This window comes from Pedobacter segetis (assembly GCF_016623585.1).
Lineage (GTDB): Bacteria > Bacteroidota > Bacteroidia > Sphingobacteriales > Sphingobacteriaceae > Pseudopedobacter > Pseudopedobacter segetis.
In genome coordinates, this window is the sequence record NZ_JAEHFY010000009.1 from 1 (window position 1) to 57,671 (window position 57,671).

Below are 57,671 nucleotides of genomic sequence, written 5' to 3' on the forward strand. Positions count from 1 at the left end.
TTAGTTGTAGTAAACCAAATTTCTCATTTTTGATGCTTACTTTTTTATTCTTTAACTAGCAACTTGAATTAATTATTGATTTTGTAAAACATCAGATCTGCGATACTCACTGCCCTTTGCTTTGCATCATTGGCCGTTTTACCAACAAAATTTTCTTCAATGGTTTCAATAAATAAGGTTTTCCATTTATTAAACATCTCTTGGGTTAGCTTAATTTTTTGGTTTAACTTAAAATGTGTATCCATAGGGTTGCCCTTATAAACTGCTTTACTTAAAAGAGTAGCTTCCCAAAATGAGTACATAATGGGCAGGTGATGATCCCAATCTACTTTCGCAATATCGTTAAAAACGGGACCCAATAATTTATCGGCCGTGGCCTTATCATAAAAAGAATCTACCATTAACTTAATATCGAGATGCGTTTCAATATCTTTTTTCATCAGATCAACTTTATGATAAATTTACATTTTTAATGTAAGCGTTAACTTATTGTAATCAATCAAGGCTTTATAATCCATCAAAATATCGCCGCCTAAAACTCCTAGAACAGGTGGAAGGTTCAACTTTTCATAAGCAAATTTAATGGCAGATAAATCAAACACAGGTGCTTCATAATCACTAATTAATAAATCTCCCAAAGTCATCTGCTTACAAATAACATAATATCTTTCCATTGTTGTTGTACCCAAACCTATGGCATGGTGATCTGGGACATGGATAATTTGATCTTCTGGCGCAAAACCAGAAACTATCTCCATATCAAATGCAGATTTTGATGCACCTGTATCCAAAACGGCCTTAAAAATTTGCCCAAAAACAACAACTTCCACCAAAAGGTGGAAGCCATCTCCTTGAAGATCAACAACTTCTAAGGGTAATATATATTTTGGCATTAGATCAAATTAGAATCTGCCAAAACTTGGTTCATTGCCCTCACGGCATCTGCGCTTTTGTTAAACTGCGCCTGCTCATCTGCAGATAATTTAAAGTCGATTATTTTTTCCCAACCTTTTTTACCCAAAACAACAGGTACAACCAAAGAAATATCCTTTTGTCCGTACTCGCCATCCAAAGCAACGCCACAAGAGATCAATTTTTTCTCGTCACGTACAATAGATTCTACCATTGCAGCGGTTCCCGCACCTGGCGCATACCAAGCAGATGTTCCTATTAATTTGGTTAAGGTTGCCCCACCAACCATAGTTGCGGCAACAATTTTTTCTTGCTGTTCTTTGCTTAATAAAGAGGTTACCGGCTTACTGTTCCAAGTTGCATGGTGGATCAAAGGAATCATGGTGGTATCCCCATGGCCGCCAATTACAACAGCATTAAGATCTAAAGGGGAGCAACCCAATTCTTGACTTAAATAATATTTAAACCGGGCAGAATCTAAAGCCCCGCCCATTCCTAAAATTCTTTCTTTTGGTAATCCTGATGTTTTAAGCGTCAAATAATTCATGGTATCCATTGGGTTAGAAACCACAATGATGATGGTATTTGGAGAATGCTTAAGGATGCTTTCTGTTACAGATTTAACAATACCAGCATTGGTTCCTATTAATTCTTCACGCGTCATCCCCGGTTTACGTGGCAAGCCAGAAGTGATCACAACAACCTCAGAATCTGCTGTTGCGGCATAATCGTTTGTTACGCCTTTTATTTTGGTATCAAAACCACAATAAGAAGCGGTTTGCATCATGTCAATAGCTTTACCTTCGGCAAAACCATCTTTAATATCTAATAAAATTAACTCTTCGGCTAATTCTCTTCTGGCAATGTTATCAGCACAAGTTGCACCAACGGCACCCGCCCCAACTACTGTAATTTTCATGATCTATCTTGATTTTATATGATAATTAATAAACTTCCCGAAGTTAAGTAAAGCAATTTTTAAATAAAATTTTAAAATGGATTGATTGTCAATTTTTATTACATCTTGTATTTACAATAACAGGTAATAAAAAATTGTCATTAAAAGGCAATACAAATCTTTTTGATACTATTTTTTATAAAATCTATTAATTTTGCCTCGATAGAAATACGCAAAACCATAAACAATAGCGTATAAAAAGACCTATCCAGCCATTATGGGTTTCATTTTAAACAAAGTTGATACGGTTGATACCATTTCTCCAGAAGATTTTAAAAAGAATTACTTAGATAAACGCAGGCCGTTGGTTATTAAAAATCTAACCAAAAACTGGCCAGCCAATGAAAAATGGACTACAGAATACTTGAAATCCGTTGCAGGTGATGTTGAGGTTCCTCTTTACGACAATTCTAAAGCAGATCCATCCAAACCCATTAACGCCACAGCCGCAAAAATGAAGTTTGGCGATTACCTTGATCTGATAAAGAGAGAGCCTACCGAGCTGCGTATTTTTCTTTTTAACCTTATGAAACATGTACCATCTATGAAGGATGATATCGAGATACCTAAAGATTTAATGGGAGGCTTTATAGAAAGTATGCCGGCCATGTTTTTTGGCGGCTCTAATTCGGTTACTTTTTTACATTACGATATAGATTTGCCCCATATTTTCCATACCCATTTTGGCGGGAGAAAACAGGTAATTTTATTCGAGAACAAATGGAAAAGACGTTTGTATTGTCTTCCAAATGCAACTTATGCCCTAGAAGATTATGATGTTTTAAACCCCGATTTCGAAAAGTTCCCGGCCCTAAAAGGTGTAGAAGGCGAAGAGGTTTTTTTAGAACATGGAGATACCCTGTTTATGCCAACCGGTTATTGGCATTGGATGAAATACCTAGACGGATCATTTTCTTTAAGCCTTAGAGCTTGGGATAAATCAATTGTGAGAAAAGCACATAGCGTTTATAATTTGGCAACAAAAGGCGGTATAGATAGCTTGATCAAAATGGTTTTTAAAGAAAAATACGCTAACTATCGCGAAAAATTGGCTATTAAAAGAGCAGAAAAAGCTTATAAAGAAAATAGACTATAAAATAATTAGAAAAGCAAAGCTGGTGCTATTAATTTACGGTAGCCCGGTGCTCTGCTATATTTTTTGCCCCAATCCACAAGCCTCATGCTGCAAAAAGATGCCGCTGCCGCCCCGGTTTATTTACCTAGGTTCTCTTAAATAAAAAAACAAGAAATCATTTTTTTTTTATCATATTAGTAAAAACTAAATCTTAAAAAATATGAAATCAAAACTACTAATCATTTTTTTCTTAACGGTAAGCGTTCTTTCTATACAAAGTTGTAAGAAAGATAACAGCAATGCACAAATTTCTTTAACTGGCCGTTGGGATGCAACCAATGCTACAATAGAGGTGTTTGAGAACAATGTCTCTAAACAAAAATTAAATCAGACTGCCTCAATCGGAGATTTTTACCTAATTTTTGAAGGCAATAATGTACAGCTTTACACCAATAGCCAACTAGAAGAAGAAGGATCTTACACTTATGATCAAACATCAAAAGTATTAACCATAAAATACGGCGTTAATGATTCTGAAACATTGCAATTATCAAAAGTTACAACAACCTCTTTTTCATTGATACAAGAAGATTCAGTAACTAACGGTACAGTAACTACCAAAACAGTAAGCGAAGTTGCTTTCAAAAAACAATAGCAAAGCAATAAAAAATTCAAAAATCTGCTTTAGGGCAGATTTTTTTTTGCCGCTTTTCCCTAAAACATTTACAAGCCACAAACATGATATTTAATTAGCATTATGTATTTTTGCTTTTATGATAGAACTCCCCGTTATCCCAGCAAACCAAATGCAGCGCAAGCCAGATTGGTTAAGGGTTAAGTTGCCCGTTGGTAAAGAGTATGCCCATGTGCGTGGCTTGGTTGATGAACATAAGCTACATACTATTTGTGAGAGCGGAAACTGCCCTAATATGGGCGAATGTTGGGGCGCAGGAACAGCAACATTCATGATCTTGGGAAATATCTGCACCCGCTCTTGTTCATTTTGTGCGGTTGCAACGGGTAGGCCTTTGGCGGTAGATTTAGATGAACCCAACCGTGTGGCAAACTCTATCAAATTGATGAATGTTAAACACGCCGTAATTACATCTGTAGATAGAGACGATATCAAAGACGGTGGATCTATTATATGGGCAGAAACCATCAGAGCAATAAGAAGGGAAAGCCCACAAACCACTATGGAAACATTGATCCCGGATTTTAGAGGGGTTTGGGACAATCTTTATCGTGTTTGCGAAGAAAAACCAGAAGTGGTATCCCACAACATAGAAACCGTGAGAAGGCTCACAAAAGAAGTAAGGATACAAGCCAAGTACGATAGAAGTATGGAATGTTTAAAACGTATTTCAGAATTTGGGCTAAGAACAAAATCGGGCATTATGTTAGGTTTGGGAGAAACAGAAGCCGATGTTTTAGAGACCATGGCAGATTTAAAAGAAGCGGGCGTTCATGTACTAACCATAGGGCAATACTTGCAGCCCACCAAAAACCACCATCCCGTGGTAGATTGGATCCATCCAGATCAATTTGCATTTTATAAAGAAAAAGGCAGAAATATGGGTTTTAAATATGTAGAAAGCGGGCCCTTGGTAAGATCTTCGTATCATGCTGAAAAACACCTATTTGATTTTTAAAAATTCTGATTACCTTAGACCAATTGTGATAAATACAAAACGAAAATTTTTAGAAGAACCCGATTTGATCCTTGCCTTGCAGCAACGCAAAAAATTGGGTGCAGATGCCCTATATGAAATGTACTCTGGTTCATTATTGGGAATTGTACAAAGGGTAATTGCAGATAAAGAAATTGCAGAAGACGTTTTACAAGAAGGATTGGTAAAAATCTGGAATTCTATCCAACAATACGATCCCACAAAAGGCCGATTGTTTACTTGGATGGTAAACGTAATGCGCAACCTTGCAATAGATAAGGTAAGATCCAAAGATTATCGTAATCATTCTAAAAACCAAGACTTAGAAAATCACGTTAATTCAATCGACGAGCGTAGAAACTCCGAGTACAAACCTGAGCATCTTGGTGTGAAAGATCTTCTCCAAAAGTTAAGACCTGAGCAAAAAGTGATTGTAGATATGATCTATTTTCAAGGTTTTACGCATGTAGAAGTTTCTGATGAATTAGCCATTCCCTTAGGTACGGTAAAAACTCGTTTAAGGATGGGGATTATTGAGTTACGTAAATATTTTAAATAAATTGGAAAACATTAAATCATACATCGAATCGGGCATTTTAGAACTTTACGTTCTCGGAGACCTCGCCGCTGATGAAAGATCAGAGGTAGAGGCGATGTCTAAGCTGCACCCTGAGGTAAAAGCCGAATTGGGGCAGATCGAAAGTGTTATGCAGAGTTTAGCTGATAGCTTGCAGGTATTACCATCTGAAAAAGTTAGAACCGGGTTCTTAAATTCGATTTCATTTTCTGATGAAGAAGAAATAATTGCCCCTGTTGCAAAACAACAAGAAGCTAAGGTTGTAGCTTTAACTAAAAATTATACCAACTTTTATAAATATGCTTTTGCGGCAAGTGTAGCTTTACTTTTAGTAAGTTTGGTAGCGATCATCAGTCTTAACAATAGCTTAAAAAACTCTAAACAACAAATTGCGGCTTTGCAATCTAGTAACCAAAGTTTTGCCAATAAGGTTAATTATTTAGACCAACAAGTAACCAAAACCACTAGTGCATTGGATATTTACAGTAACCCCGATGTAAAAATGGTGAAATTAGAAGGTACGGCAAATGCAAAAGGCGCTAAAATAATGGTTGCTTTTAACCCTAAAACAAATAAGGTTGGTTTAGATATGAAATCTATGGATATGCCCAAAAACGATGCTGATCACCAGTATCAATTATGGGCCTTGGTAGATGGTAAACCAGTTGATTTAGGTGTTTTTGATATAGAAGGCAACCAGATTGGTTTCAAGAACATGAAAGAAATTAGTAAAGCACAAACTTTTGCGGTAACATTAGAGCCGAGGGGTGGGAGCATAAACCCTACAATGGATAAACTGATGGTTATGGGTAATATTTAAGGAATTAACCATTCACTCTTAAAGCCAGATTCTTTTCTCCAGAATCTGGCTCTTTTGTTAATATCCTTTTCTAAAACTAGCCAATCAATCTCCATAATTTTATTGATTATTACTGCAAAGTTTTGATAAAAATCTTCAGTATGTTGGCCCCAATTTTTTTCTAAATAATTACTGGGTTCTAAGCTTAAAGAAGATGGTGCTTTTTTAGAGGCGTAATCTTTTCTGTTCTGTACTCTAATTTTATCCCAATAATTTTTTGATAGATCGGTTTGATGATGAATAACGGCTTTGGCTTTAATTCTGATCTGCTCTGCCTTCTCTGCATCGTAAAACAAAAAAGAAACTTGATCATTGTTTTGGATTTGCTCTATTTTTGGGGAACGATAATCGGTATAAAAAACCAGTGAATTGTTTTTTTGATCAAAATCCCTAAGCACAATGGTCCTCAACTCTACCTCGTTGATGTTAACGGTTCCTAAAACCGGGAAATGAAACTGACTTTTAGAACTTGTGCCTTCTTTTAAATATCGTAAGCAGTTATTCAAAATATCATCCAAATTTAGTTCCATAGTAGTTTAATAGATTTTAAGATTTACTTTACCAATAATTCCCTCAAAATGTAAGGCATATTCTTTATCAAACTAGTTGCGGGCACTACGTACATTTTTTGTGCTAACTGCTCTCCTGCAAAACCATGGCTAAAAACGGCCAATTGTACCGCTTTCTCTATAGAATAGCCTTGAGAGATCATCCCAGTGATTATCCCTGTTAAGGCATCCCCCATTCCACCACTCGCCATTGCCGGCGAACCTGATGAATTGAAATAACAAATACCTTGCGGGGTAAATATCATGGTATATCTGTTTTTTAAAACGATATAAATCTGATGATCAACAGATTTTTTAAGGGCGGTCTCAATCCTTTTCCACCAACTATCATGTGTGCCAAATAACCTATCAAACTCTTTCATGTGAGGCGTAAAAACAGAGTTTTTTGGAACAGATTTTAATAAATCTTGATTTTCGCCAATCATATTTATCGCATCCGCATCAATAACCATGGGGTTTTTAAAATTCTTTAAAACAGTTTTTAAAAGGCTCAAACTATCATCATTGCTACCCAAGCCAGGGCCAATCCCTATCACTTTAAATTTATCCCAATCTAAATTGCCCAACTTTTCTTTATTGGTAAACATCGCCTCGGGCACTCTTGCATTTAAGGCTCTTAACCCCGTTTTGGGAATCATTGCAGAGGTTAAGCCTGCCCCACACTTTACGCAAGCTTCACTAGAAATTAGGGCCGCCCCCATTGTTTCGTCGTTACCTGCAATGATAAGGGCATGGCCCAACATTCCCTTATGCTCAAAAGGTTGCCTTGCTTTGATATAATTTTGAACATCGCCTTTCCAAAACCAATAGTATGGCGATGAGGTGCTTTGGATATAATTTTCGTCTAAACCGATGTTAACCACCTTCCATTCTTTTATGTAAGGACTAGAAATAGGCAATAAAAAATTGAGCTTAGGCCTTTGGAAAGTGATTGTTAAATCAGATTTTATGATTATATCATTAAATAATTCTCCCTCACAGGGCATCCCGGTTGGCACATCTACCGCAATCTTATAACCCGAAAACTTGTTGATTTTCTTGACCAGCTTTTCCCATTCTTTTTCTAACGGTTTGTTTAGGCCAGAACCCAATAAAGCGTCTATCAGAATATCACACTCTTGATATTCTATATCTTCTGCGGTTTTGAAATAAAATATTGAAGTATCCTTTAATTGCAAACGTTCTAGGTTAAGCTCAAAATCTTCTGTAGATTTTTCAGAAATTTCTGCTATAAAGATCTTAACGAACGTATAACCTTCATCAATCAACAACCTTGCAATTGCTAAACCATCTCCCCCGTTATTCCCTTTCCCACAAAAAATCAAGATCTTTTTTTTACGATCACTTAATTTTTCTATAAATAGCTTTACAAATGCTTTTGAAGCTCGTTCCATCAATTCTGAAGAGCGGATTGGCTCATTGATAACGGTGTAATGATCGGCCTCTTTTGTTTGTGCCGCAGTGAGTAGCTTGAGCATATAAAAACGTTAGTTATCTGTAAAACAACAAATTCTGTGCTAATGTTTTTAATACCTAAGCGTTTTAGGTATATTTGATTTAAAATGCGATCGAACTCATTATTTAAAGGAAGTTTAACCACTATCATTTTAACCTTGTTAGAACAAAATGAGATGATGTATGGATATGAAATTACCCAAAAAGTAAAGGAAATAGCTAACGATTTAAAAATCACGGAAGGTGCGTTATATCCTGCACTTCATAAATTAGAGGGCGATAGCCTATTAACTGCCAGTTTTAAGAAAGTTGGTAACAGAACAAGAAAATATTATAAACTTACAGAAAATGGCAAAACAGAATCTGTAAATAGATTAAATGATCTTAAAGATTTTGTGGAACAAATGCAATTGATTTTGAACACTAAATTAACTACTCAATGAAAAAAGATTTAACAGAAAAACAAGTTGCCCAACTTTTTGAATTTACCCGCAAGCATTATGTAGAATATTATGATGTTCAGGTAGAACTGGTAGATCATTTAGCAAGTTCAGTAGAATACCAATGGGAGCAAAACCCAGAATTAAGTTTTGATGCTGCTTTGCATAATGTTTTTAGCGGTTTCGGTATTTTTGGGTTTGGAGATATTGTTGAAGAGAAAGGCAAAACTGTTTGGAAAAATCAATGGAAATTATGGTACATAGAATTTAAAAGTCAGTTTAAATTACCAGCATTGCTAAAATCTATTTGTATTTGGCTAGTTTTATTCATGTTGTTAACTTTTTTTGATGCGTTTGCCAGTTGTGTTACTATTTCAGTTTTCTTGTTAATATTGAGTTTGTATTTTTTGATTTCTGAAAATAGAACCATCAAAAAAAGCATGGATAAAAAATTGATATTGATTACCCATAGACATACCTATATTTCATTCAGTTATATTCCTTTATATCTGATGCAGTTTTTTGGAGATTGGATTACTTCACAAAATCATTTTTTAATTACCACCTTGTTTACGATTTTGACCTTACTCATCTTATCCTATAAAAGCACTTCTGAAAAAATATTCTTAAAAGCAAAACAAGAATATCCGGAAGCATTTAAAAAATTGGCGTTAAATTAATTTTTAAAAGAACTTTACATTGCAAAGCATTAAAACAAAAAATAATCCCCGAGAAATGAAAAAGATAATCCCTCTCCTAATAATTAGCTTATTAATTTTAAACGGCTGTAAAGTACATAATGAAAGTAATAATTGGTTAAAGAAACAAGCTATTTCCACAGGTTTAAAACCTCAAGTTTCTCACCTTACAGATCAAGAAGAATTTGCTAAACAATACAGGGCAAATAAAATGGTTTGGGATAAAGCCTTTGAATGGATGAAATCTCAGGATTTAGAAAATTTGGCTGTTGGGAAATATCCCATTGACGGAGAAAACGCATTTGCTAGCATCACAGAAATGGTTGATAAACCCTTTGAAAAAACAGGATGGGAATCGCATAAAAAATATATTGATCTACAATATATTATTTCTGGCAAAGAAAAGATTGGTGTGGCACCTGCTGCAACTGCTGAAATTATCCATCCGTACAATGCCGAAAAAGATGCTGCAAACTATAAGATCGATGATGCCATTTATGATATTGCTACCCCGAAAGAATTTTATTTGTTTTTCCCAGAAAATGCGCATCGCCCTAGTATTAAGGTAAACGATGAAAAGGTTAAAAAATTAGTGATAAAAATAAGGGTCGCAGAATAATCTGCGCCATTATTTAATATCCAAATAGTTTTAAAATCATTTTGGCCTTTTGTAGGTTATTTTAACATTTCCTACCCCTTCCTTATCTATACCAATTTTACGGGCCGCCTTTTTAGAAAGGTCTATAATTCTACCGGCAACAAAAGGCCCTCTATCATTAATTTTTACCTTTACAGATCTGTGGTTTCTTAAGTTAGTTACCTTAACCTTAGTGCCAAAAGGTAAAGTTTTATGAGCAGCAGTTAGTTTAGAACTTCTAAATTTCTCTCCAGAGGCTGTTCTCCTGCCATTAAATTTATCGGCATAATAAGAAGCTTTACCTGTCTGCGAAATTTTTGGGGCGCATGAAATTAAAGCGAGAGATAAAAAGAGTATCAGGTATTTGATCATAACCGAATTTTTTAAGAAGGATTTTTATTAAAATAAATTTTAAAATCAAAAACTGGTTAAATTTTGTAAAGCTTCTTCTTTAAGATTAAAAGCTTCGGCCAGTAGTTTGTAAGAATTAAAGCGGTCTGATTTATTTTCAGTAAACGTAGAAATAATCACTTCATCCGTATCAAAATCTTCACAAATTTTAGAGATTTTTACTTTCATTTCTTGCGGAGAACCCACCGCCATTCTTTTTCTATTATGCAAAACCCTTTGCCATTCTTGTGCGTCATATTCTTCATCTTCAATATCATCGTAAGAGTATATGGTATTGAATTGGCCTCTCTCAAAGCTCAACAAGCGGTAATCCATTAAAGCTTGTGTCCTTTTTACCTTTTCTTCATCATCAGAACAGAAAGCAAAAATACCTACGCTTGTTTGTGGTTGTTTTAATTCTGCCGATGGAATAAATTTCTCTTTATAATTTTTAATGGCTTCTGCTGCACCAACAGGATTAATGAATTGTGCAAAAGAAAGTGCCATACCAAAATGTGCGGCTAATAATGCGCTTTCTCCGCTAGAAGTTAAAATCCACAGATTTGGGGCGGTGTTAATTATCGGAATTGCTTTCACACTATTTTGGCTGATGCCTTCCAATGGCTCATCATTCAATAGATTTTTTAAATCCTTAAGCTGTTGAATATAATTTTGGGGATTAAAATCATTTGACGGATTAAGCAAATGAGCGGTTAATCTATCTCCGCCTGGTGCCCTTCCCATTCCCAGATCAATTCTCCCCGGATAAAGAGCTTCTAAAACCCTAAAGTTTTCTGCGACCCTCAAAGTACTATGGTTTGGCATCATCATCCCACCCGAGCCTAATTTTATATTTTTTGTTTCTGCACCTAAACGGGCAATCATAATTTCTGGCGAACCTGTTGCCAAAGTTTTTGAGTTATGATGTTCGCTCAGCCAATATCTGGTGTAACCTAGATCATCTGCAAGTTTTGCAAGTTCAATGCTTTCTTGTAAAGATTCTTGCGCATTGCTGTCTTTACGGATCGGCGTTTGATCAAGAACACTAAGCTTTATATTTTTCATGGTAAAACAAAGATAGCGAACATATAACGAGCCTAAAATTTAAAATGGGCTTTGTGGCTTTTTTTTGACTGATGAATATGTGTTACCGATTATGGATTTTCCCAAGATAACGGAAGAAAGGTTTTAACTAGGATAACCTGAGTTTCTTATGCCGGATTGCAGCGGCATCCCCGATTGAAATGAGGGATATAGCGGAAAGGTACTGTCTTAAAAAGCAAATCATTTTTTTATATATTTTCTTTAATTTTGCAACAATGGAAAGAGGACTTTAAGCGATTCGTTGTACTGAAGTTCATCTTGTGTAGTGCTGCTTAATTGCGGCACTATTTTTTTACTTTCTCTTTCAGAGAAAAACGGAAAGAGGTCCTTTTGCTCATCATTACCCGAAATCATCTTTTCCTCATGTTCTCCGCTATAAGGTAAATCATTCTTCCATAGAGTATACATCACTATCAAAAGCTTTTTCTGAACCGCCACATATCCCTTCATCTTTATTTTACTCCTATCATAAACTCTTTGGTATAGTCTCTTAAAAGGGGTTTCATCAAATCTTACAACGTTTAAAGCCGGCATGTGCAGTATTCTTCGAATTCGTCCATTCCCCTTCTTTGAAATCTTCGTTCTGCCCACTCTTTTCCCTGATTGGTTCTCTACCACATCATAGCCAGCATAACTCACCAGTTGCGACTGATTGGTGAACAACTCAAAACCGTTCGTCTCTGCTATGATGGTGGCTACACTCAATACATCAACTCCTTTGATCAAACAGATATGCTCTACCTTTCGCTTAACCTCTTTATTGCTATCTATATGCCTAACAACCTCTTTCTTTAGACTCTTTACTTGTTTATCAAACAGGTCAATACTTTTCTTCAGTTGTTTACCCACTTCTTTAGAGGTATAGCCGCTGTGGCTCAATGCGTGTAACTGGTTCTGAAATACCGTCTTGATTTCCTGGGTACTTTGGTAATGCCTGGTCAATAACCTCAGCTCATAGTTATACCTACCGATAGGTTTCCATTGTTCAAAACGATGTCCGATACACATCATCGCCAGTCCCCTGGCATCTACACCATCATTCTTTGTCTTTAACCCCAGGGCCTGCATGTACTTGCTGGACTTATTGGGCAGTACCACAAATACCTGCTGTCCTTGTTCCGTTAGCCATATGGCCAATCTTTCGTGGTAAACGCCCGTGGCTTCCATCAGTATCTCTACTGCCGTGTCTGTTTTGCTGTGCTTTGTTAACCACAGTAAAAACTCTTTGAAGCCGGACAGCGTGTTGCCAAACTTTCTTGTTCCCTTGATCTTTGATCGTAGCTTCACATCTATGCTCAGCATACATACATCAAACTTGTCCTTGGAAATGTCTACACCGATGGTGTATTTGATTAAATGGTCCATAGTCTTTATCGATTAAAATCAAAAAAACCAAGCTTCTCTTCTACAGTCTTTGCTCATCTTCATTCAAGATAGTTTTTATGAAAACCTCTTTGGGTACTGTTCAGACTCTCAAAGAAAAAACCGTAAGGGGCGTGCCTTTCACGTCAACATCGATAATAAAATCGTGTCTTGCCGGACTAATGAATTCCCTATCGGTTTTTAGTCTCTTTTATTCAAATGTAAAGATATGAGCAGGACTAACGATATAAATCGCGAATATGGGAGTTCATCCAAAAAATTGAGGCAAACTTGATCGCTCGTTACCATAAATCAAAAAAACCGCTCTCCAAATAAGGAAAGCGGTTTTGTCTTATGTCTTGATTCTAAAATCTTGAATCTAAGAAAACTATTTTCTGTTCTTAAAGTACTTAAAGTCTTTACCAATAAATTTTGCTTGCTTGCCCAATTCTTCTTCTATACGCAATAATTGGTTGTATTTAGCGATCCTATCAGAACGTGAGGCAGACCCTGTTTTTATCTGTCCGCAATTTAAAGCAACCGCCAGATCTGCAATGGTTACATCTTCGGTCTCGCCAGAACGATGTGACATTACCGTGGTATAATTAGCTTGTTGTGCCATAGAAACCGCATTTATGGTCTCTGTTAAAGAACCGATTTGGTTTACTTTTACCAAGATAGAATTTGCGGTGTCGTTATCTATCCCTTGTTTCAATTTCTTTACATTGGTTACAAAAAGATCATCACCAACCAACTGAACTTTATCGCCCAATCTTTCTGTCAATAATTTCCAACCGTCCCAATCGTTTTCATCCATGCCATCCTCGATAGAGATGATCGGATATTTCTCTGTTAAAGAAGCTAAATAATCTACCTGTTCTGCGCTAGTGCGTTTTGCCCCATTTGGGCCTTCAAATTTAGAATAATCATAAATTCCATCTTTGTAGAACTCAGAAGAAGCACAATCAAAAGCCAAGCAAATATCAACCCCTGGCTTGTAGCCCGCTTTTTCTATCGCTTTCATAATGGTTTCTACCCCATCTTCCGTTCCTTCAAAAGTTGGTGCAAAACCTCCTTCATCACCTACGGCAGTAGAAAGACCCCTGTCATGCAATATTGCTTTTAGGTTATGGAAAACCTCTGTTCCCCAGCGCAAAGCCTCAGAAAAAGAAGAAGCACCAACCGGCATGATCATAAATTCTTGAAAAGCGATAGGCGCATCAGAATGCGAACCACCGTTTACGATATTCATCATGGGGATGGGTAGAGTATTTGCGTTTACACCACCAACATAACGGTACAAAGGTTGATGACTTTCTTGTGCCGCAGCCTTTGCAACCGCCAAAGAAACGCCTAAAATAGCGTTAGCCCCCAAGTTTCCTTTGTTTTCTGTTCCATCAAGATCAATCATTAACTGATCTATGGCATTTTGTTCAAAAACATCAACACCTCTTAAAGCCTCGGCAATTTTTTCGTTTACATTGGCAACAGCTTTTAAAACGCCCTTGCCCATGTAAACAGATTTATCCTTATCGCGAAGTTCTACCGCTTCCCACTGCCCCGTAGAGGCACCAGAAGGCACAGCCGCTCTTCCTAAAATTCCGTTTTCGGTTATCACATCTACCTCAATGGTAGGGTTTCCTCTGCTATCGAGGATCTGTCTTGCATGCACATCAAGAATTAAACTCATTGTATTTGATTGTTATCTGGTTTACACTTAGTGTTAAAATTACACTAAATTACAAAATTTTGTTTGTTGCGCAAATATAATATATTAAGGTGGAAGGTTTGGGGGTAAAAGGTTTGGGGTGGAGGGTTTGGGGTGGAAGGTCTGGGGTGGAAGGTCTGGGGTGGAAGGTTTGGGGTAAAAGGTTTGGGGTGGAAGGTGGACGGGAACTAAAAGCCGGATTTAATGATTTGAAAAGGTGCTGTTTTCGCATTTAACAAACGGTAGTCCCGCTATCCGTTCATACTGCACAAGGCATTAGCCACAAGGCCGGTATCCACTGCTATCGGGTTTAGAAATTTTGGTATGTCGATATTAAAAAAGGTAACGCTTTTTTTGGTGCTATTTTTGATTTCCATCTATCCAAGAACTCAGAATTTTTTATGTAAACCAATCAACTAAAAAAATAATAATGAAAAGAAAAAGAATATCAGATAAAATGGAGAAAGCCTTAAATGATCAAATGACAAGAGAGGCTTATCAAGCGCAAATATATCTTTCTTACGCATCTTGGGCAGAGGTTAACAGTTTTACAGGTATCGCAACATTCTTATATAAACATGCCCACGAAGAACGCGAGCACATGTTCAAATTCTTAAAATACATTAACGATCGTGGCGGAGAAACAAAAATCGAGGCTATAAAAGCCCCACCGGCAAACCCCGCAAATATCGGCGATTGCTTAAATAAAGTTTTAGATCATGAAATCGGTAATTCTACACATATTGATAATATCGTAAACCTAGCTCACCAAGAAAAAGATTGGGCATCATTTAATTTTGGGCAGTATTTTGTAAAAGAACAAATTGAAGAGGAAGCATTGATCAACGGTTTGTTAGACAAATATGATCTGGCATCTTCAGATAAATCCAAGAACGTTAATTTTTACCAACTGGATAAAGATTTAAGCGCAGCCTCGCAAGAAGGGACCTTGCCGAGGGAAGAAAACTTCTAAGGTTTTAATGATCTTAGATTTAATCTTGGTACTCTATTTGGTGTTAAGATAAGTATGGAAAAATTATATACAGCGGTTGTTACCGCAAAAGGCGGCAGAGATGGCCATATAAAATCTGATGATGGGATTATTGATATGGACCTGAAAGCCCCAAAAGCAATGGGTGGGGAAGATGGATTTCCGAACCCAGAGTTGTTATTTGCTGGTGCTTGGGGAAGTTGCTATTTAGGCGCTTTAGGTTCTATCGGCAAGCGTGATTCTGTTGATGTTAGCAAAGCAACGGCAGAAGTTCATGTAAGCTTTAACCAAGAAGGAGAAACTTCTTACCAGCTATCGGCACAATTAAATGTTCACATTCCCGGAGTTGATTTAGATAAAGCCCAAAAAATGGCAGATGCGGCACACAGGGGTTGTCCGTATTCTAAAGCAACCAAAGGAAATATAGATGTTGTTGTAAAAGCCGTTTAAAAGCTTAAAGTGAAGGGCAGAAAGCCGCTTACAATTATCATAATTTTGCGATAAATAAAATCCCAACTTAAAAAAGAGATGGGATTTTTTTATTTACAATTTATGGGTTCAAAAACAAATCCATTCTCGAAATTAATGGGCGCTCCCTTCTTAAAATAAGTTCTTCCTAAATACATTTCCAATTCTCCAGAACCTTGAACTAACTCATCGCCTCTTTTCAAAAAAACCTGAGGGTTTTTATAATCCGCTCCCTTTAACTTAAAGGTATAATCAACAAATAAAGTATCGCCCTTAAATTCTCCGCTGATGGTGCCTTTAGAATCGTCTTTATCTTTAAAATTGAAAGCTAGTTCACCTACAACTTTAGCATCCTTTTGATCAAAACTTAAAGTAGCGGTATCTGTGTTGCTTATTGCTCTATAACAAGAGGCCGTTTGCTTGTTAAAGGTGGCCAAAGAATCTTTTGCCCCAGATCTTTTATTGTTAGAATTGCAGCTCGCCAAAATAAGCAAACTTAGGGGAATGGCTAAAATTGGAGTTTTTTTAATGATCATATACTTTGGTTTTTAATGATGCCCTAAATAACTTAACTTATTACGTTGAAATATATTTTATCAAAATATATTTTAAGCCCTGATTTTTAGGGGCAAACTTTCAATATTGGCTTTTTTACTAGCATTGATGTTTTTTAATTTTCTAAAACTACTTTTTAAAATTATGTTTGTTTAAGAATTATGTCTTCTATAATTTAAACCAATTTATTAATCCCAATAAAATAAGATATGAAAATTATTAAGCATTTAGTCTTGAGCGGCATCTTAATATCGTCAATTTTTTACACCGCTTGTAACCAAACTTCAAAGAAAAAAGAAAATGATGGCGGTTTAGCTAGCATGAAATTAGATAGTGCAAATTTTGATACTACCATAAACAACAAAAAAGTTAAACTTTATTATTTAAAAAACAATAATGGGATGCAGGCGGCAATAACCAACTTAGGTGGGCGCATAGTTAGCCTCTTGGTACCAGATAGCAGCGGCAAATTAATAGATGTTGTTGATGGTTTTGCGAGTGCAGCAAATTATCAATCATCTACAGAGCCTTATTTTGGTGCAACAATAGGGAGATATGGAAACAGGATTGCAAAAGGCAAATTTACCATAGATGGCAAAAATTATCAATCATCTTTAAACAATGGCGTAAATATGCTTCACGGGGGTAAAAATGGTTTTCAGTACCAAGTTTGGGATGCACAGCAACCAAATGATCAAACCATTGTTCTAAAGTATCTTTCTAAAGATATGGAAGAAGGGTTTCCGGGCAACTTAAATGTTAAAGTTACCTACCAACTAACTGATAATAATGAGGTTAAAATGGATTATGAGGCCACAACAGATAAAAACACCATCGTAAATCTTACCAATCATGCTTTTTTTAATTTAAACGGAGAAGGCAGTGGTACCATCTTAAACCATCAGTTGCAAATTTTCGCAAATGAATATACCCCGGTTGATTCTACATTGATACCCACTGGTATAGCACCTGTTAAAGGAACTCCTTTTGATTTTACCACCCTTACCAAAATTGGGGACAGGATCAACACAGATAATCAACAATTAAAAAACGGACATGGTTACGATCATAACTATATCTTAAACGGGACTAAAGGTTTAGGGATGACACATGCCGCCACCGTAATTGGAGATAAAACAGGCATAGTGATGGATGTTTTTACGCAAGAACCAGGTATGCAATTTTATAGCGGCAATTTTATGCAAAGTAAAAACAAGCTTAAAGGAGGTGCAACAGATGATTTTAGAACTGCTTTTGCACTAGAAACACAACATTACCCAGACTCGCCAAATCATCCCGATTTTCCATCGACCCAGCTTAATGTTGGCGATGTTTATAAAACAGAATCTATCTACAAATTTTCTACAAAGTAGCAATTCTAGCTATTTCAAATCTTAATACACTTGCCAAATTGATTTGGCAAGTGTTATTAAAACATTGTTTACAACCCTCCATAAAAATGTTTCAAACCGTTATTATCCGATAGTTATATCAATAAAAAACTGGTTAAATTACCCTCAAAATCCCAAAAACGGCTTTAATAAAATCTGAAGGATTGATAAATAATGATGATCGTAACCATTTCGATAGAAAATGAATAACCCTGCTAACCTAAAAAGAAAGTATCGATGGGAATAATCCTAAAACTATAATCACAAAAGAAATTAACCCTACAAAAACAACTAATAAATTTGAAGTTTTATTTGACTGCGTTTCATTTTCTGCCTTCTTCATGAATAAATTAAGCGGGATCTTCAAATAAAAGAAAAGAGAAATAACAGTTGTTAAAGCAGCTGTTGCCAACAAAGAAGCAACCCAAACATCGGCGTAAGCCAAATTGATCAATGAAGAAAAAACAATAAATTTTGCGATAAAACCAGCCGTTGGGGGCAAACCTGTTAAAGAGACCATCAAAACAACGATCATTATAGCCAGAATTGGCACCAACTTCCCCAAACCTTTATAACCTGAAATAAGCGTGGCCCCAAATTTATTTTCTAGATGGGCAAAAGACATTAAAGTACCAACGTTCATCAACATATAAATACTCAGATAAAACAACAAAGCTTTTAAGATGGTTGCTTGCGGCAATAGAAATAGCATCAGAATAAAACCGGTATGCCCAATGGAAGAATAGGCCATCATCCTTTTAGGGTTATCTTGAAATATCGCAACGGTGTTTCCCAATATCATAGAAGCCGCAGCGACTATCAAGATGATTTGAGGAAAAACAGAGTTTTGAACTCCTTGCAAAACAGGTATCATCAAATATAAAAGACCAAAAACGGCAATTTTTGGGGCTGTTGTCAAAAACGAGGTAACGGAAGTTGGTGCTTCTTGGTAGGCATCTGGTGTCCAAAAATGGAATGGCACAAAAGATAGTTTAAAACCAATGCCAACCATAAATAACACAATTGCCAGGGTTGTGCCACCTGTTCCAATTTGGTTTAATCCGTTAACCAAATCGTTTCCGTAAAGATCCATTGTGCCGGTAAAACCATAGATCAAGCTAATACCGTAAAGCATAATTGCCGATGCAACCGCACCAAACAGAACGTATTTTATCCCAGCTTCTGCCTGTTTATTTTGATAAGCATTATAGCCCACCATTAAGTAAGAGGCCAAAGAAATCATCTCGATAGAAAGATAGAACATCAATAAATTAGCCGAGGAAATCAAAAAAAACATTCCTAAAACGCTACCCATAAAAATGGTAATGAAATCGTTAATGCCTTTTGGGTTGTTTTTTAAACGCTCATCTTGGTAAAAGAAGATCAGGCTTAAAGCCGATGCAAAAAGCACAACAAACTTAAATAGGATACCTGCCTTTGTTAAGCTAAACATGCCATTAAACAATAGCTTACTCCCATCAAAATGGGTAATTTGAATAATAAGGAAAGCAGCACTGATCAACAATGTCAGCATCGCAGTTATAAAAACAATCACTTTTGATTTTTTGACAAACAAATCCAAAAGTATCACCATCAAAAATCCAATGATAATCGTCCATTCTGATTTTAACTGCGGGATGGAGTTTAAAATATCATTGGTAGATTGGGTAATGTTTTGCATTTATGATTTTAAAGATTTACAATGGGCAAAGATAATATTTACTTTAAGCCAAACTATTTGCATATCTTTTTTTTCTTATCTTTAAACAACATAATAATTAAAATGAACACAACCTATCATTTAACATCTGCTCAAGAATTGAATTCAGATATTTTAGAAGCCATAAAACTGACTTATAAATCTAAAGCAATAACTATTACTGTTGAAGAAGAAGAAGATTTTAAATTAACTTCAGAGATGAAAGAAGTTTTGGATAATAGATTATTGGAGCCCGATGAAGAATATTTAAGTTCAGAAAATTCTATTAAAAAATTGAATTTAAAATATGGATTATAAGGTCTCTATTTCTCCAAGAACTCAAATGGAGATTGAAGACGCAATCGATTTTTATTCTATCAATAGCGATTTAACACCAAAACAATTCATAAAATCATTAAATGATGCTTACAATGCTTTATCTATAAACCCATTTTATAGAATTTGTTATAAAAATATAAGAAGTTTAAAATTAAAGAGGTTTCCTTATTCGTTATTTTTCATCTTATCTGAGGAAAAACATTCAGTTAAAATTATAGCTTGTTTTCACAACAAATTAAACCCTAATAAAAGACCAAAATGATTTTTTATTAAAACATCATTTAAACAACATTAAAAACTGATTTACAGAACTGCTCATCACATTAAAGGCTAATGATGGCATAACCCCTAGAATTAAAGCCAATGCCGCAAGCGGTGTAAGTGTGATGATTTCTCTCCAATTCAAATCTTTCAATTGTGCTTTCCATTCTTCCTTTTTTAATCGCAATGTTCCAAAGAACATTCTTTGCAATGTCCATAATAAGTAAGCTGAACCTAATAAAATCCCAAAAGCGGCTACCATGGCCATCCATCTTGGTAATAAACCATTTATTGCTTGCGAACTAAATGCACCTATTAAAGTAAAAGCTTCGGCAATGAAGGCAGAGAACCCTGGCAAACCTAAGGAAGCAAAAAAAGCAATCATCACAAAACCTGTGAATTTGGGCATTTGATTTGCCAATCCTCTAAAATTATAAATATCTCTATCATGCACTCGGTTATAAATCACACCGACAATAAAGAATAGCATTACTGATAAAAATCCGTGGGAAATCATTTGCATCATGGCTCCGTTTAACCCTTCGGCAGTTAAAGAAGCAATTCCTAAAAGCACAAAACCCATGTGAGAAACGGAAGAATAAGCTATCAATCTTTTTAAATCTCTTTGTGCTAAAGCATTCATTGCACCATAAATTATAGAAATAACGCCCAATAATCCAACCCACCATGATAATGAAGCTGCAACATCGGGGAAAATCCCAAAAGCGATTCTAATTATCCCATAACCACCAACTTTTAACAATATCCCCGCAAGGATTATAGAAATTGGAGTTGGGGCTTCTACGTGTGCATCGGGCAGCCAAGTATGAAAAGGAAAAACCGGAACTTTTATCGCAAAAGCAATAAAAACGATGATAAAGCCGACATACCTTGCAGAAAAACCCAATATCTGTGCATTTGCTAATCGAGAAAAAATTGAACCTGCAGAATAATTTGCTGGATCCATGGCATAAACCATATTGAAAGTATGGTTTCCTGTTGTTGGATCGGTAACCGAAAGGTATAAACCCGCGATTACCAATAACATAAATATAGACCCAAATAATGTGTAGAGAAAGAATTTTATGGCTGCATATTCTCTACGAACGCCACCCCACATCCCAATCAAGAAATATAAAGGCAACAGCATCAACTCGTAAAAAATGTAGAAAAGAAATAGATCTAAAGAACAGAAAACACCAATTATTGCAGTATCTAACAATAGAAAAAGGGCAAAATATCCTTTGAGATTTGTTTTTATTTCCCATGATGATAATACGGCAATGAGCATCACTAAAGCCGAGAGCCAAATTAACCCGATAGAAAAACCATCCACACCTAGTAAATAATCGATCTGCAAAACACCAAAAGAACCTACATCTAAACGGATCCAATCTAGTTTTTCTACCCATTGGTATTGTGCCAAGTTATTTACCCCGGCAAAAGAAACGCCTGTTTTAAATTGATAATAAAGCCAAGAAGCAATGATCAATTGCGCTAAAGAAACCACCACCGCCAAATATTTAAAATAGGCGGAAGTAGATTTTGGCATCAGTAAAATGATAATACCAAAAACCAAAGGAAGAAATATGAGTATGGATAATACGCCCATTAAATCACTATTTTAAAAATCATGAAAGTTAAAAACAAGAGCAACATCCAAATAAAATAATGTTGCAATTTACCGCTTTGCATTCCTCGCAACCAAATCCCTAATCTGCCCACTAAAAAAGCCACGCCATTTACCAGCCCATCAATGATATTTCTGTCCAGCCAATTGGCAATTTTAGAGAATTTAAGGATGATATCGCTTGATAAATGTACCGTTCCATCAATAATTTTTCTATCAAACCAATAGAAATATTTTGCTTTCCATAATACAATTCTCATCAAAAAAACATCGTAAAAAGAATTAAAATACCATTGATTATAAGATAGTTTATAAAACCAAGTAGCTTGAAAATTGATAGCGATTTTTTGTTTTGCATAGATCAAATGTGCCAAAAAAATCAGGGCCAAACTCATCACATTAATATAAAGTGGCACCATTAAATGGAACAAACCTTCATTATGTTGCTGCAAATTAAAACCATGATATACCCAAGAACTATCTAAATTTAACGGATTGTAAGCAAAAAATACCCCGAAACAGAAAACAGCTAAAACAATCACCGGAATCGTCATCCATAGATTTGGATCGTGGATATGCAATTCTTCCTTGGCTTTATTAAAAATTTTAGGCAACCTAAAATCCCCAAAAAACACCTTGTAAACCACTCTAAAAATATAGAAAGTGGTTAGCCAAGAAGTGATGGAAATCATCAATGGAAATAACCAATAAATGCCGCCCCGCAAATCTGCCCACTCAAACACGCTCACTAAAATTGCATCTTTAGATAAGTAGCCAGAAGTAAAAGGCAAACCAGAAAGTGCCATGGCCGCGATAAAAAATACCATTCCTGTAACAGGCATCAACTTTCTTAAACCGCCCATATTATCCATATTCTGTTCATCAAAATCAAGCGAATGTTTTTCTTTAATGTGATGTAATTGATGGATAACGATCCCGGCCCCCAAAAACAACAAACACTTAAAAAAAGCATGGGTAATGAGATGAAAAATTGCCGCCGCATTATCTTGCACACCAACCGCTAAAACCATAAACCCCAATTGGGAAATGGTAGAAAAAGCCAATACCTTTTTAATATCGTTTTGTGTGAGCGCAATAGTTGCGGCCATAAATGCGGTAAACAAACCTATTGTTGCTATGCTTACTAATACCACATCGTTAAACAAAGGAGAAATCCTTAATAAAAGAAAAACCCCTGCAGCTACCATTGTTGCAGCATGGATCAATGAAGAAACAGCGGTTGGGCCTTCCATGGCATCGGGCAACCAAGTATGTAATGGAAATTGTGCCGATTTTGCGATTGCACCCGAAAAGAAACAGAACCCTGCAATACTTAACCAATATTCTGGCATGGTAGCGAAAGGCGAAACCCACAACCCATTTTTCACAAAAGAAGAATCTATTAAACTGCCCGAACCAAAAAGCGTATCAATATCTAAAGTGTGGAATTGTGAAACCATGATCATAATCCCGATAAGGAAACCTATATCTCCTATCCTGTTCATGATCATGGCTTTTTTATTGGCCTGCACAGCTTTTTCTTTAGTAAACCAAAAACCGATCAGCAAATAAGAAGAGAAACCAACCAGCTCCCAAAAAGCATATAAAATAAAAAGATTATCAGCCATTACCACACACACCATGGCAAAGCAGAATAAACTTAGATAAGCAAAATAGCGATACTTGAGCTTGTCGTTTCTGATATATTCTACAGAATAAATATGGACCAAAAGTGCGATTAGCGTAATTAGTAAAAGCATGATCACGCTTAAATCGTTCAATAAAATACCGACATCAATTTTTACGTTTCCGATGTTTATCCATTGAAATGAATAGTGTAAAGTATGCTTTTTCCAAAGATGGAGGAACAGGATAATGGATGAGATAAGGGAAATGCCAATAGAGATGATCCCAAATGCAGCCGCCAGTTTTTTAAATATCAATGAAAAAATAAATGCCAAAAATGGGGCTGTGATTGCCAAAATTGCAATATTAAAAAGCTGGTTTGAGGTAAATATTTGTTCCATTTAGCCTCTTAAAGTGTTTGCTTTATCAGGGTTTATGGTTTTTACCCTTTTATATAAATTCATGATGATGACCAAAGCAACCGCAACCGCAGCGGCGGCCAAAACAATAATGAACAAGCCAAAAACCTGGCCTGTGTTATCAATTTTATCATACTTGCCAAAAGCCACCATATTCAAAATTGAAGCATTGATCATCAATTCTATACCCATTAAAATTTGGATTGCATTTTTACGGGTAATCACCGCAAATAATCCCAAAGAAAATAAGGCTGCACTTATGAAAAGGAAATGTTGGAGTGGAATCATGGTTGATAGTTATCCCAATATTGCTTAGGTGTAACAATCAAGGTTTTTTTGTAATGAGAAAAGGTAAAATCGTTACTATTCCCCGTGATAATATAATCTGCCTCGCAAGCATCTGCTAGTTCTAAAATCATATTGTCTTTTTCATCTTTAATCAAATTCAATTTTATATTAGGAGTGTAGAATTTAGCTTGTGATAGAATTTCTGTAAGAATAATGTCTGCTCTATTATAGAATTCAATAAACTTAGAGAATTTTGGTCTGGCTAATACTTCATAATATTCTTCTACCAATTCATCTGAAACACAAAGATTAAACTTGTTCTCAATGAATAAATTATTCATAATTAAATTAGGATAACTTTTTTGAATCAAAGCAGAAACTAACACATTAGTATCAATTATTACTTTTTGCATTATATCTTACTGCTCTAACTTCACTACTAATTTCTTCCATACTCATATTTGACAAACCGTACTTTTCAGCTAATTCAACACTTTTGCTTAAATTTTGCTTATTAAGTTCCCTACTTATTATTTCTAATAAATCAGAAAAAGATATTTTTTCGTCTTTTAATCCAAATTTATTGTACTCAATATCTGAAATGGCTATGTTTAACGTTTTCATAATTATCTTTTCTTAATCAAATTTACTAAAAATGTTTAACGTATAATCTATCACACCTTTGGCTGCCTCCTTGCAATGTTTGCCGCCCCAACCAAAACCATCATTAATAAAATAGAAATCATTTCTAAAGGCAACAAATATTTGCTCATTAAATTGATACCTATATTTCTTATCGTATTGTCCGAAACTAAAATCATGTTTCCATTTGCTTTCGCCGATGTTATCCAATCTAAATTTTCAAAATCGATTTGAAATAAAACATATCCCAACAAAAACATAAAAGCTATAGCAATTAAAGCTGCGGGTAATCTATTTGCAGATAATAAACCAGATGGTATTTTTTCCATTCCTTCTAAAGATTCTTTAGATGAAAGTAAAAATGCAAATAGTAACAACACCAAAACGCCACCAACGTAAATTACCACTTGTGTTAAAGCTACAAAATCTGCCAAGGCAAAAACATACAATCCTGCAACAGAAAATAAGGTCACAAAAAACATAAAAACAGAGCGCACCAAATGCCTGCTCAATACCACATAAGCACCGCTTGCCAATGCAATAAAAGCTAAAACATAAAATATGACTTGCTCAATTCCCATTATTTATCCTCTTCCATTTTCTTTAAGGCAGCTGCCTTAGCGGCTTGTCTCTCTGCCAATTGTTGCTCTAGTTCCAAACGTTTTTGGGCAGCTTCGGCATCCGTCATGCTGGCAAATTTATAGTTCAGATCAGAGATGTGAGTAACGCTTTTATCGTATTCTGCCGTCATGATGATACATTCTGTTGGGCAAACCGTGGTGCATAAACCGCAATACATACATTTCGCCATATCAATATCAAACTTTGGTGCATACAAACGTTTTACCGATCCATCTGAAGTTTTCCCGATCACATCAGTAGCCTTAATACTCTCAATATCAATACAATCAACCGGGCAAATCTTCGCACAAAGATCACAAACAATACAATCATCGATCACCACATCTAATTGGTAACGCCCAACCTCTGGTACCGGTAATTTCTGATGCGGATATTGGACCGTGGCAATTCCTGCTTGTTGCCCAAAATAATTAGCCTCGTTTATTCCCTTCACTTTTTTAGATTCTGAGGCAGCACCAAAATGTTTCAGCGTAAGCGCCAAACCCTTCCATGCAGTACGTAATCCGTTAAAAGCTTCTTTGATCATGTATTTTGTTTAATTATTTGGGGTTTTAACACTCCGCCAACTGGCGCATATATCTTTTTGCCCTATTCTTCGACTCCCTCTTCGACTCCGCTCAGAGTGACAATACTCTGAGTGACAATGCTCAGAATGACGAAAAAAAGTAGCCACTTCAATCGTTAACCCACCTTTCAAACGTTTTAAAAATTTAGTCATTAACCAACTTGCCTTCCAACTCTGTGAGCTCTGCGTCCTCAGCGGATAGCCTTCGACTCCGCTCAGGCTGACAATAAAATCAATCTCCACAAACCAGAAACAACCAAGCAGGCAAAAGCCAATGGTGTTAAAACCTTCCAGCAAAGCGTCATCAATTGATCTACACGTAAACGTGGCAAAGTCCACCTGATCCACATTTGTGCCGCAACCACCAATAAACATTTTGCCATTACCCAAAAAATACCCCAAAAAGTTCCTGTGGTATAATCGGCCAAATGCAAACTCCCAATATTTGGTAAAGGTGTGTTCCATCCTCCCAAAAATAAAGTAACGCCCAACATGGCCACTAAAAACATCATCGCATATTCTGCCAAAAATATAAATGCGAAACGTAAACCTGTATATTCTGTGTGGAAACCACCGATCAACTCACTTTCTGCTTCTGGTAAATCAAAAGGTGCTCGGTTACATTCTGCCAAGGAAGCTATAAAATAAATAACATAGGCCACCAATAAATGCGGGGCTTTAAAAACATTCCAAGCCAAAACACCACCAATATGGTTAACGTTTAAAAAGCCTAAAAATTTAATCTCTTGAGTTGCTAAAATACCTTGGTTATAATTGATGACTTGTAAATCTAACGATTGGGAAATCATCACTGCAGAAATAATGACAAAACCAATCGGGATTTCATAAGAAACCATTTGCGCCACCGATCTTACCGCACCCAACAAACTATACTTGTTATTAGAACCCCAACCTGCCATTAAAATTCCCACTGCTTCTACAGAAATAATGGCAAAAACATAGAAAACCCCAATATTCATACTGGCAGGCACCAAACTTGGCGCCCAAGGCAAGGCTACAAAACCCAAATAAACAGCCACAAAAATAATGACAGGCGCAATGGTAAACAGCACTTTATCCGCCAAAGCCGGAACAATGTATTCTTTTTGGATAAGTTTCAAAATATCAGCAGCGGTTTGTAGCCAACCGTATTTTCCAACTTCCATTGGCCCTAAACGATCTTGGATAAATGCAGAAATCTTCCGCTCGGCATAAACGCTCACCAAAGAAAAGGTGGCAATAAAGCCAAAAATAGCAATAGCAACCAGAAAATAGATGAGGTAAAAATTCAATCCTTAAACCGTTTTTTTTTGAATAGCAAATCTAAGGAATTTGAATGGGGTTTTGAGAATGTATAGTAAATTAGTAGAGATTCTTTAGCGCAGAGCCCCTAAAGTCATAGCGAGGTCTCTCGAAGAGAACCTTGCGTTGCCCAAACGCAGAGTCCCTAAAAAGGAGACTTAAAGTCATAGCTGGGTCTTGCCCAAGCAGAGTCCCTAAAAAGGAGACTCTGCTTGGGCGAAACGCAGCAAGTCCCTAAAAAGGAGACTCTGCTCGGACGCATTTTAAAAAAACCGACGATTATTCATCGCCGGCCTTTCTTGATTTAGGTTGGTTGGTATTAGTTTCTTAAATATTCTTGGCCAACCAATCGCCAACTGCGTTGGTTCCGTAAGCTTTGTTTTTTCCTGATAAATCTTCAGTTACAATTCCATCAGCCAAAGATTTGTTGACCACTTCGCGAATTGCATCCGCTTCTGCTTGTAGGCCAAAAGCATCTTCTAACATCATTGCCGCTGATAAAACTGTTGCCAATGGATTCGCAATATCTTTTCCTGCTGCTTGCGGGTAAGAACCATGGATTGGTTCATATAAAGAGGTATGTAAACCTTTAGAAGCAGAGGGCATCAAGCCCATAGAACCTGAAATTACGGAAGCCTCATCAGTTAAAATATCTCCAAATAGGTTTTCGGTAATCAATACATCATAAGAATTTGGCCATTGCACCAAACGCATGGCTACGGCATCAACAAATTCATAAGCAACGGTTACTTCTGGATAATCCTTTTCCATATCTTGTACGGTTTCACGCCATAAACGGGAACTTTCCAACACATTGGCTTTATCCACACAGCATAATCTCTTGCTACGTGTCATGGCCAATTCAAAACCTAATTTAGCCAAACGCTGAATTTCTGCCCGGGTATAAGTACAGGTATCAAAAGCGGTATTTCCATCGTCTTTTCTACCTCTTTCACCAAAATAGATGCCTCCTGTTAATTCACGTAAAATGATTAAATCTGTACCTTCTATCCTTTCTCTTTTTAATGGAGAGTTATCGATTAAAGAGGGGAAAGTAAAAGTAGGCCGAACGTTGGCAAATAAGCCCAGCTTCTGGCGCATCTTCAATAATCCTTGTTCAGGTCTTACTTTTGCCTTTGGGTCGTTATCATATTTTGGGTGACCGATGGCTCCAAAAAGTACCGCATCTGCAGCTAAGCAAACTTCATGGGTACTATCCGGATAAGGTTCGCCGCAATCATCAATGGCGCAAGCACCAGTTAATGCCGAAGTCCAGTTGATTTCATGTTTATATTTTACCGCAATGGCATCACAAACTTTAACCGCTTGTGCAATTACTTCTGGTCCAATTCCGTCTCCTGCAAGCAGGGCAATGTTTAGTTTCATTCTTTTTAGTATTGAGTATCGAGTATAAAGAACTTTGCAGGTTTGTTACTTTTTCTCTTAAATTTTTATTTTATCGTTATATAATTGTCTTACTTCTTGATTCTGCGAGGCATCTTGCTTCTCTACTCTTAATTCTTGGCTCTTACTCTCCATAATATTCAGCATCTTCTCAGTAGCTTTAATGGCGCAAACGGTTTGGTCAGAATCTAAACCACGGGTGGTAAAAGTTTTTTCCTCTGTTTTCCATGTAATTATTGTTTCGCACAAAGCATCAGAACTACTTCCTGGCGCAATGTGAACCACATAATCAATTAAAGCGGGAAGTGTTTTACCTTGCGATTTGTATAAGGAGCTTAATGCCAGCATAAAAGCATCAAACTGTCCATCGCCTTGGGCGTGTTCCTCAAATATTTCTCCATTGATTTTGATGGCGATGGTGGCAGAAGGGCGTAAACCTTTTGAATGGGACAGCACATAAGATTCTACCTTTATTTTGTCTTGATAGGCATGGCTGGCCAAAACATCAGAAATGATATACGGTAAATCGTCCTGCGTTACCGTTTCTTTCAAATCGCCCAATTCGATCACCCGTTGGGTAACTTTCTTGAGGTCTGCATCATTCAGCTTTAAGCCCAATTCCTGTAAATTCTTTTCGATGTTAGCTTTGCCAGATGTTTTCCCCAAGGCATAAGTACGCTTTCTTCCGAAACGCTCGGGCAATAAATCGTTAAAATAAAGATTCTTCTTATTGTCGCCATCTGCATGTATGCCGGCAGTTTGCGTAAACACGTTTTCTCCAACAATAGGTTTATTTGCAGGGATGCGAACGCCAGAAAAAGTCTCTACCAATTTGCTCACCTTATAAATAGAAGATTCTTTTAATCCAATTTCTACATCAGGCAAAAAATCATTGATAACGGCAATTACGCTAGCCATCGGGGCATTTCCCGCTCTTTCTCCCATGCCGTTCACGGTTAAATGCAGGCCATCAACGCCTGCTTTTACGGCCTCTAAAGCATTTGCGGTTCCTAAATCATAATCGTTATGGGCATGAAAATCGAAATGCGTATTTGGATATTTAGCCTTGATGTCTTTTAAGAAAATGTATGTTTCATCAGGGGTTAAAACACCCAAGGTATCTGGCAACAAAATCCTTTCTATGGGCTGGGTAACTAAAAAATCGAGGTATTGAAAAACATAGGATGGCGAGTTGCGCATCCCGTTGCTCCAATCTTCTAAATAAACATTGGTTTTGATACCCTTTTTAACCGCCAATTCAATAACATTACTGATTTCATCAAAATGCTGCTCTGGGGATTTCTTTAATTGATGTTTTAAATGATTGAGCGAGCCTTTTGTCAGTAAATTTTGAACCTTCACGCCAGCCCGTAGCATCCAATCAATAGAAACTCCATGGTCCACAAAAGTCAAAACTTCAACTTTTTCTAGATAGCCGCTTTTTGCTGCCCATTTACTTACGGCCTTCACGGCTTCTAGCTCGCCTTCAGATACTCTTGCCGAAGCAATCTCTATCCGATCAACTTTTAACTCTTCAAGCAACAACTGAGAAATGGTTTTTTTCTCAGAAACAGAAAATGAAACACCCGAGGTTTGTTCGCCATCCCTTAGCGTTGTATCCATAATTTCTATTTTCCTTTTCATCCAATGAGCGCTTTAAATGAATATTAAATCGGAAGTTGCGCCGCAAATTCCTGTATTTCTGATTTCATGTTCTGCAGATAATCAATATCGTCAAAACCGTTCATCATATTGTCTTTTTTATACGAGCTAATGTCAAAACTTTCTTTTTCACCAGTGGCCAAAAGGGTAATGGTTTGTGCCTTTAAATCTATTTCAATTTCCGTTTCAGGGTTTTTATGAACCTCGGTAAAGATATTCTCTAAAAAAGCAGGACTGATCTGTACCGGCAAAACCCCGATATTTAAGCAATTCCCTCTAAATATATCAGCAAAGAAACTAGAAACCACGGCTCTAAAACCGTAATCATAAATTGCCCAGGCAGCATGTTCCCTTGATGAACCTGAACCAAAGTTTTTACCTCCCAAAAGGATTTTACCTTTATAGGTTGGGTTGTTCAATACAAAATCGGTTTTAGGAGTACCGTCCGTATTGTATCTCCAATCTCTAAATAAATTATCTCCAAAACCTACACGTTCCGTTGCTTTTAAGAAACGGGCTGGGATGATCTGGTCGGTATCCACATTCTCGATAGGAAGTGGAACCGCTGTACTTTTTAATATTGTAAATTTATCGTATGCCATTATTATCTTGTTAAATGTGTTAATCGCTAAAAGCCTAAAGCTAAAGGCTAAAAGCTTTGCAAGGTGCTTTAAGCTTTTTGCTTTCCGCCTTCGGCTTAAAGTAATTCCCTCGGATCGGTTACTTTTCCGGTAACTGCTGCAGCTGCTGCCACAAGCGGGCTTGCCAATAAAGTTCTTGAACCTGGACCTTGTCTTCCTTCAAAGTTTCTGTTAGAGGTGCTCACCGCATATTTACCAGCAGGGATTTTATCATCATTCATGGCCAAACAAGCAGAACAGCCCGGCTGGCGCAACACAAAACCTGCCTCCGTAAAAATATCCAATAAACCTTCTTCCTTAATTTTTGCTTCAACAATGTGTGAACCCGGTACCAACCATGCAGTTACATTATCCGCTTTTTTACGACCTTTTACAATAGATGCAAAAGCCCTAAAATCTTCAATCCTTCCGTTGGTACAACTGCCTATGAACACATAGTCAATCGGTTTGCCAATCATATGGTCACCCTCATGGAAACCCATGTAGTTTAAGGATTTTTCATAAGTGCTTACGCCACCCTCTACAGAACCTGCATCAGGGATATCTTTAGAAATTCCTATTCCCATTCCCGGGTTGGTACCATAGGTAATCATTGGCTCAATCAGCGAACCATCAAAAGTATATTCCTTATCAAAAACTGCATCATCATCGGTTTTTAAAGTTTTATAATAAGCTAAAGCTTTATCCCAAGCCTCCCCGTCAGCTGACGGGGAAAATTCCCTTCCTTTTACATAATTGATGGTGGTCTCATCCGGGGCAATCATCCCGCCACGGGCACCCATCTCGATAGACAAATTACAAACCGTCATACGGCCTTCCATCGTCATCTCTTCAAAAACTTTTCCTGCATATTCAACAAAATAACCCGTGGCACCAGAAGTTGTCAGTTGGGAAATAATGAACAAAGCCACATCTTTCGGCGTAACACCATAACCCAAAGAACCAGTAATATTGATCCTCATTTTTTGTGGTTTAGGTTGCATGATACATTGGGTAGCCAAAACCATCTCCACTTCAGATGTCCCTATACCAAAAGCAATTGCCCCGAAAGCTCCGTGGGTAGAAGTGTGCGAATCGCCACAAACAATGGTTGCGCCCGGTTGTGTAATTCCGTACTCTGGCCCTACTACATGCACAATTCCGTTTTTTTGATGCCCCAATCCCCAGTGCGAAATGCCGTATTCGTTACTGTTGCTCTCCAAAGCTTTCAACTGGTTTGCAGAAAGCGGGTCTTCAACCGGTAAGTGCTGGTTGATTGTTGGGGTATTATGATCTGCCGTTGCGAAGGTACGCTCTGGATATAAAACCTTGATTCCACGACTTTTCAATCCCAAAAATGCCACCGGACTGGTTACTTCGTGTATCAAATGACGATCGATAAAAAGCACATCTGGCCCTCCTTCAATCTTGCGGACTACATGGCCGTCCCACACCTTGTCAAATAATGTTTTGCTCATCTTATTTTGTTTTTATTCTTTTCTGTCATTAACGGATAATCCGAGGATTATCCCTACATGATAACATAATTGTTTAATTTTTTTTGGCGTTTTAACACTCCGCCAGCTAGCGGGGAACGCCCTAATCATTATATTTCTTTCAATCCTTTCGGTCATGCCGAACTCGTTTTGGCATCTTATTATATTATTAAGCTTTATTTATGAGATGCTGAAATAAATTCAGCATGACAAAACCTTATATAAACTTGTTCTCCTTACCCACATCCTTTCAATCATGCCGAACTCGTTTCGGCATCTTATTATATTATTGAGCCTTATTTATGAGATGCTGAAATAAATTCAGCATGACAAAACCTTATATAAACTTGTTCTCCTTAACCACATCCTTTCGGTCATTTCGAACTCGTTTCAGCATCTTATTATATTATTGAGCCTTATTTATGAGGTGCTGAAATAAATTCATCATGACAAAAACTTATATAAACTTGTTTACCGCATCCAGATAAGCATTGGCCGATGCCTGCACAATATCCGTACTGAAACCGTACCCGTTATAATTCTTATCTAGATATTTGATCCTCATGTTCACTTTGCTCACATCGTCGCTTCCGCCTTCAATGGCATCAATATGGAATGCTTTGATACAAATTTCTTTTTCTAAAATAGAGTTGATGGCTTTAATGGTGGCATCAACCGGGCCATTACCTGATGATGTTGCCTCGAACATTTTGCCGTTAATATCCAATTTGATAATTGATGTTGGGATCAATGGATCGCCGCACATTACCTGCAATAACTTAACGGTTACGCCTGCTTTGTAATTGCGCTCTGTGCCATCGCTCATCAAAGATAATAAGTCATCGTCTTTTATTTCTTTTTTAGAATCGGCAATAGCTAAAAAGCGTTCGTAAACATCGTCTAAATTGATTTTTTCTGACACGTAACCCAATCTTTCTAAATGGTGTTTTAAGGCATGCCGCCCGCTTCTGGCCGTTAAAATAATCTCAGATTGGTCTATTCCTACATCTTCTGGATTGATGATTTCATAGTTTTCACGATGCTTTAAAACCCCATCTTGGTGGATGCCCGAACTGTGCGCAAATGCGTTTTTACCCACAATGGCTTTGTTTGGCTGCACTGGCATACGCATCATGCGGCTTACCATTCCGCTCAATTCATAAAAATGTTTGGAGTTGATCTGGGTGTGCTTATTTAAGGCTTGATGGGTTTTTAAGATCATTGCCACTTCCTCCAAAGATGTATTTCCTGCTCTTTCCCCAATTCCGTTAATGGTACATTCTGCCTGCCTTGCACCGTTTTGGATACCTGCTATGGTATTTGCTGTTGCCAAACCTAAATCGTTATGGCAATGAACAGAGATAATGGCTTTATCGATATTGGGAACGTGATCCATTAAATATTTGATTTTTGCCCCATATTGATCTGGCAAGCAGTAACCGTTTGTATCTGGGATATTTACCACGGTTGCACCCGCAGCGATAACGGCCTCAACCATTTGCGCTAAAAAAGCATTATCTGCCCGTCCGGCATCTTCTGCGTAAAACTCTATATCCTCAACAAATTTCTTCGCATATTTTACGGCATCAACGCCACGTTGTAAAATATCCTCACGGGTACTGTTAAATTTGTATTTGATGTGCATATCTGATGAGCCGATACCAGTATGGATACGCGGTCTTTTGGCGTATTTTAAAGAATCAACAGCAACATCGATATCCTTTTTATTGGCCCTGGTTAAAGCGCAAATGATAGGTTGTTTTATTGCTTTTGAAAGTTCTACCACGCTGTTAAAATCTCCGGGGCTTGATACCGGAAAACCCGCCTCAAGGACATCAACACCCAAAGTTTCCAGTCGCAAAGCGATTTCTATCTTTTCAGAAGTGGTCAATTGGCAACCTGGCACTTGTTCGCCATCACGTAAGGTAGTGTCGAAAATGTAAATTCTATTTGGGTCGTGTAACATATCAGCCTTACCCCACAGCCCCCTCTCCTTTTGGTAAGGGAGAGACTGGGAGGATTTTGTTTGTTTTTATAATACCAATTCAAAGTGCTCTTGCACTTTTTCTTTTTTAATCTCTTCTATCAATTTAACTTTGCCTTCTTCCAAAAAGATCCTTTTTTCTAAGCAAGAAGGAAGCTGCGATTCATAATGGCCAACATAAATCACTGTTATTCCGTTGGTGCACAGCTCATCAATTAATTGATTAAAATATTGTGTTTGTTGATGATCTAAACCTTGGCAAGGTTCGTCTAAAATCAATAATTCTGGATTTTTGATGATAGTCCTGGCCAATAAAACCAAGCGCTGTTTCCCCAAAGGCAGCGTGTTAAATAGATCGTTCTTGTTTTCGGTTAAGCCAAAAAATTTGATCAATTCATCAACTTCAATGGTTTTAGAATAGGGTAAGGTTTTAAATAAACCCAAAGAATCATATAAGCCCGAAGCGATACTTCCCCAAACGGTAGAGTTATTATCAAAATACCAATGAAATTCTGGCGATATCAAACCTATATGCTGTTTAATGTCCCAAATGCTTTCGCCGCTTCCCCGTCTGTTGCCAAATAGATAGATTTTATTGGCATAAGATTGTGGATGATCGCCGTTAATCAAACTCAATAATGTTGATTTACCAGAACCGTTTGGGCCTTGCAATAACCATTTTTCGCCTGCTTTTACTTCCCAATCGATATTCTTCAATACTTGCTTTTCGCCATAGCTGATATTTACATCAACCATTTTGGCGATCAACTCTGACGAATATTTTGGTGCTTCTCTTAAAAACCTTGGAATTTCGCCCAAGCTTCCATTTGGCAAAGCCGATATTTTAAAAGCTTCATTTGCGATAGCCAATCTCCCATCTTTTATTTCTGCAAAGCGGTTGATGCAAGAAGGCAATGCTTGGTCATTTGATATTAAAACCAACTGAACGCCACCAGTTGCTGCATCATCCAATAGAATGTTTAGGTTTTCACGAGAGGCCGAATCCAAACCTGTATAGGGCTGGTCGATGATCAAGAATTGAGGTTTTAGCCATAAAGCCTTTACCAATTGCAATTTCTTGTGTTCCCCGCTTGATAATTGGATCAACTGTGAATTTTTTAACCGCTCAAAACCTAAAGCGATCAAAATGGGTTCAGCATCGGCGAAAGCCAAATGATTTTCTTTGCCAAAATACATTAATTCAGCATTTACGGTTAAAGTCTCCTTAGCCTGCTGACTGGTGTATCTTTGTTGGTAATAGAAGTTGGCAACACCTTCCAGATTTTTGAATTGATACCAACTATCCACTAATAATACCTTTGCGGGTAGTTTACTTTTATCATCAAAATTGATTAAAATTTCTCCCGAATATTCTAACAAACCAGCAATTGCTTTGGCTAAAGAAGTTTTTCCGCTTCCGCTTGCACCATATAAAACCCATTGCTCTCCGTTTTGGATAGCCCAGCTCAAATCATCAAACACCAAATTGCTTTGGTATTTGAGATTTAAATTTTGGATATGAACAATAGATTTTTTCATTTTATTATTTATTTGTCAGGCTGAGCGGAGTCGAAGCCTACATTTCGACTCCGCTCAATGTGACAATCTCCTAAGCCGTTTTAATCGCTTTCATGGCCGTCATCGCCCTACGCAAAACTGCCCCTACTTTTTCTACCTGGTGCGTACGGATTGTCTCGTTCACTTCAATCAGTTTTTTATTGTCCACGCCGCCATCTTTGCCTTCATTAAAGTTTTTGCCTACTAAATCGGTGCCTACTTTCTTCATGAAATCTTTTAACAGAGGTTTACAAGCCTGGTCAAATAAATAGCAACCATATTCTGCCGTATCAGAAATCACACGGTTCATTTCGAATAATTTTTTACGGGCAATGGTGTTGGCAATCAATGGGGTTTCATGTAAAGACTCATAATAAGCAGATTCTGGTTTGATGCCTGCCTGTACCATAGTTTCAAAAGCCAGCTCCACACCTGCTCTTACAAAAGCTACCATCAAAGTATAATTGTCGAAATACTCCTGCTCGTTGATTTTTACATCGCCGGCCGGGGTTTTTTCAAAAGCGGTTTCTCCGGTTTCCGCTCTCCATTTTAATAGGTTTTTATCTCCGTTTGCCCAGTCTTCCATCATGGTCTTGCTAAATTCTCCGCTCATGATATCATCTTGATGCTTTTGGAAAAGCGGACGCATGATGTTTTTTAATTCTTCTGAAATTTCAAAAGCTTTGATCTTTGCAGGATTGCTCAATCTATCCATCATGGCAGTAATACCACCTTGTTTTAAGGCTTCGGTAATTACTTCCACACCATATTGAACCAGTTTTGAAGCATAACCGGCATCAATCCCTTTCTCCATCATTTTATCGAAAGATAGGATAGAGCCCGTTTGCAATAAACCGCAAAGAATGGTTTGCTCGCCCATTAAGTCTGATTTTACTTCTGCTACAAAAGAAGACAATAAAACACCCGCTTTATGCCCACCTGTACCCACGGCATAAGCTTTTGCTTGCGCTAATCCTTTTCCTTGTGGGTCGTTCTCTGGGTGAACGGCAATTAATGTTGGTACTCCAAAACCTCTTACATATTCTGCCCTTACTTCACTTCCCGGGCATTTTGGGGCTACCATAATCACGGTAATATCCTTACGGATTTGCATCCCTTCTTCTACGATATTGAAACCATGAGAGTAAGAAAGTGTAGCTCCTTGTTTCATCAAAGGCATTACCGCTTTTACAACAGCGGTATGTTGTTTATCTGGGGTTAAGTTGATCAAAATATCTGCAGAAGGGATCAATTCTTCATAGGTACCTACCTTAAAATTGTTTTCTGTGGCGTTTTTCCAAGAATCTCTTTTCCCATCGATTGCCTCTTTACGTAAAGTGTAGCTCACGTCCAATCCGCTATCACGTAAGTTTAAACCTTGGTTTAAGCCTTGCGCACCGCAACCTATAATGACCAATTTTTTGCCTTTTAAAGCATCTACGCCATCGGCAAATTCGCTGCTATCCATAAATTCGCAAACACCCAATTGGTTTAATTTTTCTCTTAATGGTAATGTGTTGAAATAATTTGACATTTTCTTTTTGTTAAATAGTTTATTGTCCTTGGTGTATGGACTAAAATTACATGGTAAAAACTTTTTGCCCTTTGTTCAAATACTCGTTCTCCACTACATCTTCTCCTGGTTCCAATCTTTCAAATTCACGAAGCTTTGCGTGGAAACCATCGCTATCTTTAATAATGGCTACTCTGGCACTCCTTACAAATTCAATAAGGCCGTATTGCTGCAATACATTTACCAAGGCATCTGTTTCTTCACGGTGGCCAGTTGTTTCAAAAACAGTATAATCTTTACGGATCACAACCGCTCTTGCGCCATATTCGCGAAGCAAACGTTCTACGCTCACATGTTCTGCAATCACATCTGTTGGTACTTTATAAAGTGCCAATTCTTGCCAAATCACATCATCATTGGTATTAAAATAAACTTTTAAAACCTCCACTTGCTTCTCTAGCTGGCGGGCAACTTTTTTTACTACCTCCTCGGTTTCTGTTATCACGATATTGAAGCGGTGGATACTTTCTACCTCAGAAGGGGAAGTATTTAAACTCTCCACATTCAGCTTTCTCCTGCTAAAGATAATGGCGATTCTATTTAATAAACCAATCTGGTTTTCGGTATAAACCGTGATGTTAAATTCCTTCTTTTCTATTGTTGATTCCATTTTTATGTGATTTGAAGGTTTATTTTAATCTGATTTCACTTACGCTACAACCTTGCGGCACCATCGGGAAAACATTATTTTCTTTGGTTACCATCACTTCTAAAAGATAGGATCCTTTATGGTTGAGCATTGTTTTTAATGCTTCTACCAAGTTTTCCCTTTCAGAAACTTTTTGCCCTTCAATGTAATATCCCTTGGCAACGGCAACAAAATCTGGGCTGGTAATGTCCACAAAAGAATACCTTCTTTCGTTAAATAATTCTTGCCACTGGCGCACCATGCCCAAAAACTGGTTGTTCAAGATCATGATTTTCACATCGATACCGCTTTGCATAATGGTGCCCAATTCTTGGATGGTCATTTGGAAACCACCATCGCCAATTACAGCAACAACGGTTTTATTTGGCGCACCAAATTTGGCACCAATTGCTGCCGGAAGGGCAAAGCCCATGGTACCTAAACCGCCACTGGTAATGTTACTTCTGGTATGGTTAAATTTCGCATATCGGCAAGCCACCATCTGGTGCTGCCCAACATCTGTAACGATAATCGCATCGCCATTGGTTAGGGTGTTTAATTGGTTGATGACCTCGCCCATGGTTAATTCTCCACTTGTTGGGTTACATTCTGCATTAATTACTTGGTCAATTTCTTTTTGGGTGTATTCTCTAAATCTCGCCAACCATTCGTTATGTGATTTTTCATCTATCAATGCCGTCAAAAGTGGTAAGGTCTCCTTGCAATCTCCCCAAACAGGAACGGTAGCTTTTACGTTTTTATCAATTTCGGCAGGATCGATATCCAAATGGATCACCTTTGCCTGTTTAGCATATTTGTCTAATCTGCCGGTTACGCGGTCGTCAAAACGCATTCCAATGGCAATCAGCACATCACAATCGTTGGTTAAAACATTTGGGCCATAATTGCCATGCATACCCAACATCCCAACATTTAGAGGATGATCGGTTGGGATTGCGCCAACCCCTAAAATAGTCCATGCAGCTGGGATACCCGATTTTTCTACAAATGCCTTAAACTCTTGCTCTGCATTTCCCAAAAGCACCCCTTGCCCAAAAAGTATAAAAGGTTTTTTGGCACTGTTGATCAAGGCTGCAGCTTGCTCCACATAAGATTGGCGAACAATTGGGTAAGGGCGGTAGCTTCTAATGTGTCCACATTTCTGATAAGCTTCCGTCTCTATTTTTTGTATCTGCGCATTTTTGGTAATATCAATCAAAACAGGGCCCGGCCTGCCAGATTTAGCGATATAGAATGCCTTTGCCAAAACTTCTGGTATTTCAGAAGCATCCGTTACCTGGTAATTCCATTTGGTTACAGGCGTAGTGATATTGATCACATCTGTTTCTTGGAAAGCATCGGTGCCTAAAAGTGAGGCGAAAACTTGCCCAGTAATGCACACCAATGGTGTACTATCAATCTGTGCATCGGCAATTCCGGTAATTAAATTGGTTGCCCCTGGGCCACTGGTTGCAAAAACAACCCCAACTTTACCTGATGTACGGGCATAACCTTGGGCAGCATGGGTTGCACCTTGCTCATGGCGTACCAAAATATGGTTCAGCTCTTTTTTGAAATCATAAAGCGCATCATAAATTGGCATAATGGCACCTCCGGGATAACCGAAAATGGTGTCCACACCTTCTTCAATCAGTCCTTTTAATAAGATTTGAGAACCTGATAGTTCCTCGGTTTTAACTGATCCTTGTGCTTGTTTATCTTTTAATTCAAGTGTATCCATCACTTTTTTGTTTGTTTCTTTTTATTTTGGCGTTTAACACTCCGCCAACTGGCGGATATACCTTTTTTGTCTTATCCCTCAACTCCCTTTTCGACTCCCTCTTCGACTCCGCTCAGAGTGACAAGGCTCAGAGTGACAAGGCTCAGAGCGACAATTATTAGGATGACAAAAAAGCCTGCCCGAATTACGGGCGGGGATGCCGCTGCTATCGTTAACGCTGCCTATCGCAATTATATTGATAGCCCAAGTGGCTCTCCCTACATATTTGCGAAATGTCTATGGTTAAACAATTTAATCTTCATCCGTAACACAACCCTCAGTTGCGTTTTTAACCAATTTATAATATTTATAAAGCACCCCATTTTTTACCGGTGGTTCTGGTTTTACCCAAGCTGCTCTCCTTTTTGCTATCTCATCATCGCTTACCATTAAGTTAATGGTATTGGTTATTGCGCTAATCTCAATCAAATCATTGTCTTGGATAATACCGATGTTTCCACCTTCTACGGCTTCTGGTGTAATATGCCCTACTACAAACCCATGCGTTCCGCCAGAAAAGCGTCCATCTGTGATTAATGCTACCGAAGCACCTAAACCTGCACCATAAATAGCGGAAGTTGGTTTAAGCATTTCTGGCATTCCCGGTGCGCCCTTGGGGCCTGCATTTTTAATTACCACCACATCTCCAGCTTTAACTTTCCCTGATGATATGCCCGCGATCAGTTCAAATTCGCCATCAAAAACACGGGCCGGCCCTTTGAATGATTCTCCTTCTTTACCGCTTATTTTAGCTACCGCACCTAAGGTGGCAATATTGCCATACAACATTTGTAAATGCCCGGTTGCTTTGATCGGTTTTTCTAATGGGCGAATAATATCTTGAGCTTCAAAATCCAAGTCTTTTGCATCAGCAACGTTTTCTGCCATTGTTTTCCCGGTAACGGTGATACAATCGCCATGTAACAAACCTTTTTTCAATAAATATTTCATGATGGCAGGCATGCCCCCCATGTTGTGCACATCTTCCATCAAATATTTGCCGCTCGGTTTTAGATCTGCAATTACTGGTGTTTTATCGCTGATGTCTTGAAAATCTTTTAAAGTTAATTTCAATCCAACAGATTTTGCCATGGCAATTAAATGCAGAACAGCATTGGTAGAACCTCCCAAAACCATCACTATGATCAAAGCATTATGAAATGCTTTTTTGGTCATGATGTCTTTGGGCTTGATGTCTTTTTCCAGTAATATCTTGATGTATTTACCTGCTTCCAAGCACTCGTTTTTCTTTTCCTCGCTCAAGGCGGGATATGAAGAACTATAAGGCAAACTCATTCCCATAGCCTCGATGGCTGATGCCATCGTGTTTGCAGTGTACATCCCTCCGCATGCACCTGCACCCGGGCAAGCGTTTTCTATCACACCTTGGTAGTCTTCATCAGAAATATTGCCTGCCAGTTTTTTTCCTAAAGCTTCAAAAGCAGAAACGATATTCAGTTCTTCCCCTTTGTAATGACCGGGATGGATACTTCCGCCGTAGATCATGATGCTTGGGCGATTTAAACGACCCATTGCCATGATAGCACCCGGCATATTTTTATCGCAACCCGGCAAAGCGATAACGCCATCATAAAAATGGGCTGCACAAACCGATTCTATGGAATCTGCGATTATATCTCGAGAGACCAGAGAGTAACGCATCCCCGTGGTACCGTTGGTAAGCCCATCACTAATCCCGATGGTATTAAATGTTAAACCGACTAAATTTTGGCCCCAAACACCTTTTTTGGCGATTGCCGCCAAATCATTAAGGTGCATATTGCAGGTATTGCCATCGTAACCCATGCTTGCAATGCCAATTTGTGCCTTTGATAGATCTTCTGTGGTTAAACCCAAGCCATACAACATGGCCTGTGTTGCCGGTTGGGTTTTATCTTGTGTAAATGTTTTACTGTATTTATTTAATTCCATTTATATAATGACTTCAAAACTTAATTTATCTAACACTAAACTTTTATATACCCTTTGTATGCTAGAGCCAATACTATCGGCGAAAGCCAAAGGGTATCCATGATCATCAATTGATTTTAAACCTATAATTTCTACCGCTGTTCCACAAAGAAAGGCCGCATCTGCATTTTTAAATTCATCCGTAGTAATATTTTTTTCTATCACTTCAATATCTAATTGTTCTGCAATTTGAATTACCGTTTTACGGGTAATACCAGCCATTATATTTCCTTTTTGTGGTGTATAAAGCACTCCATCTTTCTCTATAAAAACATTTGCAGAGGTTGATTCTGCGATAAAACCGTTCATATCCAACAAGATTGCTTCATCAAAACCTCTACTTTTTGCTTCTGTGATCGCTAAAACAGAATTCAGATAGTTCCCAGTTATCTTAACATCAACCGGTGCGGCTTTTGGGTTTGTTTTTTCATAAGTAGAGATACAGGTTTTTAAAAGATCGCCACCGTAAAAACTATCCCATTCCCATGCCATCATCAAAATATGAGATTTGGTATCGCTTACCATATCCATGCCCTCATCTGTAAATACAAAAGGCCTGATGTAGGCGTTTTGTAAATTATTTTCCTCTAATAATTTATAGGCATCTTTAATTAAGCTTTGAGTATCCCAATTAAAAGAGATGCTGATTTTTTCACAAGATTTTTTTAGCCTTTCAAAATGCTCTTTTGCCTTAAATATCTTTGTTCCGTTACCGGTGGTGTAAGATCTTAATCCTTCAAAAGCACCATAACCATACTGCGTAGTTTGGCTTTTATAGTCCATACTGTTTTCAGCGTCGTTTTTAAACGAACCGTCAATATAAATTATGTTACTTTTTGATAATTTCATCTAAAACGAATACCTTTTATATAAAAAACGCCTTCTTGTTGGGAAGGCGTTTAGAAATTTCTTTTTATTTTAATTTACACACGCCACTTTCTTATTGCCAATCAGCAGTAAGCTATTAATTATGATAATTATGACGTTTTGCATTTTTGATTTAATCTTAATTTTTGATATTCTCAAGATAGGGTATCGATTTGACGCATACAATACTTTCTAAAATAAATCTCAAAAAAAATATAATTTCATTTTTTTGTTAACCGCAAAATATAATTCTAAGTAATTTTCTTTGTTTAAGCTTATATTTCCAATTATTTAGACTAAACAACGATTTGGTTTTCGGTATATTCTGTTATGCTTACATAATAAACCTCGAAATTCTTCTTAAAATTCTTTGCGCAGCGAAAAAACTAAAAAAACGGTTCATAAAAAAACCAGCTTTTTGGGCTGGTTTAAAATATTTTAAAAGGATAAGGTTATTTTTCTTTTACACCCTCTGCTAAAACAATAACTTTATTATCGATCACTTCTACAACCCCACCTTTTGTATAGAATTTTTGTTCTTTACCGGCACTTCTAACGATAACCTTACCGTTATCTAAGATAGATATAATGGGAGCGTGATTATTTAAAATCTCAAAAGATCCTTGCGTACCCGGGACGGTAACAGAGGTTACCTCTCCTTCAAAAACTTTCTTATCTGGTGTTAAAATTTCTAAATTCATGTTCGAGTTATAAGTTATAATTGATAAGTAATAGGTTTAAAGTTCTGTCTTATCACTTTAAACCTATAACTTTCAACTTTTTAAGCGTTTGCTTCGGCTAATAGTTTTTTACCTTTTTCTATGGCTTCTTCAATATTACCTACTAAGTTGAAAGCACCTTCTGGATATTCGTCAACTTCGCCGGCCATGATCATGTTAAAACCTTTGATGGTGTCTTTAATATCAACCAATACACCTTTTAAGCCCGTAAACTGTTCTGCAACGTGGAATGGTTGTGATAAGAAACGTTGAACCCTTCTTGCTCTTGATACGGTCAATTTATCTTCTTCGGATAACTCATCCATACCTAAAATAGCGATGATGTCTTGCAATTCTTTGTAACGCTGTAAAATTTCTTTCACGTTTTGTGCGCAAGTATAATGTTCATCGCCAACTACAACCGGAGTTAAGATCCTTGAAGTAGAATCTAAGGGATCTACTGCCGGATATATGCCCAATTCGGCAATTTTACGAGAAAGCACCGTAGTTGCATCTAAGTGGGCAAAAGTTGTTGCAGGAGCCGGATCGGTTAAATCATCTGCTGGCACATATACTGCTTGTACAGATGTAATAGAGCCTCTTTTTGTAGAAGTAATACGCTCTTGCATGGTTCCCATCTCGGTAGCCAAAGTTGGTTGGTAACCTACTGCTGAGGGCATACGGCCTAATAATGCCGAAACCTCTGAACCTGCTTGAGTAAAACGGAAAATGTTATCTATAAAGAAAAGGATATCCTTTCCCTGACCATCGGCTTCGCCGTCTCTATAATATTCAGCAATTGTTAATCCTGATAAAGCTACACGAGCCCTTGCACCGGGAGGCTCATTCATTTGCCCGAAAACGAATGTCGCTTTTGAATCTTTTAATTCTTCCTTATCTATCGAGGTTAAGTCCCATCCACCTTCTTCCATAGAATGCTTAAATTTCTCGCCATATTTGATAATTCCCGCTTCTATCATCTCCCTTAAAAGGTCGTTGCCTTCACGGGTACGTTCACCTACGCCAGCAAATACAGAAAGGCCATCATAAGCTTTTGCGATATTATTGATCAGCTCTTGGATTAGTACGGTTTTGCCAACACCGGCACCACCAAATAACCCAATTTTACCCCCTTTTGCATAAGGTTCTAATAAATCGATAACTTTAATACCAGTAAATAGGATCTCGTTTTCTGTAGAAAGATCTTCAAATTTGGGAGGTAAATTATGGATAGATTTTCCTTTAGAATTATCTACATTTTCTAAACCATCAATAGCGTCTCCAACTACATTGAAAACACGTCCTTTGATAGCATCTCCAACGGGCATTTTGATTGGCGTACCGCTATCAATCACATCCATGCCCCTTACTAATCCATCGGTAGAATCCATGGCGACAGCTCTTACCCTATCTTCACCCAGGTGTTGTTGTACCTCTACGATAATTTTTTGTCCATTTTCTTTAGTAATTTCTAAAGCGTCAAAAATTTTTGGGAGTTTTGCACCTTCTGCTGCAAAGCTTACGTCGATAACCGGACCAATGATCTGGGCTATTTTTCCAATATTTGGCATATATTAATGGTATTTTATTTAAAATCTCTTGTTTATTAGGCTTTTAAGACCTTTCAAATGAGTGTGCAAAATTACGTTTTATTCGCTAAAAACAAACATAATTTTTAAAATGTTTTGATGTTTTTTGAAGCACCTTGTTTCAAAAGGCTTTAGAACACAATCACACAAAAAAATGATGCGTTTTATAGAGTGTTCTTTTAAAAGTATCGTTAAGCTTTTTCATCAAAAGAATATTGATCAAAATTTTTCGCTAATAATAAAATAGAATTATTATGTTAGCGGCAGATTTATTATGTTTGCATAGCAAATCCCAATTAACCAATTATTTTTAAATAAATAACAGATTTATGATAAAGAAACTACTGCTTGCAGCTTGCATTGCGATGCCGGCTACCATTTTTGCACAAGGTTTTCAAGTTAACCTACAAGGGCAAAAACAAATAGGAATGGCTGGCGCAGGGGCCGGAACAGCCATGGATGGCGCTACCCTATTTTTTAATCCTGGCGCAATGGTTATGCTTAAAGAAAATCAGATCAATTTAGGAGTTAGCCCTTTATTGTTTAAATCTGCTTTTTTGAAAGCTGGATCTAACCAGGTAGAGCATAACAAAAACGAGGTTGCACCTCCCTTTGAGGCTTATGCGGTTTTTGGTCCAAAATCTGGAAAAATTAAATTTGGGATTGGTGCTTACACGCCATTTGGCGGCCTGGTTAATTGGGGAAACCAATGGTCTGGAAAATATTCTTTGATTTCTTTAAACCTAAAGGCAATTTATATACAGCCAACCATAAGCGTTAAGCTTACAGACAATATTGGATTGGGCGCAGGCTTTGTTTACAACCATGGTAGCGTAAATTTACAAAGAGCGATCCCAATTACCAAACCAGATGGAAGCGACAGTAAAGCCACTTTAGATGGTTCTGGCGAGGGTTACGGCTGGAATGCAGGTATTTATTTTAAAACTTTATCTGGCGTAACCATAGGTATTGTTCACCGATCTAAAGTTGATACTAAATTAAATAATGGAGATGCTACGTTTGACGTACCAACGGCTTTGCAAGCCGGTTTCCCAACTAAGTTTAATTCTTCGCTGCCATTACCAGCAACTACATCCTTAGGTTTTGGATTTTATCCATCACAAAAAACCACCATCGCTTTTGATGCAAATTGGGTACATTGGAGTGTTTACAAAAACCTAGAGTTTGATTATGATAATAATGCGAGGGTGGCTGATACAAAATCACCAAGAAATTATAGTGATGGAGCATCATTGAAACTAGGTATCAACCAACAACAAACAGATAAATTGGCGTTGAGAGCTGGGGTTGGTTATGCTTTTACCCCCGTGAAAGACGGTTATGTAACTCCCGAGGCTCCTGATGCAAATAGACTTATTTTATCTGCCGGTTTGGGATATAATTTTACTTCAAAATTCAATTTAGATCTATCTTTTTTATACGAAGGGATTGAAAGCAGAAAGCAAACCAATTTAGAGTCTAACCTTTCGGGTACTTTTAAAACCAATGTTTACATTCCTGGGATTGGATTATCTTATAAGTTTTAATTACTATTTAGCTAAAAAAAATGAAAAAATATAACTCTTTAAAATTGTTGCTTGCTGGGCTAATACTGATTACAGCTGCATGCGATACAAAAATAGATGCCCCAACCCTTTCTAAGGGCAGCGCAGACTTCACTAAATATATTGCCGTTGGAAACTCTTTAACTTCTGGTTATGCAGATGGTGGTCTTTATTTAGATGGTCAATTAAACTCATTCCCTAGTATTATTGCCAAGCAAATGAAACTTGTTGGTGGCGGTGCGTTTAATCAGTCACTTTTTGATGATGCCCATTCTAACGGCTCGGGTTATTTAAGTTTGGGAGGTTTTAACCCAAACGGCACACCTATATTAAATCAAGTTACTGATAAGTTAGCTTACAGAGATGCCATGGGTCATTTTATAAAATTTACTGGGGACATAGAAAATTTAGGAATCCCGGGTATGCGTTTAGACCTTGGGGCCGCAGCACCTACATTTAGTGCCCTAAACCCCTATTTTGAAAGATTATTACCAGATGCACAAGTAGGAAACACAACTTATTTGAATTTTATAGCAGGAAGAAGCCATACTTTCTTCTCTTTTTGGTTAGGGAATAACGATGTTTTGGGTTGGGCAACCAATGGAGGGGTAGTAAATAACGACCCAACAAAAGCTTTAACGTCTAAAGCAAACTTCACAAATTTATATTCGGCGTTTATAGGCACTTTAACAGCCCAAGGGCAAAAAGGTGTGGTAGCAACCATTCCGGATGTAACGGCTATTCCTTATTTTAATACGGTAACTGTTTCTGCTATAAATGCTGGTTTAAAAGCAAATCCACAAACAGCAAATTACAGTTTGGTAATCAATGCCTTAAACCCGGCAACAGGCTTACACTCGCCAAGATTGGCAACCTCTGCTGATCTGATAATTTTGACTTTTAACACCGCCTCAATTGGCGTAAATGGTTACGGGTTAAGCCCGCTAAACCCGATAAAGGATGAACAAGTATTGGATAAAGACGAGGTTGCCATTGCTAAAGATTATGTAAATAGTTACAATACCTCTATTAAAACCATTGCAGCTGCCAAAGGCTTGGCGGTTTTTGATGCTTATGCTTTCTTAAATCAGTTTAAAGGGGCAGGTATTTCGGTTGATGGGGTAGCAGCAAGTTCATCTTATATTTCTGGTAATGTATTTTCTTTAGACGGTGTTCATTTAACGCCATTTGGATATGCAATTGCCGCTAATGGTTTTATCAATAGCATTAACAGCACTTATGGGTCAACGATCCCAACCGTAAATACCGCAGATTATAGGTTTGTAAAATTCCCATAATTTTTTGGTTAATATTTTACTAAAGGATTTGATTGGCTTCAAATCCTTTTTTTGTTTTTAAGCGATAGAGAACTTTTTAAATACTACCTCTAAATTTTTTGATTAATTTGGCACCGATGAAAAAAGTTTTGGTAACAGGTAGTAACGGTTTATTGGGCCAAAAATTAACCCAAAGGATTTTATCTAAAAATGATTTTGAGCTAATTGCTACCGCAAAAGGAGAAAACAGGTTTACCATTAAAGAAGGCTATACCTATGAAGAGATGGATATTTTGGATTACGAAAGCCTAGATAACGTAATTGGAAAATATTTGCCCAATGCGGTTATCAATACCGCAGCCATGACAAACGTTGATACTTGTGAAACAGAAAGAGAGGCTTGTTGGGCTTTAAATGTTACCGCAGTACAAAATTTAATAAAAGCTTGTAAAAAGCATGATGTACAATTGATACATCTTTCTACGGATTTTATTTTTGATGGTGCAAATGGCCCTTATCTAGAAGATGCAGAGCCAAACCCTGTTTCTTTTTACGGAGAATCTAAACTGGCCGCAGAAACTCTATTAAAAAATTCTGATATTAAATGGACGGTTTTGAGAACCATTATTGTTTATGGGATCGTTAACGATATGAGCCGTAGCAACATTGTACTTTGGGCAAAAGGAGCGTTGGAAAAAGGCAACCCAATCAATGTGGTAAATGATCAATGGCGTATGCCTACTTTAGCCGAGGATCTAGCCGAAATTTGTTTACTAGCCGCCCAAAAAGAAGCACAGGGCGTTTACAATGCTTCTGGAAAAGATATGATGAGCATTATGGAATTGGTAGAGCAAGTTGCAGAATTTTATCAACTAGATAAAACATTAATTAACCCAATTAGTTCTTCTTCATTAAACCAGGCTGCTAAACGGCCGGTAAAAACAGGGTTTATCTTAGACAAATCAATCAAAGAATTGGGTTATGAACCACATTCTTTTAGAGAAGGAATGGCAATTATGCAAAAGCAGGTGGAGTTGTTAGGATCTTAAGTTCTATAGGTTTAAAGTGGAAAGTTCAAAGTATTAAGTGTTACCAATAGTTCAATATTTGATCTATTAATCAAAAATCGTTTATTCATTCAAAATCAAAATTATATGTTATTAAAAGTTGGCGATAAAGCCCCAGATTTCAAATTGTTTAGTTCAGAACTCAAAGAAGTTAGTTTAAAAGACTTTGCGGGGAAAAAAGTTATATTACATTTTTTTCCGATGGCATTTACAGGTGTTTGTACCACGCAATTATGCACCATGAGGGATAACTTTGGTTTTTACGAAGGCTTAGGTGCGCAGGTTTTGGGCATTTCTGTAGATTCTCCTTTTACGTTGGCTAAGTTTAAAGAAGACAATAACTATCAATTCCCGCTCCTTTCTGATTTTAACAAGGAAACTTCACAAGCTTATGGTGCTTTTTACGATGAATTTGTTTTCAATTTAAAAGGTGTTTCTAAAAGAGCTGCATTTGTAATCGATGAAAATCAAAAGATAATTTATGCAGAAGTATTGGAATCTGCCGGAGATCTTCCTAATTTCAAAACAATTGACGATATTGTAAATTCATAAATAAAAACCTAAAAATGGATGGCTCTTACGGCGTAATTTTTATTATCATTGGTAGCGTTGTAGCACTTTTCTTTGTGCTATATATTTTACCTGTTAACTTATGGTTTACCGCACAATTATCAGGTGTAAAAATAAACTTACTTAATTTAGTATTAATGAGGTTAAGGCGTGTACCCCCTTCATTGGTTGTTAACGCGTTGATCACATCAACAAAGGCAGGCCTCAACCTTACCTCTAACGAGATTGAGACGCATTATTTGGCAGGCGGCCACGTTAACAATGTAATAAAATCGCTCATATCTGCCGATAAGGCAAACATACCCTTAGATTTTAAATTGGCAACCGCCATAGATCTGGCAGGTAGGGATGTTTTTGAAGCGGTACAACTATCGGTTAACCCTAGGGTTATAAATACGCCACCTGTTGCGGCCGTGGCAAAAGACGGGATCCAACTAATAGCGAAAGCAAGGGTTACCGTTAGGGCAAATATCAACCAATTGGTTGGTGGTGCGGGTGAGGAAACCATTTTAGCAAGAGTTGGCGAAGGTATTGTTACCACCATAGGCTCGGCAGTAAGCCATAAAGAGGTACTAGAAAACCCAGATAAAATATCTAAAGTGGTATTATCTAAAGGATTAGACTCTGGGACCGCTTTTGAGATTTTATCCATTGATATTGCGGACATTGATATTGGCGATAATATTGGCGCAAAATTACAAACCGATCAGGCCGAAGCAGATCTAAAAGTAGCTAATGCCAAAGCGGAAGAACGTAGGGCTTTTGCTGTTGCTTATGAGCAAGAGATGCGAGCAAAGGCACAAGATGCAAGAGCAAAAGTTATTGAGGCCGAGTCGCAGATACCTTTAGCGATCTCTGAAGCATTTAGAAACGGGAACCTTGGAATTATGGATTATTATAAGATGCAAAATATCCAAGCGGATACGGATATGAGAGAATCTATCTCTAAACCAACCAACGGAAATAAAGACAAGAAGTAGATTTTTTTTCTTAAACTTTAACAAGAGCGGCAAATAAAATTGCTGCTCTTTCTGTTTGTACAGAATATCTTCAGAATTGTTTTTCAATTTCAAAGCATAATGAGAAAACTAATCTTTTTATTCGCCATTTTAATTTGTACAATAAATTTCACTATTGCGCAAAGCTTAGATTCTACCAAAATCAGTACGGATAGGCCATTAACCATAAAAAAAACAGGTTTTCAATGGAAAAACCAAGAATATCTAATTGCGCCAGTAGCATTTATCACTTATGGTTTTTCTTCTTTGGCCAGTACAGAGGTTCGCGAATGGAACGTGGATATTAGAAATGAAATTGTAGAAGACCACCCCACTTTTCATACTTCGGCAGATAATTACCTTCAGTTTTCTCCTGCGGTTGCAACCTTTGCCCTAAAGGCCGCTGGTGTAAAAAGCCAGAACGATTTTTTTGGCTCTATAAGGGTTTACAGCATATCAACGGTTTTAATGGCCGGGACGGTTCTTGCCGTAAAAAAACTTACCGGTGAATTAAGGCCAGATGGCAGTGCCAATAATTCTTTCCCCTCTGGGCATACCGCAACAGCTTTTGCCGCTGCAGAGTTTATGCACCAAGAGTTTAAAAAATCATCTCCTATTTTGAGCTATAGCGGTTATTTGGCCGCCGCCGCAACGGGCACCTTGCGCATGTACAATAACAGGCATTATTTGGGAGATGTTATTGCCGGGGCAGGTGTAGGCATTTTAACCACTAAAGCAGCCTATTGGATAAATAACAAGGTTTTTAAATCCCACAAAAGAAGTCATCATCAATCTTTTTAAAAGCAATCAAAATAAATATTAGCTTTGGGTATGAGCATTTTGGAAGATAGAAATGACGTACCCTCTAAAAAGAAGATTTTTTATAACGTAAAAAAACCGCTTAAAGAGTACCTTCTCAAATACGATCGTGAGATCGATATCCCGGTAAAGTACTCGGATATGTTGCGGTTTAACCTCTCTACACCCTTATTAGATAAAAACGACAAAGACACCTTATGGCAAACCGTTTATTATGACGAGGCCGAAATGGCAGAGCTTTATCCGGGATTAAAATATATCTATGCTTTGATGAACGCTTCGGGAAGGCTGGAGGTAATGGACCATCTTTCTGTATCGAGGATAGATTATTGTTCTTTTGGCAATTCTAAACCTTTTAGGGTACGTATCATCAATCGTTTAAACGATAATTACGATCATTTTTATGTGAAAAGAGCAGATGCCTCACGTGTTTACGGTTTGGAGCTAGAACATATTTTATCGCCCAACAGGATAAATTACATCACAGACTCTGAAACTTTGATAGAAGAGCATATCCCGGGTTTGCCGGGCGATGTTTTTGTGGATGATTACATCAATGATATTAAGTTTAACCAAACCCGTATCAGTAAAGAATTTGTGAAATTTAACGAGCGCTGCTTTGTGCGCCTTTTGGGCGATATGCGTTCTTATAACTTTGTGGTAGATATTACGCCAGATATCGAAGGGAACCAATACCGCATAAGGGCGATAGATTTTGACCAACAATCTTACGAAGGCAAGTTGAAGTTGTATATGCCCCAGTATTTTAAAGAGAACAACAATCTGGTTTTTTTGGGGATGGAATCTATCAACGAAAAATCTATGAAACAATATCAACAAGAAGAAAGAAGTATCATCAGCCACAGGGTTAAGTTGGCCCGCTACCGTTTAAAAGAGCTTTTTGAAGCTTCTTTAACCGATGAGATTGCACCTTTAGAAAAAACTTTAGCTCTCGGAAAAGAACTGGCCGTTTATCATAAAAACAAAAAATTTACTAAAATTAGGCACATGGGGCGGATGGTTAAAGCCCATATTTATGCTTGTTTAGAGAACAAGAAATGATCAAAAGGTTTTTGAAAGGCATTTTATCCCCAAAATTAATCCGTTATTTTTCTGAGTTAAAGAACAAGGGGAAATCTGCCGAAGCACTATTTACAGAAATATACCAAAAAAATTATTGGGGCAAACCGCAAGGAAAGAACAGGTTTTTTTCTGGCACAGGAACAAGCAATGCTAACACCAACTTATATATCGCTTTTCTAATCGGTTTTATCAAAAAACATCAGATAAAAAATGTATTTGAAATAGGTTGTGGGGATTTTACCATAATGGAAAAAGTTTTAGGCCAAGTGGCCGTGAATTATGTTGGATCAGATGTGGTAAAGCCTTTGATAAACGATTTGAATACGAGAAACCTTAACAAAGATCAAAATTTTATTTTTATCGATGCGATTGAGGATGAATATCCCGATGCAGAACTTTGCATTATAAGACAGGTTTTGCAGCACTTAAATAATCAACAAATAAAATCGATTTTAGAGAAAACCAAAAAATTCAATTACGTTTTGGTTACAGAACATTTGCCTTTAAATCCTGAAGTTAAAAATGGCGATAAAAATATTGGTGGATATATTAGGTTGCAAAACAAAAAAGCTTCTGGGGTTTATTTGGAAGAAAACCCTTTCAATTTAGAAATCGAAAATGTAATTTCTTATAGAAATGATGATTTAGGCTTCGATAAAAAGAATATCCCTGCCATTATGCGAACAAGCTTGATCAAAAACGATTCGCTACGCAGGAATAAACAAAAACAGGTATAAAAGTCGTTTTTCATGGTTAATCTCAAAGTCAAAAGTTTCATGTTTTAAAAGCTCTTTTTTGATGGCAGAACAACCCCATTCTAATTTCAATTCATAGGCGAAATTCACTTTACCGTATCTATCATCCTTAATTAAATGTGGCTCTAAACTTTTTAATATCGCCATTGGGCCGCCGCCGTCTGTATTGTTCAGATCAACCAGAACTTGTGAAACAGCATTATTAACCTCTGGGTTATCTATGGTATATTTGAACAAGAATTTGCCGAGATCGAGACTTCCGCATTTTAACCTCTCGTTGTCTTTTTCTGAAAATGATATTCCGTTTTTTATGATAGATGTTTTCATTTTTAAAGGCTAAAAGCAGGGTGCAAAAGGCTTAAAGCTTATTTGCGAAACTGCATTAATGATTATGTTAATTTATAAATACAAGCTTGGTAAGGCTTCAAAACATTTCTTTTTATTATATTTCCATAGTTTGAAAGAATCAGTTCGGCTTTAGCTAATTCAAAATCTATATTAAAATTAGCTTCCAGAGCGGTAAAATTCAAAAGGATGATAAAAGTTTCATCTTTATATTTTCTGCTGTAAGCATATACCGATTTGTTTATAGCATCTAAAAGCTGATACTCTCCATAAATTAAAGTTTTGTGCTTTTTACGCAATTGAATTAATGCTCTAAAATAGTTCAATATACTTTTTGGATCATTTTGTTGGTTTTCTGCATTTACTATTTTATAATTTGGGTTTACTTTAAGCCATGGTTTCCCATCTGTAAACCCACCGTTCTCGCTATCATCCCATTGGAAAGGCGTACGCCCGTTATCTCTTGCAGTAATTTTCTGTGCCTTTATAAATCGCGGCAGATCGCCTCCGTTATCCAATAAATATTGGTACATATTGATGCTCTCAATATCCCTGTAATCGTTGATATCATCAAACTTGATGTTAGACATCCCAATTTCATCGCCATGATAAATGAATGGGGTTGCCCGCATGGTCAATAAAAAAGTATGCAACATTTTAGCAGCATAATCCCTATATTCTGGTGCATCGTTTCCCCAACGGGTTAACATTCTTGGTTGATCGTGGTTTCCCAGGTAAATAGTACCCCAACCCTTTTCAAAAGCCTGGTCCCATTTGGTATAAACCTGTTTAAATTCTAAAAGGCTATAACCATCCGGATTGGCTTCTTTGAAACCATCTGGTGTAAAACCAATTCCCATCCCCTCGAAATGATAGAGCATATCCAATTCTTTTCTTTCAGGATCAATAAAAAAATGTACATCCTCGGTATTTACACCAATACCTTCAGCAATACTTACCATGTTATATTTGCTCAAAACCTGTTGGTTCATCTCTTTTAAATACTTGTGTAAAAACGGCCCGTTAGCATAATAATAGGCAAAATTACCATTGTATTTTGGAGGAATGGGCGGAAAAGAAGTGTCTTTTGATATAAAGGGCACTACATCCATCCTAAAACCATCAACACCTTTGTTTAACCAAAAATGCAAGATATTGTATATTTCTTGGCGCAGCTTTGGGTTTTCCCAATTTAGATCTGGCTGTTTGCGAGAGAAATAATGAAGGTAATAAGCATCTGTATTTTGATCGTAGGCCCAAGCATCTCTGTTTATATCAAAAAAGCTGAACCTCTTGCTTGGTTTACCCTTTTCTGCCGGCCACCAATGGTAATAATCGCGATAAGGGTTTTCCCTTGATTTTTTAGATTCTTGAAACCAAAAATGCTCATCGCTACTGTGGTTTGGCACCAAATCTAAAATAAGCTTTAAATCTTTCTGGTGCATCTGGCTCAAAAGCTCATCAAAATCGGCCATGTTACCAAAATCAGGCATAATGTTACGGTAATCAGAAATATCATAACCATTATCATCATTTGGGGAAGCAAAAATTGGGTTAAGCCAAACTGCATCAACACCCAAACGTTTAATATAATCTAGTTTAGAAATGATCCCCTTTAAATCACCTATACCATCTCTGTTACTATCTTTAAAACTTCTGGGGTATATCTGATAAATAACCGCTTCTTTCCACCAAGCACTATTTTTTTGATCGCTCATGATATTGGTATATAAAATATACTCATCAAAATTCTTACCCAAATTTTGGTCAACAAAAAAAGCCATCTTTTATGAGGATGGCTTTAGTGAAATAAAATTTTGCTTTTAGTAAGAGTATTGGTGCGTATAATCCTTATTTACATCAACTGTGATGTTTTCATCATCGTTTTCTACCTTACCGTTTACCTCGGCTTTGTAACTAATCTTGTATGGCGCATCAAAGTTGATACATTGCAAACTAATTTGGGCAGATGTAAGCGGTTTGATAGACTCTACAACGTAAGTTTTAGTGCTGCCGGTAAAATCATCTTCTCCTAAACTTATATCCTGTTCATTATTTTTGGTAACCCCATTAACTTTCCAGATTGTTTTATCATTCGTTGAGTTTCCGCCAACGGCAATAAATGATACATTATCAATCTCTGCTGGGTTTACACCGGTTACAGTAAAGGTAAATTTCACGTTTTTACCATCTCCATTACTGGGCGCATCATTATTTTTAGAACATGAAGAAAAGGTAATCGCTCCCAAAGCTAGAATTGCAATAAATTTTAAATGTTTCATAATGTTTCAATTTTAATTTTCCTTGTTTCACAAGTACAATGCCAAAGCCTTTTAAATATTTTAATTAAAAGTTTCTTATGTGGTTAAGATTTTAAAAGAATTTATGAAAAGATTGATTTCAATTTAAGTAATCTCCTTTTTGAAGATGGAAAAGTAGCGGTTGGTAAATTAATGATATCTGCTGCTTTATTACCCAAAAGAAAGCGCATATAAGCGGCAATTTCTTCATTATTAAAAACTTTATGATCGTTTAGTTGATAGAAACAGTTTAATAATGAAACTGTCAATTGTTTGCCTTCCGGCGATGCTTTGAATTGTCGCTCACTAATAATTTTATCTATCTCTCTTGCTTCTTTGCCGTTTTTGGGCAGCAATTCTGGTTTAACACCAAGCATCTGCCCTATCCAGCTCCAATATTTTATATAATCCATTTGATCTTGATAGCTGATGTTAAACCCCATTTTCCTTAATCCCCTGATAACGATCAAAGAAAAAGAAAGGTTGGTGCCCGCCATATCTTCTTGGTTTACGGGCAAGCCTAAAGAGTTGTCCCAATTCTGTTTTTTTAAATAAAAACGAGCGGCGGCATGCATTACCCTCACTTTAAAAATTTGTACTTTCCCACAACCATCATCTTCAAAAGCATTTTTTTTCATAATAGAACCAACAAATTGTGCGGTTTCTTCTAGGCGTTTATGCACATCTTTGTACATCCTTTCTGTTTGGTAAAGCACTTTTGCACCATCGGCGGCAGCATAACAATAAGGCAAAGAAAGCAGGCCCAATAGCTGTAAAATGTATTCTTCTTTAGATAGAAAAAATTTGCGGGCGCTATTGATCTCTTTTTTTAATGGGGATATGATGTTCCCTAATTCTAGATCAAAAAAAGAAGCTTCTGGGATTTGGGAGATAAAGAAAGCCCAATCTTTATTTGAACACAGTTGCCTTAAGGCAAGACCCAATCGTGATTTTTTATCGGGATCAGAAAAATAAAGATTCACAAAATCATCGGCAGGTTGGTCGCCTGTAATACGTAATAAGTTTAAATCTTTATCATTTAGCATCTTTCTTTAAAAGGATAAAACTGATAAAAATGTTTTAAAGAGATTAAAATAAATCAAAAATAAAAAAGGGGATTTCCGAATAGAAATCTCCCCTCTAAAAAAATGTTAAATATTAATTATAAAGTAGTAATGGGTTTATAAACAGGTACTAATGCCTTCATTACCAACCAGCCAATCAAATAGCAAACAGAGCAAACAGAAAACACGATAAAGTACCCGGCTTCTATCCCATGAAAACCTAAGAAATTCATTTGAGTTGTTTTACTATAATCAAATAATAAACCAGAGCCTTTATTTATAAAAGTAGATCCAACGCCACCAGCTAATCCGCCAATCCCTGTAATGGTAGCTATCGCTTTTTTAGGGAACATATCGCTTACGGTTGTAAATATATTTGCAGACCAAGCCTGATGTGCCGCACCCGCAACCCCAATAATGATTACCGGCAGCCAATAAGTTAAATGCCCTAAAGGTTGGGCAACCATTGCCAATAAGGGGAAGAAAGCAAAAATCAACATGGATCGCATTCTTCCATCGTAAGGATTCATCCCTTTTTTATCTACAAAGTAAGTTGGCAACCAACCGCCAATAATTGATAATAGAGTGATTGCATATAAAATGAACAAAGGGAATGCTGCATCGGCAGAATCCATGCCGTAAACAGAACTTAAATAGGCAGGTGTCCAGAATAAGAAGAACCACCAAACTCCATCGGTCATAAACTTGCCAAAGGCAAAAGCCCAGGTTTGTTTATATTTAAAACA

Annotated in this window: 57 protein-coding genes (1 of these 57 running past the window's edge); 20 read left to right on the plus strand and 37 right to left on the minus strand. The window is 37.2% G+C overall.

Annotated features, from left to right (window positions below):
* Positions 1-68: 68 nt before the first annotated feature.
* Genes I5M32_RS07435 through mdh form a run of 3 tightly spaced genes read right to left on the minus strand, consistent with a single transcriptional unit; the run spans position 69 to position 1,831 of the window.
* On the minus strand, positions 69-440 hold the full coding sequence (locus I5M32_RS07435; protein ID WP_200585569.1) for a group III truncated hemoglobin: 372 nt from the start codon (positions 438-440) through the stop codon (positions 69-71).
* 21 nt (positions 441-461) lie between these two features.
* On the minus strand, positions 462-893 hold the full coding sequence (locus I5M32_RS07440) for a pepsin/retropepsin-like aspartic protease family protein (protein ID WP_200585570.1): 432 nt from the start codon (positions 891-893) through the stop codon (positions 462-464).
* Positions 893-1,831, minus strand: a complete 939-nt coding sequence (gene mdh / locus I5M32_RS07445; protein ID WP_200585571.1) for a malate dehydrogenase — start codon at positions 1,829-1,831, stop codon at positions 893-895. The genes I5M32_RS07440 and mdh overlap by 1 nt, the downstream gene beginning before the upstream one ends.
* A gap of 256 nt (positions 1,832-2,087) precedes the next feature.
* Between mdh and I5M32_RS07450 the strand changes: the two genes are divergently transcribed.
* The 5 genes from I5M32_RS07450 (at position 2,088) to I5M32_RS07470 (ending at position 6,012) form a co-directional block, all read left to right on the plus strand.
* Positions 2,088-2,966: a cupin-like domain-containing protein gene (locus tag I5M32_RS07450; protein WP_200585572.1), complete on the plus strand. Its 879-nt coding sequence runs from the start codon at positions 2,088-2,090 to the stop codon at positions 2,964-2,966.
* A 199-nt stretch (positions 2,967-3,165) separates the two neighbouring features.
* A complete protein-coding gene (locus I5M32_RS07455; protein WP_200585573.1) occupies positions 3,166-3,600 on the plus strand; it encodes a hypothetical protein in 435 nt (144 codons plus the stop codon).
* 118 nt (positions 3,601-3,718) lie between these two features.
* Positions 3,719-4,597: a lipoyl synthase gene (gene lipA / locus I5M32_RS07460; RefSeq protein WP_200585574.1), complete on the plus strand. Its 879-nt coding sequence runs from the start codon at positions 3,719-3,721 to the stop codon at positions 4,595-4,597.
* Positions 4,569-5,174, plus strand: a complete 606-nt coding sequence (locus I5M32_RS07465) for an RNA polymerase sigma factor (protein WP_200585575.1) — start codon at positions 4,569-4,571, stop codon at positions 5,172-5,174. Before lipA ends, I5M32_RS07465 begins: the two co-directional genes overlap by 29 nt.
* A gap of 1 nt (position 5,175) precedes the next feature.
* Positions 5,176-6,012 (plus strand): anti-sigma factor, encoded by an 837-nt coding sequence (locus tag I5M32_RS07470; protein WP_200585576.1) that lies wholly within the window; start codon positions 5,176-5,178, stop codon positions 6,010-6,012.
* On the opposite strand, the gene I5M32_RS07475 is transcribed toward I5M32_RS07470, so the two are convergent.
* Both I5M32_RS07475 and I5M32_RS07480 read right to left on the minus strand, forming a co-directional pair.
* The gene (locus I5M32_RS07475; protein ID WP_200585577.1) at positions 6,009-6,581 is read right to left on the minus strand and encodes a pyridoxamine 5'-phosphate oxidase family protein; all 573 of its coding nucleotides are present in this window, start codon (positions 6,579-6,581) and stop codon (positions 6,009-6,011) included. The genes I5M32_RS07470 and I5M32_RS07475 overlap by 4 nt on opposite strands.
* A gap of 23 nt (positions 6,582-6,604) precedes the next feature.
* Positions 6,605-8,098, minus strand: coding sequence for an NAD(P)H-hydrate dehydratase (locus I5M32_RS07480; RefSeq protein ID WP_200585578.1), 1,494 nt, complete (start codon positions 8,096-8,098; stop codon positions 6,605-6,607).
* An 84-nt stretch (positions 8,099-8,182) separates the two neighbouring features.
* Between I5M32_RS07480 and I5M32_RS07485 the strand changes: the two genes are divergently transcribed.
* From I5M32_RS07485 to I5M32_RS07495, 3 genes are read left to right on the plus strand one after another with little or no spacing between them, the layout of a single operon-like run.
* Positions 8,183-8,518, plus strand: coding sequence for a PadR family transcriptional regulator (locus I5M32_RS07485; RefSeq protein ID WP_200585579.1), 336 nt, complete (start codon positions 8,183-8,185; stop codon positions 8,516-8,518).
* A complete protein-coding gene (locus I5M32_RS07490) occupies positions 8,515-9,195 on the plus strand; it encodes a hypothetical protein (protein WP_200585580.1) in 681 nt (226 codons plus the stop codon). Before I5M32_RS07485 ends, I5M32_RS07490 begins: the two co-directional genes overlap by 4 nt.
* Positions 9,196-9,250: 55 nt before the next feature.
* Positions 9,251-9,832 (plus strand): YhcH/YjgK/YiaL family protein, encoded by a 582-nt coding sequence (locus I5M32_RS07495; RefSeq protein WP_200585581.1) that lies wholly within the window; start codon positions 9,251-9,253, stop codon positions 9,830-9,832.
* Between the two features lie 36 nt (positions 9,833-9,868).
* Here the strand turns inward: I5M32_RS07495 and I5M32_RS07500 are convergent, their stop codons facing one another.
* From I5M32_RS07500 to eno, 4 genes are all read right to left on the minus strand, one after another.
* Positions 9,869-10,222, minus strand: a complete 354-nt coding sequence (locus tag I5M32_RS07500; protein ID WP_200585582.1) for a septal ring lytic transglycosylase RlpA family protein — start codon at positions 10,220-10,222, stop codon at positions 9,869-9,871.
* 45 nt (positions 10,223-10,267) lie between these two features.
* On the minus strand, positions 10,268-11,305 hold the full coding sequence (locus tag I5M32_RS07505) for an LLM class flavin-dependent oxidoreductase (RefSeq protein ID WP_200585583.1): 1,038 nt from the start codon (positions 11,303-11,305) through the stop codon (positions 10,268-10,270).
* A 240-nt stretch (positions 11,306-11,545) separates the two neighbouring features.
* Entirely contained in the window at positions 11,546-12,709 is a 1,164-nt protein-coding gene (locus I5M32_RS07510) for an IS110 family RNA-guided transposase (RefSeq protein WP_200585584.1), read from the minus strand.
* A 385-nt stretch (positions 12,710-13,094) separates the two neighbouring features.
* Entirely contained in the window at positions 13,095-14,396 is a 1,302-nt protein-coding gene (gene eno / locus I5M32_RS07515; RefSeq protein ID WP_200585585.1) for a phosphopyruvate hydratase, read from the minus strand.
* A 448-nt stretch (positions 14,397-14,844) separates the two neighbouring features.
* On the opposite strand from eno, the gene I5M32_RS07520 reads away from it, so the two are divergent.
* Both I5M32_RS07520 and I5M32_RS07525 read left to right on the plus strand, forming a co-directional pair.
* Complete coding sequence (locus I5M32_RS07520) at positions 14,845-15,387, plus strand: ferritin (RefSeq protein ID WP_200585586.1); 543 nt, start codon at positions 14,845-14,847, stop codon at positions 15,385-15,387.
* Between the two features lie 54 nt (positions 15,388-15,441).
* On the plus strand, positions 15,442-15,855 hold the full coding sequence (locus I5M32_RS07525) for an Ohr family peroxiredoxin (protein ID WP_200585587.1): 414 nt from the start codon (positions 15,442-15,444) through the stop codon (positions 15,853-15,855).
* An 89-nt stretch (positions 15,856-15,944) separates the two neighbouring features.
* Here the strand turns inward: I5M32_RS07525 and I5M32_RS07530 are convergent, their stop codons facing one another.
* Complete coding sequence (locus tag I5M32_RS07530; protein WP_234461892.1) at positions 15,945-16,409, minus strand: hypothetical protein; 465 nt, start codon at positions 16,407-16,409, stop codon at positions 15,945-15,947.
* A 228-nt stretch (positions 16,410-16,637) separates the two neighbouring features.
* On the opposite strand from I5M32_RS07530, the gene I5M32_RS07535 reads away from it, so the two are divergent.
* Positions 16,638-17,801, plus strand: a complete 1,164-nt coding sequence (locus I5M32_RS07535; RefSeq protein WP_200585588.1) for an aldose epimerase family protein — start codon at positions 16,638-16,640, stop codon at positions 17,799-17,801.
* Between the two features lie 238 nt (positions 17,802-18,039).
* Here the strand turns inward: I5M32_RS07535 and I5M32_RS07540 are convergent, their stop codons facing one another.
* Positions 18,040-19,500 (minus strand): NADH-quinone oxidoreductase subunit N, encoded by a 1,461-nt coding sequence (locus tag I5M32_RS07540; protein ID WP_200585589.1) that lies wholly within the window; start codon positions 19,498-19,500, stop codon positions 18,040-18,042.
* Positions 19,501-19,602: 102 nt separating this feature from the next.
* Between I5M32_RS07540 and I5M32_RS07545 the strand changes: the two genes are divergently transcribed.
* On the plus strand, positions 19,603-19,836 hold the full coding sequence (locus tag I5M32_RS07545; protein WP_200585590.1) for a hypothetical protein: 234 nt from the start codon (positions 19,603-19,605) through the stop codon (positions 19,834-19,836).
* A 298-nt stretch (positions 19,837-20,134) separates the two neighbouring features.
* Here I5M32_RS07545 and I5M32_RS07550 read toward each other — a convergent pair whose 3' ends face one another.
* The 21 genes from I5M32_RS07550 to atpD form a co-directional block, all read right to left on the minus strand.
* Positions 20,135-21,730, minus strand: coding sequence for a complex I subunit 4 family protein (locus I5M32_RS07550; RefSeq protein ID WP_200585591.1), 1,596 nt, complete (start codon positions 21,728-21,730; stop codon positions 20,135-20,137).
* Complete coding sequence (gene nuoL / locus I5M32_RS07555) at positions 21,730-23,775, minus strand: NADH-quinone oxidoreductase subunit L (protein WP_200585592.1); 2,046 nt, start codon at positions 23,773-23,775, stop codon at positions 21,730-21,732. Before nuoL ends, I5M32_RS07550 begins: the two co-directional genes overlap by 1 nt.
* Entirely contained in the window at positions 23,776-24,081 is a 306-nt protein-coding gene (gene nuoK, locus I5M32_RS07560; protein ID WP_200585593.1) for an NADH-quinone oxidoreductase subunit NuoK, read from the minus strand. It abuts the gene before it with no gap.
* Complete coding sequence (locus tag I5M32_RS07565; RefSeq protein WP_200585594.1) at positions 24,078-24,494, minus strand: putative toxin-antitoxin system toxin component, PIN family; 417 nt, start codon at positions 24,492-24,494, stop codon at positions 24,078-24,080. The genes nuoK and I5M32_RS07565 overlap by 4 nt, the downstream gene beginning before the upstream one ends.
* Positions 24,475-24,705 (minus strand): hypothetical protein, encoded by a 231-nt coding sequence (locus tag I5M32_RS07570; RefSeq protein ID WP_200585595.1) that lies wholly within the window; start codon positions 24,703-24,705, stop codon positions 24,475-24,477. The genes I5M32_RS07565 and I5M32_RS07570 overlap by 20 nt, the downstream gene beginning before the upstream one ends.
* A 50-nt stretch (positions 24,706-24,755) precedes the next feature.
* The gene (locus tag I5M32_RS07575; RefSeq protein ID WP_200585596.1) at positions 24,756-25,304 is read right to left on the minus strand and encodes an NADH-quinone oxidoreductase subunit J family protein; all 549 of its coding nucleotides are present in this window, start codon (positions 25,302-25,304) and stop codon (positions 24,756-24,758) included.
* On the minus strand, positions 25,304-25,891 hold the full coding sequence (locus I5M32_RS07580; protein ID WP_200585597.1) for a 4Fe-4S dicluster domain-containing protein: 588 nt from the start codon (positions 25,889-25,891) through the stop codon (positions 25,304-25,306). Before I5M32_RS07580 ends, I5M32_RS07575 begins: the two co-directional genes overlap by 1 nt.
* A gap of 254 nt (positions 25,892-26,145) precedes the next feature.
* The gene (locus tag I5M32_RS07585; RefSeq protein WP_200585598.1) at positions 26,146-27,222 is read right to left on the minus strand and encodes a complex I subunit 1/NuoH family protein; all 1,077 of its coding nucleotides are present in this window, start codon (positions 27,220-27,222) and stop codon (positions 26,146-26,148) included.
* Positions 27,223-27,559: 337 nt separating this feature from the next.
* Positions 27,560-28,618 (minus strand): 3-isopropylmalate dehydrogenase, encoded by a 1,059-nt coding sequence (leuB, locus tag I5M32_RS07590; RefSeq protein WP_200585599.1) that lies wholly within the window; start codon positions 28,616-28,618, stop codon positions 27,560-27,562.
* A 57-nt stretch (positions 28,619-28,675) separates the two neighbouring features.
* Positions 28,676-30,280 carry an alpha-isopropylmalate synthase regulatory domain-containing protein gene (locus I5M32_RS07595; protein WP_200585600.1) on the minus strand — a complete coding sequence of 535 codons (1,605 nt, stop codon included), beginning with the start codon at positions 30,278-30,280 and terminating at the stop codon, positions 28,676-28,678.
* Between the two features lie 23 nt (positions 30,281-30,303).
* Entirely contained in the window at positions 30,304-30,900 is a 597-nt protein-coding gene (gene leuD / locus I5M32_RS07600) for a 3-isopropylmalate dehydratase small subunit (RefSeq protein ID WP_200585601.1), read from the minus strand.
* Positions 30,901-30,995: 95 nt separating this feature from the next.
* Entirely contained in the window at positions 30,996-32,396 is a 1,401-nt protein-coding gene (gene leuC, locus I5M32_RS07605) for a 3-isopropylmalate dehydratase large subunit (protein ID WP_200585602.1), read from the minus strand.
* A 475-nt stretch (positions 32,397-32,871) separates the two neighbouring features.
* Complete coding sequence (locus I5M32_RS07610; RefSeq protein WP_200585603.1) at positions 32,872-34,380, minus strand: 2-isopropylmalate synthase; 1,509 nt, start codon at positions 34,378-34,380, stop codon at positions 32,872-32,874.
* Between the two features lie 66 nt (positions 34,381-34,446).
* Positions 34,447-35,937 carry an ATP-binding cassette domain-containing protein gene (locus I5M32_RS07615; RefSeq protein ID WP_200585604.1) on the minus strand — a complete coding sequence of 497 codons (1,491 nt, stop codon included), beginning with the start codon at positions 35,935-35,937 and terminating at the stop codon, positions 34,447-34,449.
* A 70-nt stretch (positions 35,938-36,007) separates the two neighbouring features.
* The gene (gene ilvC / locus I5M32_RS07620; protein ID WP_200585605.1) at positions 36,008-37,489 is read right to left on the minus strand and encodes a ketol-acid reductoisomerase; all 1,482 of its coding nucleotides are present in this window, start codon (positions 37,487-37,489) and stop codon (positions 36,008-36,010) included.
* Positions 37,490-37,535: 46 nt separating this feature from the next.
* On the minus strand, positions 37,536-38,138 hold the full coding sequence (ilvN, locus tag I5M32_RS07625; RefSeq protein WP_200585606.1) for an acetolactate synthase small subunit: 603 nt from the start codon (positions 38,136-38,138) through the stop codon (positions 37,536-37,538).
* 19 nt (positions 38,139-38,157) lie between these two features.
* Positions 38,158-39,897 (minus strand): biosynthetic-type acetolactate synthase large subunit, encoded by a 1,740-nt coding sequence (gene ilvB / locus I5M32_RS07630; RefSeq protein ID WP_200585607.1) that lies wholly within the window; start codon positions 39,895-39,897, stop codon positions 38,158-38,160.
* A 291-nt stretch (positions 39,898-40,188) separates the two neighbouring features.
* On the minus strand, positions 40,189-41,868 hold the full coding sequence (gene ilvD / locus I5M32_RS07635; protein ID WP_200585608.1) for a dihydroxy-acid dehydratase: 1,680 nt from the start codon (positions 41,866-41,868) through the stop codon (positions 40,189-40,191).
* Positions 41,869-42,756, minus strand: a complete 888-nt coding sequence (locus I5M32_RS07640; RefSeq protein WP_200585609.1) for an aminotransferase class IV — start codon at positions 42,754-42,756, stop codon at positions 41,869-41,871.
* Between the two features lie 470 nt (positions 42,757-43,226).
* On the minus strand, positions 43,227-43,475 hold the full coding sequence (atpC, locus tag I5M32_RS07645) for an ATP synthase F1 subunit epsilon (RefSeq protein WP_200585610.1): 249 nt from the start codon (positions 43,473-43,475) through the stop codon (positions 43,227-43,229).
* An 80-nt stretch (positions 43,476-43,555) separates the two neighbouring features.
* A complete protein-coding gene (gene atpD, locus I5M32_RS07650; protein WP_200585611.1) occupies positions 43,556-45,064 on the minus strand; it encodes a F0F1 ATP synthase subunit beta in 1,509 nt (502 codons plus the stop codon).
* Positions 45,065-45,411: 347 nt separating this feature from the next.
* On the opposite strand from atpD, the gene I5M32_RS07655 reads away from it, so the two are divergent.
* From I5M32_RS07655 to I5M32_RS07690, 8 genes are all read left to right on the plus strand, one after another.
* Entirely contained in the window at positions 45,412-46,629 is a 1,218-nt protein-coding gene (locus I5M32_RS07655; RefSeq protein WP_234461893.1) for an OmpP1/FadL family transporter, read from the plus strand.
* Between the two features lie 20 nt (positions 46,630-46,649).
* Complete coding sequence (locus I5M32_RS07660) at positions 46,650-47,945, plus strand: SGNH/GDSL hydrolase family protein (RefSeq protein WP_200585612.1); 1,296 nt, start codon at positions 46,650-46,652, stop codon at positions 47,943-47,945.
* A 116-nt stretch (positions 47,946-48,061) separates the two neighbouring features.
* The gene (locus I5M32_RS07665; protein ID WP_200585613.1) at positions 48,062-48,973 is read left to right on the plus strand and encodes an SDR family oxidoreductase; all 912 of its coding nucleotides are present in this window, start codon (positions 48,062-48,064) and stop codon (positions 48,971-48,973) included.
* 105 nt (positions 48,974-49,078) lie between these two features.
* Positions 49,079-49,543 carry a redoxin domain-containing protein gene (locus tag I5M32_RS07670; RefSeq protein WP_200585614.1) on the plus strand — a complete coding sequence of 155 codons (465 nt, stop codon included), beginning with the start codon at positions 49,079-49,081 and terminating at the stop codon, positions 49,541-49,543.
* Positions 49,544-49,557: 14 nt separating this feature from the next.
* Complete coding sequence (gene floA, locus I5M32_RS07675) at positions 49,558-50,541, plus strand: flotillin-like protein FloA (protein ID WP_200585615.1); 984 nt, start codon at positions 49,558-49,560, stop codon at positions 50,539-50,541.
* Between the two features lie 99 nt (positions 50,542-50,640).
* On the plus strand, positions 50,641-51,360 hold the full coding sequence (locus tag I5M32_RS07680; RefSeq protein ID WP_200585616.1) for a phosphatase PAP2 family protein: 720 nt from the start codon (positions 50,641-50,643) through the stop codon (positions 51,358-51,360).
* 30 nt (positions 51,361-51,390) lie between these two features.
* Positions 51,391-52,440, plus strand: coding sequence for a hypothetical protein (locus I5M32_RS07685; RefSeq protein ID WP_200585617.1), 1,050 nt, complete (start codon positions 51,391-51,393; stop codon positions 52,438-52,440).
* Positions 52,437-53,198, plus strand: a complete 762-nt coding sequence (locus tag I5M32_RS07690) for a hypothetical protein (protein WP_200585618.1) — start codon at positions 52,437-52,439, stop codon at positions 53,196-53,198. The genes I5M32_RS07685 and I5M32_RS07690 overlap by 4 nt, the downstream gene beginning before the upstream one ends.
* Here I5M32_RS07690 and I5M32_RS07695 read toward each other — a convergent pair.
* From I5M32_RS07695 to I5M32_RS07715, 5 genes are all read right to left on the minus strand, one after another.
* Positions 53,169-53,543, minus strand: a complete 375-nt coding sequence (locus tag I5M32_RS07695) for a hypothetical protein (protein WP_200585619.1) — start codon at positions 53,541-53,543, stop codon at positions 53,169-53,171. The genes I5M32_RS07690 and I5M32_RS07695 overlap by 30 nt on opposite strands.
* Before the next feature lie 62 nt (positions 53,544-53,605).
* Positions 53,606-55,345: a glycoside hydrolase family 13 protein gene (locus I5M32_RS07700; RefSeq protein ID WP_234461894.1), complete on the minus strand. Its 1,740-nt coding sequence runs from the start codon at positions 55,343-55,345 to the stop codon at positions 53,606-53,608.
* A gap of 39 nt (positions 55,346-55,384) precedes the next feature.
* Complete coding sequence (locus I5M32_RS07705; RefSeq protein ID WP_200585620.1) at positions 55,385-55,843, minus strand: hypothetical protein; 459 nt, start codon at positions 55,841-55,843, stop codon at positions 55,385-55,387.
* 101 nt (positions 55,844-55,944) lie between these two features.
* Positions 55,945-56,907, minus strand: a complete 963-nt coding sequence (locus I5M32_RS07710) for an oxygenase MpaB family protein (RefSeq protein ID WP_200585621.1) — start codon at positions 56,905-56,907, stop codon at positions 55,945-55,947.
* Between the two features lie 116 nt (positions 56,908-57,023).
* On the minus strand, positions 57,024-57,671 hold the 3' portion of the coding sequence (locus I5M32_RS07715) for an MFS transporter (RefSeq protein WP_200585622.1). 795 nt of this gene lie beyond the right edge of the window; only the last 648 of its 1,443 coding nucleotides appear in the window; its start codon lies beyond the right edge, outside the window; the stop codon is at positions 57,024-57,026.

What these genes read in the sequence shown, in the direction of transcription:
- I5M32_RS07435 (WP_200585569.1), bottom strand. Translation starts at nt 440, where the DNA reads ATGAAAAAAGATATTGAAACGCATCTCGATATTAAGTTAATGGTAGAT.
- I5M32_RS07440 (WP_200585570.1), bottom strand. Translation starts at nt 893, where the DNA reads ATGCCAAAATATATATTACCCTTAGAAGTTGTTGATCTTCAAGGAGAT.
- mdh (WP_200585571.1), bottom strand. Translation starts at nt 1,831, where the DNA reads ATGAAAATTACAGTAGTTGGGGCGGGTGCCGTTGGTGCAACTTGTGCT.
- I5M32_RS07450 (WP_200585572.1), top strand. Translation starts at nt 2,088, where the DNA reads ATGGGTTTCATTTTAAACAAAGTTGATACGGTTGATACCATTTCTCCA.
- I5M32_RS07455 (WP_200585573.1), top strand. Translation starts at nt 3,166, where the DNA reads ATGAAATCAAAACTACTAATCATTTTTTTCTTAACGGTAAGCGTTCTT.
- lipA (WP_200585574.1), top strand. Translation starts at nt 3,719, where the DNA reads ATGATAGAACTCCCCGTTATCCCAGCAAACCAAATGCAGCGCAAGCCA.
- I5M32_RS07465 (WP_200585575.1), top strand. Translation starts at nt 4,569, where the DNA reads ATGCTGAAAAACACCTATTTGATTTTTAAAAATTCTGATTACCTTAGA.
- I5M32_RS07475 (WP_200585577.1), bottom strand. Translation starts at nt 6,581, where the DNA reads ATGGAACTAAATTTGGATGATATTTTGAATAACTGCTTACGATATTTA.
- I5M32_RS07480 (WP_200585578.1), bottom strand. Translation starts at nt 8,098, where the DNA reads ATGCTCAAGCTACTCACTGCGGCACAAACAAAAGAGGCCGATCATTAC.
- I5M32_RS07485 (WP_200585579.1), top strand. Translation starts at nt 8,183, where the DNA reads ATGCGATCGAACTCATTATTTAAAGGAAGTTTAACCACTATCATTTTA.
- I5M32_RS07490 (WP_200585580.1), top strand. Translation starts at nt 8,515, where the DNA reads ATGAAAAAAGATTTAACAGAAAAACAAGTTGCCCAACTTTTTGAATTT.
- I5M32_RS07495 (WP_200585581.1), top strand. Translation starts at nt 9,251, where the DNA reads ATGAAAAAGATAATCCCTCTCCTAATAATTAGCTTATTAATTTTAAAC.
- I5M32_RS07500 (WP_200585582.1), bottom strand. Translation starts at nt 10,222, where the DNA reads ATGATCAAATACCTGATACTCTTTTTATCTCTCGCTTTAATTTCATGC.
- I5M32_RS07505 (WP_200585583.1), bottom strand. Translation starts at nt 11,305, where the DNA reads ATGAAAAATATAAAGCTTAGTGTTCTTGATCAAACGCCGATCCGTAAA.
- I5M32_RS07510 (WP_200585584.1), bottom strand. Translation starts at nt 12,709, where the DNA reads ATGGACCATTTAATCAAATACACCATCGGTGTAGACATTTCCAAGGAC.
- eno (WP_200585585.1), bottom strand. Translation starts at nt 14,396, where the DNA reads ATGAGTTTAATTCTTGATGTGCATGCAAGACAGATCCTCGATAGCAGA.
- I5M32_RS07520 (WP_200585586.1), top strand. Translation starts at nt 14,845, where the DNA reads ATGAAAAGAAAAAGAATATCAGATAAAATGGAGAAAGCCTTAAATGAT.
- I5M32_RS07525 (WP_200585587.1), top strand. Translation starts at nt 15,442, where the DNA reads ATGGAAAAATTATATACAGCGGTTGTTACCGCAAAAGGCGGCAGAGAT.
- I5M32_RS07530 (WP_234461892.1), bottom strand. Translation starts at nt 16,409, where the DNA reads ATGATCATTAAAAAAACTCCAATTTTAGCCATTCCCCTAAGTTTGCTT.
- I5M32_RS07535 (WP_200585588.1), top strand. Translation starts at nt 16,638, where the DNA reads ATGAAAATTATTAAGCATTTAGTCTTGAGCGGCATCTTAATATCGTCA.
- I5M32_RS07540 (WP_200585589.1), bottom strand. Translation starts at nt 19,500, where the DNA reads ATGCAAAACATTACCCAATCTACCAATGATATTTTAAACTCCATCCCG.
- I5M32_RS07545 (WP_200585590.1), top strand. Translation starts at nt 19,603, where the DNA reads ATGAACACAACCTATCATTTAACATCTGCTCAAGAATTGAATTCAGAT.
- I5M32_RS07550 (WP_200585591.1), bottom strand. Translation starts at nt 21,730, where the DNA reads ATGGGCGTATTATCCATACTCATATTTCTTCCTTTGGTTTTTGGTATT.
- nuoL (WP_200585592.1), bottom strand. Translation starts at nt 23,775, where the DNA reads ATGGAACAAATATTTACCTCAAACCAGCTTTTTAATATTGCAATTTTG.
- nuoK (WP_200585593.1), bottom strand. Translation starts at nt 24,081, where the DNA reads ATGATTCCACTCCAACATTTCCTTTTCATAAGTGCAGCCTTATTTTCT.
- I5M32_RS07565 (WP_200585594.1), bottom strand. Translation starts at nt 24,494, where the DNA reads ATGCAAAAAGTAATAATTGATACTAATGTGTTAGTTTCTGCTTTGATT.
- I5M32_RS07570 (WP_200585595.1), bottom strand. Translation starts at nt 24,705, where the DNA reads ATGAAAACGTTAAACATAGCCATTTCAGATATTGAGTACAATAAATTT.
- I5M32_RS07575 (WP_200585596.1), bottom strand. Translation starts at nt 25,304, where the DNA reads ATGGGAATTGAGCAAGTCATATTTTATGTTTTAGCTTTTATTGCATTG.
- I5M32_RS07580 (WP_200585597.1), bottom strand. Translation starts at nt 25,891, where the DNA reads ATGATCAAAGAAGCTTTTAACGGATTACGTACTGCATGGAAGGGTTTG.
- leuB (WP_200585599.1), bottom strand. Translation starts at nt 28,618, where the DNA reads ATGAAACTAAACATTGCCCTGCTTGCAGGAGACGGAATTGGACCAGAA.
- I5M32_RS07595 (WP_200585600.1), bottom strand. Translation starts at nt 30,280, where the DNA reads ATGAAAAGGAAAATAGAAATTATGGATACAACGCTAAGGGATGGCGAA.
- leuD (WP_200585601.1), bottom strand. Translation starts at nt 30,900, where the DNA reads ATGGCATACGATAAATTTACAATATTAAAAAGTACAGCGGTTCCACTT.
- leuC (WP_200585602.1), bottom strand. Translation starts at nt 32,396, where the DNA reads ATGAGCAAAACATTATTTGACAAGGTGTGGGACGGCCATGTAGTCCGC.
- I5M32_RS07610 (WP_200585603.1), bottom strand. Translation starts at nt 34,380, where the DNA reads ATGTTACACGACCCAAATAGAATTTACATTTTCGACACTACCTTACGT.
- I5M32_RS07615 (WP_200585604.1), bottom strand. Translation starts at nt 35,937, where the DNA reads ATGAAAAAATCTATTGTTCATATCCAAAATTTAAATCTCAAATACCAA.
- ilvC (WP_200585605.1), bottom strand. Translation starts at nt 37,489, where the DNA reads ATGTCAAATTATTTCAACACATTACCATTAAGAGAAAAATTAAACCAA.
- ilvN (WP_200585606.1), bottom strand. Translation starts at nt 38,138, where the DNA reads ATGGAATCAACAATAGAAAAGAAGGAATTTAACATCACGGTTTATACC.
- ilvB (WP_200585607.1), bottom strand. Translation starts at nt 39,897, where the DNA reads ATGGATACACTTGAATTAAAAGATAAACAAGCACAAGGATCAGTTAAA.
- ilvD (WP_200585608.1), bottom strand. Translation starts at nt 41,868, where the DNA reads ATGGAATTAAATAAATACAGTAAAACATTTACACAAGATAAAACCCAA.
- I5M32_RS07640 (WP_200585609.1), bottom strand. Translation starts at nt 42,756, where the DNA reads ATGAAATTATCAAAAAGTAACATAATTTATATTGACGGTTCGTTTAAA.
- atpC (WP_200585610.1), bottom strand. Translation starts at nt 43,475, where the DNA reads ATGAATTTAGAAATTTTAACACCAGATAAGAAAGTTTTTGAAGGAGAG.
- atpD (WP_200585611.1), bottom strand. Translation starts at nt 45,064, where the DNA reads ATGCCAAATATTGGAAAAATAGCCCAGATCATTGGTCCGGTTATCGAC.
- I5M32_RS07655 (WP_234461893.1), top strand. Translation starts at nt 45,412, where the DNA reads ATGATAAAGAAACTACTGCTTGCAGCTTGCATTGCGATGCCGGCTACC.
- I5M32_RS07660 (WP_200585612.1), top strand. Translation starts at nt 46,650, where the DNA reads ATGAAAAAATATAACTCTTTAAAATTGTTGCTTGCTGGGCTAATACTG.
- I5M32_RS07665 (WP_200585613.1), top strand. Translation starts at nt 48,062, where the DNA reads ATGAAAAAAGTTTTGGTAACAGGTAGTAACGGTTTATTGGGCCAAAAA.
- I5M32_RS07670 (WP_200585614.1), top strand. Translation starts at nt 49,079, where the DNA reads ATGTTATTAAAAGTTGGCGATAAAGCCCCAGATTTCAAATTGTTTAGT.
- floA (WP_200585615.1), top strand. Translation starts at nt 49,558, where the DNA reads ATGGATGGCTCTTACGGCGTAATTTTTATTATCATTGGTAGCGTTGTA.
- I5M32_RS07680 (WP_200585616.1), top strand. Translation starts at nt 50,641, where the DNA reads ATGAGAAAACTAATCTTTTTATTCGCCATTTTAATTTGTACAATAAAT.
- I5M32_RS07685 (WP_200585617.1), top strand. Translation starts at nt 51,391, where the DNA reads ATGAGCATTTTGGAAGATAGAAATGACGTACCCTCTAAAAAGAAGATT.
- I5M32_RS07690 (WP_200585618.1), top strand. Translation starts at nt 52,437, where the DNA reads ATGATCAAAAGGTTTTTGAAAGGCATTTTATCCCCAAAATTAATCCGT.
- I5M32_RS07695 (WP_200585619.1), bottom strand. Translation starts at nt 53,543, where the DNA reads ATGAAAACATCTATCATAAAAAACGGAATATCATTTTCAGAAAAAGAC.
- I5M32_RS07700 (WP_234461894.1), bottom strand. Translation starts at nt 55,345, where the DNA reads ATGGCTTTTTTTGTTGACCAAAATTTGGGTAAGAATTTTGATGAGTAT.
- I5M32_RS07705 (WP_200585620.1), bottom strand. Translation starts at nt 55,843, where the DNA reads ATGAAACATTTAAAATTTATTGCAATTCTAGCTTTGGGAGCGATTACC.
- I5M32_RS07710 (WP_200585621.1), bottom strand. Translation starts at nt 56,907, where the DNA reads ATGCTAAATGATAAAGATTTAAACTTATTACGTATTACAGGCGACCAA.